Source organism: Sphingobium sp. KKT206, from assembly GCF_055640555.1.
On the sequence record NZ_CM145764.1, the window covers coordinates 1,076,783 to 1,134,323 of the forward strand.

Below are 57,541 nucleotides of genomic sequence, written 5' to 3' on the forward strand. Positions count from 1 at the left end.
GCGAGCGCGTCCTGAAAATCGAGCAGGCCAAGGCCGTGGGACGTCGCCCGGTCGATCAGCATGATATTTTCGGCATGATAGTCGCGCAGCACCGTGACGGTCGGGCTGGCCGATTGCTCGACCAGCGGCAGCACGGCATCCCAGGCTGCGACATAAGCGTCCTGATCGACCGCGAGGCCGATCGCCGGGCAATACCATTCCGTCAGCAATCCGACCTCACGCTGATAGACGGCGCGGTCATAGGCAGGCACGGGCGCGGCAGGCAGGCGGTGCAGGTCGGCGAGCAGGTCGATCGCGCGGGCATAAACGGCCATTTCCTCACCGGGCCGGGCGTCGAGATGCTCCTTGACCCGCAGGTCGCCGAAATCCTCGATCAGCACCAGCCCGTCGTCCAGATCGCGCGCCAATATGCGGGGCGCGGCAAATCCGTCGGTCAGCAGATGTTCAGCGATGGCGATGAACGGGCGGGGATCTTCGTGTGGCGGCGGCGCGTCCATCAAAACCGCGCGGCGGCTATCGTCGATGACGCGGAAGTAGCGGCGGAAGGAGGCGTCCCCTGCGAGCGGAACGATGGCGGCGTCGCCCCACCCCGCGCGGGCGAGGAAAGCGGGCGCGGCGGCGGGCGGGATCATAGCTGTGACCATCGCTCCGTCCAAGCGTCCGGCACGTCCGCTGTCAAGCGCCGTCCGCCATCCGGGTCGAACGCAATGGTCAATCGCAGCGCATGCGGCCACAGCGCATCGCCCAGCCGGTCAGGCCATTCGATGATCAACAGGCTGTCCATGAGATAATCGCCCAACGCCAGTTCCTCGGCCTCGCGCGCGTCATCCAGCCGGTAAAGATCAACATGGGCGACCGGCAGGCGGACTTCGGGCACGTCATAGGGCTGGACGATCGCGAAGCTCGGACTTGGTGCCTCGCCTTCCAGCCCCAGCGCTTCGAGGATTCCGCGCGCCAGCGTCGTCTTGCCCGCGCCCAATCCGCCATAGAGCGCGATCACGTCTCCGATACGCGCCTGCACGGCAAGGCGCTGGCCAAGGTCGAGCATCGCCGCTTCGTCAGCCAGATGGACGGCGCGGTCAACCACGCGGCAATTCGATCACGATCATGGTCCCCTGCCCAGCCTCCGATACCAGTTGCAACGTGCCACCATGCGCCTGCGCCAACTGCCGGGCGAGCGGCAAGCCAATGCCCGCGCGTCCCCCGGCCCGCGCCTGCCCCGCGCGCGCTGTCGGATCGAAAATCGCATCCTGCTGCGCAGTGGGGATGCCGGGACCATTGTCGGAAATCACGATCCGCGCCTTGTCCGCCCCGCCGTCACCGTGGAGCAGCACCCGCGCACCCTTGCCACAATGGGCCAGTGCATTGTCGAGCAGATGGTCGATCGCCTGGCCGATGCGCCGGGCATCGCCCTGGACCACGCCCAGGCTGTTTTCCAGCGAAACGGCGAGGTCGATACCCTTGGCCTTGGCGTCGCTGCTGAGCCGTGCGGCGCTTTCCCGCGCCACCGTCGCCAGATCGACGGTCGCTCGTTCGATCGGCAAGGTGCCTGCTTCGCCCTGTGTCAGGTCCAGCACATTATCGATCAGCATCGCCAGGCGGCCAGTGCTCTGGAGAATGCCATCGACATAGTCCTTGGCCGACGGGCTGAGTTCGCCCGCATAGCCCACGCTCATCATCTCGGCAAAGCCAGCGATGGTGGTCAGCGGAGTGCGCAGTTCATAGCTCATATTGGTGACGAAGGCGGTCTTGATCTGGTCCGCTTGCTCCAGCGCTTCGTTACGGTCACGCAGCACCTGTTCGACCCGGCGACTGTCGGTCACGTCGAGCATGGTGAAGAGCGCATTGCCGTCGGGCAGCGGAATGGCGGCAAATTCGAAGATGCGCCCATCAGCAAAACCGACATGGCCCGCGCGCTGCTTGCGCTCGATCGTGGCGGCGCGGACCAGTTCGCGGACCAGATTAGCCTGTTGCGGCTTGGCGAGCCGCGCCTGCACGTCGCGCATCAGGTCGTCGATGCGGGGATGCTTGGCCAGCATTTCCTCGGTCGCGCCCCAGATGCTGCGGAACCGGCTGTTCCACATCTGCAGCCGCCCATCCGACGAGAATACGCCGATCGATTCGAACAGATTGTCGAACGTCGCCGTCCGCACCCGCAGCAACGTGTCGCGCGCGCTCGACAATTGCACCTGCTCGGTGCGATCCTCGAAGATCAGCAGCAGGCCGCCATCGGGCAAGGGCTGGGCATAGACGCGCAAATGGGTGCCGTCCTGCAACAGCCAATTTTCCTCGCGCGGATCAGGCGACAGAAACCAGTCGCGCCGCTCCGCGCGCCAGGCCGGGAAATCGCGATGTTCGGGAATGCGCCGCGCGTCGCGCATCTGGTCCAATACCCGCTCGAACAAGGGCGAGTCGGCCAGTTGCTCCTGATGCAGCGCGAACAGGCTGATGAAGGGCTGGTTCCAGAAGCGCAGCGCCCGGTCAGGCCCGAAGCGGGCCACACCGGCCGACAGCCGATCAAGCAAGTCGCGCTGTGCCGCCTCCAACCGTCGATGCTCGACCCGCGCCTGTTCCAGTTCATGCTGGTCCACCGCATAGCCCGCGACCCCGGCCACGCCGAGCGGCACGTCAACCACGCGCATCGTCCGCCGTTCGCCATCGATCGTGGCGGGCACCATCCGCGCAATCGGCTCGTCCTGCGCGACGGCATCGGCGGCGGCGGCCTGCGCGGAGAGGCCAGCTACCGGCTCGACCAGTTCGATGCCCTGGGCGATGACGTCATGGGCGCTACCACCATCGACGGCAGCGACATAAGCGCTGTTGACGAGGCTGAGGCGCAGATCCGGGGTCCGATGCCACATCGGGAAGGGCGCGGCCTCGACCAGGCCCGCCAGCGCTTCGAGCGCATCGCTCAATTGTTCGACCTTGCTTTGCAGCGAGCGAATTTCTGCCTGGCTGTCGGTCGCGTCGAATATCCACAGCACCACGCCGCCATTGGATGCCAGTTCCGGCCCGGCGGGGGCGCCGCGTATCAGCAACAATCGCGAGGAGCCCACGCCGCGCACCGGCAACGCGAAGCTCTTGCCCGCACGCTGCGCCGACGCGATCTCACCCGCCAGTGCGGCTGCGTCCTCAGGCTCCAGCCCGCCGTCGGCAGCCGTCAGTTCGGAGGCGAAGTTCGGCACGCGCGGCTTGCCCAGCCATTTGGCGAGGCGATCGGCGGCTTCCATCCGTCCGTCGGGGTGAATGATGACCGGCGCGGCGGGGGCGGACGCCAGCAATGTCGCAAGCCGGTCGAACTTGCCCTGCGCCTGCATGCCCTCGCGCCGCATCCGCTGTCCGCTGGCAAGCGCCCAGACGGCCGCTGCCAACCATAAGGCCAGCACGACACCCAATATGATGGCGGCAAGGGGACTGAGCGTCATCATGACGCCATCTCTTCCTTTCGCCGAACCTGCCTGTCCCTGTACATAATTACGCCCCGACTATCGCAAGTCGGGCGCAGCGGGAAGCGGGGATGCAAAGAATTGATAATAGAATGACGGCAGGGCTTGATAAAGCAAATCAAACGAAATCCTCCCCCTGCGGGGGAGGTGGCAGCACGAAGTGCTGACGGAGGGGTGTCACCCTATCGATAGGGCAACACCCCTCCGTCTGGCCTATGGCCAGCCACCTCCCCTACAAGGGGAGGATCGCCAATTATCAGTAGCGGTAGTGGTCAGGCTTGTAGGGGCCTTCGACCGGCACGCCGATATAGTCGGCCTGGCGCTGGCTCAGCTTGGTGAGCTTCACGCCCAGCTTTTCCAGATGCAGTTCGGCGACCTTCTCGTCCAGATGCTTGGGCAGGACATAGACGTCGTTGCCGTACTGCTCGCTCTTGGTCCAAAGCTCGATCTGCGCCAGCGTCTGGTTGGTGAAGCTGGCCGACATCACGAAGCTCGGATGACCGGTGGCGTTGCCCAGGTTAACGAGGCGCCCCTTCGACAGGACGATGATCTTCTTGCCATCGGGGAATTCGACTTCGTCGACCTGCGGCTTGATCTCGGTCCATTTCATGTTGGCGAGGCCCGCAATCTCGATCTCGCTGTCGAAATGGCCGATGTTGGATACGATCGCCATATTCTTCATGGCGCGCATATGATCGACGGTCAGGACGGCTTCGTTGCCGGTCGCGGTGACGAAGATGTCGGCGCGGGGCGCGGCTTCTTCCATCGTCACGACTTCATAGCCTTCCATCGCCGCTTGCAACGCGCAGATCGGATCGACTTCGGTCACCAGAACGCGCGCGCCGCCATTGCGGAGCGAAGCGGCCGAGCCCTTGCCGACATCGCCGAAGCCCGCGACGCAGGCGACCTTGCCGGCCAGCATGACGTCGGTGCCGCGACGGATCGCGTCGACCAGCGACTCTTTGCAGCCATAGAGATTGTCGAACTTCGACTTGGTGACGCTGTCGTTCACGTTGATCGCGGGGAAGGGCAGCTTGCCCTTCTTGGCCAGCTCATAGAGGCGATGGACGCCGGTGGTGGTCTCTTCCGACACGCCCTTGATGCTGGCGACAGTCTTGGTCAGCCAGCCCGGACGCTCGGCCAGGACGCGCTTGAGCACCGCGCAGAAGATTTCTTCTTCCTCGTTCGACGGCGTGAACAATTCTTCACCGGCTTCGACACGTGCGCCCCACAGCGCGAACATGGTGGCGTCGCCGCCATCGTCCAGGATCATGTTGCAGACGCCGGACTCATGATTGTGCCAGTCGAAGATGCGCTCGACATAGTCCCAATATTCCTGCAGCGTTTCGCCCTTGATGGCGAAGACGGGCACGCCCGACGCGGCGATCGCGGCGGCGGCATGGTCCTGCGTCGAATAGATGTTGCAGGTCGCCCAGCGCACTTCCGCGCCCAGCGCGGTCAGCGTTTCGATCAGCACGGCGGTCTGGATCGTCATGTGCAGCGATCCGGTGATGCGCGCGCCCTTAAGCGGTTGCGACGCGCCAAATTCCTCGCGCAGCGCCATCAGGCCCGGCATTTCGGTTTCGGCAATATCCATTTCCTTGCGGCCAAAGGCAGCGAGGCCGATATCGGCAATCACATAATCCTGCGCCTTGGCAGCGGGTACGGTGGCCACGAGCATATCTCCGTCAGTCAAATAAAGGCTGGCACCGCTGACGTGAGCCGGGCGGCGACGATGGGCCGGGCTTTACCAAGCGGCGGGCCTTATGGCAATGCAATATAAAGATGTCTTTATGTGCCTATCGCCTATGGCGCTCAGGCGGACCCAGCACCGCTCACCAGATGCGACGAATCGATGCCCATCGCCGCGAAAATAGCCGACCATTTGCGGCGCGCAGGCGTTTCGAACAGCAGATCCTTGTCGCCTGGCGCCAGGAACCAGCTTTCACCGGTCATCTCCTGTTCCAGCTGGCCAGCACCCCACCCGGCATAGCCCAGCGCCACGAGATAGCGACTTGGCCCCCGCCCCTCGCCGATCGCCTTCAAGATATCGAGCGAACCCGACAGGCCCCAGCGATCATCGACCTGCACCATGTCCTGCCCCGCCCAGTCGAGCGAATGCAGCACGAAGCCTCGGCGCGGCTCGACCGGGCCGCCGCGCAGCACGGGCCTATCCGGCACGCCGCTACCGTCAATATCGAAACTTTCGAGCAGATCGCGCAGCCGCACCTCCTCCATTTCCTCACCCACGGCGATGCCCAGCGCGCCATGTTCGTCATGCACGCACAGCGCGATCACCGAATGATCGAAGCGCATGTCGTCCATGCCGGGAAGCGCGAGCAGGAAATGCCCACCATAGAAGCGCGACTGGTCCATAGGTTTGACTATAGCCGCACGCACAGCATTGCCAAGGACGGCTTGCATAACGCCCCTCCCCTTGACAGTCGGACCGGCAAGCCCGACCTCCCGCCCGACACAAGGCCAGGAGATATGACCATGACCATTGCCACAGGCGAACGCCTGCCCAGCACGACCTTCACCAAGATGACCCAGAACGGCCCCGAAGCCGTGGCTTCGGACGAGTATTTTGCGGGCCGCACCGTCGCCATCTTCTCGGTGCCGGGTGCCTTCACCCCGACCTGTTCGGCCAAGCATTTGCCTGGTTTCGTTGAAAAGGCCGATGCGCTCAAGGCCAAGGGCGTGGATGAAATCGCCTGCACCGCCGTCAACGACGTGTTCGTCATGGGTGCGTGGGGCAAGTCTGCCGGTGCCGATGACAAGGTAACGATGCTGGCCGATGGCAATGGCGATTTCGCCAAGGCGGTGGGCCTGACGATGGACGGCAGCAAGTTCGGCCTCGGCACGCGCGGCCAGCGTTTTTCGATGATCGTCAAGGACGGGGTCGTTGCTGAACTGAATGTCGAGGAACCGGGCGACTATAAGGTTTCGTCGGCCGACCATATGCTGGGCCAGCTCTGATCGTTGCGAAGGCGCGCTGGACATCCAGCGCGCCTTTGTTGCAGCAAGCGTCTTCCTTCCGTCACGCAAAGGCGGTAACAGGGGGCGATGACACAGAGCATCGGCAAGGCGACGGTCGCGCAACTCGACCACATCTATCAGACATCCATCGAAAATCTACGTGAGGCCATGCGCGCCTACGCCCGCGACGGCAGTGTGCCTGCCGTCACCGCGCGCAGCGAACGGCTTTTCTGCTATCCCGAACTGCGGATCATCTATCATGGCGAAAGCGACATGCCGCCGCCCGGCCGATCGTTCGCGCGCCTGTCGAAGCCCGGCCGCTATGTGACCACCATCACCCGCCCGGCGATGTTCGCCGACTATCTGGCCGAACAGATCGACCTGCTGGTCCGCGATTATGGCGTCGAAGTGGAGACGGGCCTCAGCACCCAGCAAATCCCCTTCCCCTATGTGCTGGACGGGCTGGACATCAGCGCGCTCGATGGCACGCCGCCGACCGAACTCGCGCGGCATTTTCCGGCGACCGAACTGGCCGAGATTGGCGACGAGATTGCCGATGGGCTGTTTATTCCCAATTCCGATGGCGACCGGCCCTTGGCGCTGTTCGACGGGTTGCGCACCGATTTCTCGCTGGCGCGGCTCAAACATTATACCGGCACGCCCGCGGAGGATGTGCAGCGCTACATATTGTTCACCAACTATCATCGCTATGTCGATGAATTCGTGGCTTGGGCCTGTGCCGAGCTAAAGCGCGAAGGCAGCCGCTTTACCGCCCTGTCGGGGGCGGGCGGCGTCTATGTCACGTCCGAAACCGCCGATCCCGCTCGGATGATCGCCGACAGCGCCTGGCGTCGGCATCAGATGCCCGCTTATCACCTGATCGCGCCGGATCGCAGCGGCATCACCCTCGTCAATATCGGCGTCGGCCCGGCCAATGCCAAGACGATCTGCGACCACCTCGCGGTGGTTCGCCCCGAAGCCTGGCTGATGATCGGCCATTGCGGTGGTCTGCGTCCCAGCCAGCGGATCGGCGACTATGTGCTGGCCCATGCCTATCTGCGCGACGACAAGGTGCTGGACGCGATGCTGCCGCCGGAAATCCCGGTTCCGGCCATCGCCGAAGTGCAGGTCGCGATGGCGAGCGCGGCCGAAGCGGTGTTGGGCGGCGGCGACAAGGAAGATTTCCGCCGTCGCCTGCGCACCGGCACTGTGGTCACTACCGACGATCGGAATTGGGAACTACGCTATTCCAGTTCGGCGCTGCGATTCAGCCTGTCGCGGGCCGTGGGGATCGACATGGAATCGGCGACGATCGCAGCGCAGGGCTATCGCTTCCGCGTCCCTTACGGCACGCTGCTCTGCGTGTCCGACAAGCCGATCCACGGCGAACTCAAGCTGCCGGGACAGGCCAACCGCTTCTATGAAGAAGCGATTGCGGGCCATTTGCGCGTCGGGCTGATGACCTGCGAATTGCTGCGTAAGGAGGGAGCGAAGCTGCACAGCCGCAAGCTGCGCGCCTTCAACGAGCCGCCGTTTCGCTGATCAGGGGACCGACGATCAGGCAGCCGCGCGCCAAATGGCGACGCGGTTCTTGCCTTCCTTCTTGGCATCATACAGCGCCGTATCGGCGCGCGCGACCATATCCTCCAGGCTTTGGTCGGACGCGAGCAACTCGGCCACCCCAAAACTGGCTCGCAGCGCGGCTTCGGGTGCGTTTGGAACGACAAGGCAGCCAATTTCCGCGCGCACACGCTCCATGACATCGGCCGCCGCCGCGGCGTCGGTCTCGACTAGCAGCAGGCCGAATTCGTCGCCACCCAGACGCGCCACGATGTCCCCGCGACGCACCGCATTGGTCAGCAACTGCGCGAAACCGCACAATGCTGCATCTCCGGCGATATGCCCGTGCCCATCGTTCAACGCTTTGAACCCGTCCAGGTCGCAAACCACCAGCGCCAAGGGCCGCTGGTGCCGGTGCGCATGGGCGATCGCGCGGCTTGCGGATTCGTCCAGTCCGCGCCGGTTCAACACATTGGTCAGCGGGTCATGACGCATCTGCCGGCGCAATTGATGCGCAAGGTCGCCCGCCACCACCATGACAGCCGCGACGCCCAGACCGACATAGATGGACGGCAACCCCAGCCCAAGCAAAGCGCGATACAGGGCCATCCCCTCACCGGGCGCCCGACCCAAATCCGTTGCAGCACTGGCAACCAGCCCGGCTTCGAACAGCGCGAGGATGAGGCTCATGCTGAAAAAGGCCATCTCCGGCGCGCTGAAACGTCGGTTGCGGGGCCAAAGTGCGATCGCCGAACACAGCATTAACAGGCCGACATAAGATGGCACGACGATGCCCTGGAGCGACCGGTCACCGATTAACGCCACATAGCTGCCGCCTGTGGCCACGACGGCACCACAGAGGATCAGCGCGCGCCAAGGGACCGGCTTCCCCGATCGTTGCCGGACGCCCACGAGCATCAAGGATCCGCTCACCACGATCAGGCAGGACGTCAGGGCCATCAAACTGCCGCTGCCAAGGGCAGCGCCACCCGCATTGGCCAGCCACTGTCCCGTTGCCGCCACATAGGATAGCGCCCAGCTGCGCACATGACGTTGCCGCCCAAAGTGCAACCACGCCACCCCCATCGCCAGTGCCATAATGACACTGGTGAAAATGAGCAAAGCAATGACAATGATAACCGGGTCCATGAAGACCAGCCCCTAAGAAGTTTCGACTGCTTTTACCAGCCGCAAGACTTGCCTTCATTCTGTTGGATCAACCATTTTTGCAATGGCGCGAAATAGGCGGTCATGGACTTGCCGGAAATGGTGCGTGTACCGGTAAAAGTTTGCAGTGCATCGGGCCAGGGTTTGGACGCTCCCATTTCCAGCATGGCGTTCAACTTCGCCCCGACATCTTTGTTACCATAGAAGGAACAGCGATGCAGCGGCCCTTTCCAGCCCGCTTGCTTGCACGCTGCTTCGTAGAATTGGAATTGCAGGATTCTGGCGAGGAAATAACGCGTATAGGGCGTGTTGCCGGGGATATGATATTTGCCACCCGCATCGAACTTCGTCTCATCGCGCGGCGCAGGCGGGATGATGCCTTGATATTGTAACCGCAGGTCGGTCCATCCCTTCTGCATCTGGTCCTGCGGGATCGACCCGTCGAACACACCCCAGCGCCATTTGTCGATCAGCAGGCCAAAGGGCAGGAACGCGACCTTGTCCATCGCCTGCCGCAGCAGCAGCCCCAGATCCTTGTCCGCGCCGGGCATCTTGGCGGCATCAAGAAGGCCGATCTTCACCAGATAATCGGGCGTGATCGACAATGCGACGAAATCGCCGATCGCTTCATGGAAGCCATCATTGGCCCCGTCCAGATAGAGATAGGGATTCTTGTTATAGGCGCGCTGATAATAATTATGGCCGAGTTCGTGATGGATGGTCACGAAATCGTCGCTGTTGATCTTGGTACACATTTTGACGCGCAGATCGTCTTTATTGTCCAGATCCCAAGCCGACGCATGGCACACGACTTCGCGGTCGAGCGGCTTGATGAACTGGGTGCGGTCCCAGAAGGTCGCAGGCAGCGGCTCCAGCCCAAGCGAGGAATAGAAGCCCTCGCCGATCTTGAACATCTGCTTTTCCCAATAGCCGCGCCGCTGCTTTTCCGGGGTGTCGGGACTGTCCACCTGATCGGGCCGGGTTTCGACAAAGCCCTTCGCCTTGAGCAGGTCACCGACATCGAAGCCGAGGTCGCCAGCGCCTTCGGGCGCCACCACATCATAGATATTGCCCCATTCCTGCGCCCACATATTGCCGAGCAGGTCGGCGCGGATCGGGCCTGTCGTGGGCTGCACCTCCGCACCATATGTCTCGTTCAGCTTGGTGCGGGTGTAGCAATGCAGTTCGTCATAGAGGGGCTTCACCTCCGCCCAAATCTTGTCGGTCAGCTTGGCGAAATCGTCGGCAGGCATGTCATATTTCGACCGCCACATCGCGCCGGTGTCGGCAAAGCCCAATTCCTTCGCGCCCGCATTGGCGATATCGACCAGCTTGGCATAATCGCCGCGCATCGGCGCGCCGACATTATCATGCCAGCTCAACCACATTTCCTTGAGTTCCTGCGGATTGCGGCTGGAACCCATTTTTTCTTCGATGTCGCTGCCGTTGATCGGCTGACCGTTCAGCGTGCCCTTGCCTTTGCCATAGGTGGATTGAAGCCGGGTCGAGAGGTCGTTCAACTGTTGGGCTGCGCCAGGCGTCGTCGGGGCAGGCAAAGTGAGTGCGGTGCGCAGCAGGTCGAGCCGCCGCTTGGTTTCCACCGACAGGCCAGGTGCGGTCGCATATTTGGCCGCTTCCAGCGCGTAATCGACCGTCATGGTGGTGCCGATCGCACCGAAATAGGCGGCGACGGCGTCACTGTCGTCGCTGATATAGGTGGAATTGATCCAGGCGGCCCGGCTGGAAATGAGCGAATGGTCGAACATCGCCTTTTCCACCTTGGCGAGGAAGGCGTCGGCCTCGGCCTCCGTGGGCGCGGGAGCCTGCTGCGCCATGGCGGGCGATATCAAAAGAGCGGCCGCAAGCGCGGCGATCGAGACGGCGATTTTCATGGGAGTCCCCTCATAGGCGTATGAGGGGAAAGTGGCCTGACGGTGCGATCCCGTCAAGCGGTGAGAAAATCGACCATCGTCTGTCCCATCTCCTTACGGGTGACGGCATTCATATGGTTGCCGGGAATCTCGGCATAGCTGCCATAGGGCAGAATATCGGCCAGTTCCTGCGCCACGCCATTATCCTGGTCGTCTGCCCCGCAAATGACCTTGGTCGGTTGCATGATCCCGGCGATAGTGGTCTCCGGCGTATCGACGAATGTGTTGAGGATATGGAGCAGCGCGACTGGATCGCCCTTGGTCGTCTTGAGGAAGGCTTCGGTCATCCATTGCGACGTGCCGCGTTCGAACGTGCCGAGGTTGGTCAGCACATTCTGATAATAGCCGCCATTGTCGAGCGATTGCACCAGACCGCGCAACCCCATACCCGCCAAAATCACCCGACGCGGCGTCGCACCGCGCGCGAGCATCCGCACCGTGGTCCGCGCACCCAGCGAATAACCGCCCAGATCATAATCGGTCAGCCCCATCTGTTCGATCAGCGCCAGACCGTCATCGGTCAGCGCATCGGCCGGATAGGCGGCGGGATCATGTGGCTTGCCGCTTTCGCCATGCCCGCGCAGGTCCGGCATGATGAGGCGGAAACCAGCCGCCACCAGCTTGGCGGCATGGCCATAGCGAATCCAATTGGTGTAGGCATTGGAGAAATAGCCGTGGATCAACACCAGATCTCGTCCTTCGCCCACGACATGAACCGCGATCGGCAGGCCGTCGAAACCCTTTACATCATGGCGTTCGATGGGGAGGTCGGTCATGGCATGGTCCTTTGGCTGGGGCGGGTTGCCGATATGGCGTCAGTCGGCGCGGCGCAAGAGTGCGATCAAGACCAGGCCTCGCTACGCCTGCCAGGACGGACGATCCGTCAGGCCCGCAATCAGGCCCGAAAATGCCGTATCAGCGCAACGGCGAACCAGCTTTCTGTCGGCCGAAATGACGATGGTTTCCAGCATTTGTGCCGCGGCCAGGAAAAAGCAATCATAGGCCGGATGGTCCAGTTGCAGGCTTATGTCCATGGCGCGATCGGCTAGGCCCGCTGTCGGGATCAGTTCGACGATGTCGGGCAGCACTGCCGCCGCCTCCCTGGCCTGAGCGGAACCGATTTCCTGCGCTCGCACCTTCTTCCACATGACGTTGGCGAACTCGGCCATCAGCAAGTCGGGCGCAACCAGTCGACGCGGCAAAAGAGTAAGAGCAATACTGACTTCATTCGACAGAATAGGATCATCGCTGCCAATGACCCAACGGGCAGCAACGCTCGTGTCAACGATGAGCATCAGTCGGCGTGATCTTCTCGCAGAAGTTCCTCAGGCGGTGTCTGCCGTACATTCCGGGGCGTCATCGCGCGTATATCTTCAAGACGGGTCAACATGCTGTTCAGGCGATCACCGGTCATCGGCCGACCGCGCGTCAACGCATCGCGCAACTCAGCTTCCAACGAACGCTGATTGCGTACCGCCAGTTCACGATAGGCAGCGATGACTTGTTCATCGAGGTTGCGGATAAGAACTTGGCCCATGCCGCTATGCTATCACCATGATAGCATAGCGGCAAGGTGGAGCTATCAGCCCTTCTTAAGGTGGCGACGGCCCAGCAATTCAGCGATCTGCACCGCGTTCAGCGCCGCGCCCTTGCGCAGATTGTCGCTGACGCACCACAAGTTGATACCATTTTCGACGGTCGAATCCTCGCGCACGCGGCTGATGAAGGTCGCGAAATCGCCGACGCATTCGACCGGCGTGATATAGCCACCATCTTCGCGCTTATCGACCAGCATGATACCGGGCGCTTCACGCAATATGTCCTGTGCTTCCTTGGCCGAGATTTCATTCTCGAACTCGATGTTGATCGCTTCGCTATGGCCGACGAACACGGGAACGCGCACGCAAGTTGCGGTCAGCTTGATCTTGGGATCGAGGATCTTCTTCGTTTCCGCGACCATCTTCCATTCTTCCTTGGTCGAACCATCGTCCAGGAAGACGTCAATATGCGGAATCACGTTGAAGGCGATCTGCTTGGTGAACTTCTTGGGCTCGGCCGGATCGCCGACGAAGATGTTGCGGCTCTGCTCGAACAGTTCGTCCATGCCCGCCTTGCCAGCGCCCGACACCGACTGGTAAGTCGCGACGACGACGCGCTTGATCTTGGCGGCGTCATGCAGCGGCTTCAACGCCACGACCATCTGTGCGGTCGAGCAGTTGGGGTTGGCGATGATGTTCTTCTTCTTATAGCCATCGATCGCATCGGGGTTCACTTCCGGCACGATCAAGGGAACGTCCGGGTCCATGCGATAGAGCGAGCTATTGTCGATCACGACGCAACCGGCCGCCGCTGCCTTGGGCGCATATTGTGCCGTCGGGCCGCTGCCCACCGCGAACAGGGCGATGTCCCAGCCGGTGAAGTCGAAATGTTCGATGCTCTGGCATTTGATGGTCTTGCCACTATCGCCGAAATCAACGGTCAGCCCCTGCGAACGCGAGGAAGCGACGGCCGCGATCTCGTCAATCGGGAACTCGCGCTCGGCGAGAATGGTCAGCATTTCGCGGCCCACATTCCCGGTGGCTCCTACGACGACGACCCTGTAACCCATGACTAAACTCTCCACTCCAAAGCAAATCTTGCGGAGTGCGCGCCATAGCGATACTGGGCCTTTTGTCCAGAAAGAAGGGCTTGTCCACTCGATAGCGGGCGCAATATCCAGTGCGTCGTACCTCTGTGCCGCCCTTCATCCTCCTTGAAAAACGGATTGTAATCGATGCAGTCAGCGCTGCTGCCCCCCCTGCCCGACCGCTGGTTTCACAGCTTCGCCTTTCCCGACGGCACCCGCGCCGATGGCATCAAGCCGCTGGCCTCGCTGCAGGAAGAAGCCGACCAGATCTTCATCGCGCCGCTGGCGGGCAAGCGCGTGCTCGACATCGGTGCCTGGGATGGTTTCTTCTCGTTTCAGGCGGAGCAGCGCGGCGCGGCGGAAGTCGTGGCAACCGACCATTTCTGCTGGTCGGGCCAGGGGTGGGGCGACAAGCGCGGCTTCGATCATGCCCATGCCCAGTTCGCATCCAAAGTGCGCTCACTCGACCTCGACGTGGCCGACCATAAGGCGGACGAACTCGGCCAGTTCGACATGGTGCTGCTGCTGGGCGTCCTCTACCATGTACCCGCCCCCTATCGCACCCTCGAAGCCGCCGCCGCGATGAGCCGCGATCATCTCGTGATCGAAACGGTGACGGCGCTGCGCCACGAACCGGTGCCCGCGATGCGCCTGTTCACCGAACTGGAGCTGGATGGCGACCCCACCAATTTCTGGGCGCCCAACATTCTGGCCTTGCAGGAAATGTGTCGCCGCTTCGGCTATAGTCGTTTTCAGGTGTTGCCCGAAGCGCTCGACAATCAGGGCTGGCGCAAATGGGCCATGCCGCTGCGCCGCAAGGACCGTTACCGCCGGGCGATCTTCCACGCCTGGCGATAACTGATGTTAGGCTGGCAGCGCATCGAAGGCGATAGTGAGCCGTGATTGCGATCCCGAAAAGGGTGCAGTGCCGTGCCATAGATAAGAGGGAAACAGTACCAGCCGACCGGCTTGCGGCTGTATCACCCGTCGAGGCGGTAGCGCGGTCAGGTTGAGGGCATCATCGGGCACGCCAAACAAAATGGTGCCTTCACCCGACCGATCTTCCGCTGGAACATCATTGGGTAGCGCCACGTAAAAGGCTGAACTGATCCAGCCTTGAGGATGGATATGGGGCACATGCCGACCATTTTCGCGCAGACGCACCGACCATGAGCCGGAAAATTGAATGTCGCCGGTCCGTCGATCCAGCAACGGATGACCCGGTTGATTGGGCAAGTCCGCCAGCGCAGATTGCGTGCAACGGTGTAACTGTCGCTTGAGCGCCATGATCACGGGACATCTGCGTCGATCAAACAGATCACCGCGGGTCTGCGTGCCGCCGCGCAATGTCTGGTCGGCCGGGTGGGCGGTGGTCACATGCAAGCGTTCAAGCGATTCGCGCAGGTCTACAAGAAAGGCCGATTGGTTGCTCCAGCCATCCGGCGTGCCAATGTCAAGGTCACGAACATAATGGTCATAGCCCGCCAGCCAATGCTCGCGTTCATCTTCAAGCAGGCGCCATATGACTGTCAACAGTGCCCACCCCGTCTGGTCCAATGGCGCATGTCGGGTGGCAAGCAGCGCATGACTGAGCGCCTCGTCGGGGTCACCCTGCGCCAAGAGCAGTTGGGCGAGATTGGCTTGCAAACCGGCGCGGGCGGGATCGGCAGCAGCAAGGGTTCGGGCCAGGTCGATCGCTTCCCCATGCCGTCCAGCCAGCCCCAACGCCCGGATGCGGACCACGCTTAGCTGATCAGGATCATCAAGCATAGGTTGCGCCCGGTCAATCAGCCCCAATGCCCGGTCATGATCGCGAATGTCCATGGCGACGCGGACGCCTGCCAATAGCAGTTGGATATGGCGTGGCTGCTGTTCAATTGCTAAATCGAAAGCGTCAAACGCTTCGGCCTCGCGCCCGATCTGCGGCAATAGCCTGGCCAATGTGTCCTGGGCATCGACATGATCGGGATAACGACGCAACGCCGCTTGATATTGCGCTACCGCATCATCGAAACGCCCCATTTCCGCGAGGATATGCGCACGAAGCGTAAGCGCTGGCGCGATGTCCAACCCGCCATCGATGGCGCGCTCGATCGCCTCCAGCGCGCTGGCGCGATCGTCGGACGCCCGGAGTGCCGTTGCGAGATTATAGCATGCGCGAAGATCCGATGGCTTTCTTACGAGTAGGGCGCGATACGCCGCCGCCGCCGCCTCGGGTCGACCCTGAGCCTGCGCCATCGCCCCTTGCACGTGCAGGATGCGATCATCCTGCGGCGCAATTCGTGCAGCCTGGTCCAGTGCGTTTGCGGCGATGCTGAATTGCATCTGGTCGGTCGCGACGATTGCGAGGTTGATCCACCCCTCCGCATAACGGGGTTGCACGGCCACCGCCCGTTGAAGCGCGGCTATGGCTGCAGCCCCGTCGCCCATATCATGCAAATGATTGCCATAGGCGTTCCAAAGCTGCGGGTTGGTAGCCCCGCCTTTCAGCGCAGCTTCGAATGCCATTCGCGCGCCTGCCATGTCACCCTGGGCACGGCGTGCAGACGCAAAGATATAGAGCGCGTCAGGATGATTGCGCACCGGCGCGGCCATCGCCCGCAGCATCCGCTCGACAGTGACAGCCTGCCCTGCCTGCAGCGCATTGAAGGCTTGCTGTAGGCGCTTTACGTCCTCGACCTGCAAAACGCCTGTCATGGTCAGGGTGCGATCCCGCGACGGGCCAGGAAATCCTCGATCGTGCGCCATAGATGCACGCTGATGCCCGGCCCGCCGACGCGATGGGTTTGGCCGGGATAGGCCATCATCTCGAACGGCACCGCCGCGACTTGCATCTTCGCCATCAGCGCGGTGGCATTGTCGAAGACGACATTATCGTCGGACATGCCGTGGATCAGCAATAGCGGGTCGACGATCTTCACGGCCTCCTCGACTGCGCCCGACGCGGGATAAGCGCTGGGTGTGTCCTGCGGCTGGCCCAGATAGCGTTCGGTATAATGGGTGTCGTACAGTTCCCATTTCGTCACCGGCGCGCCAGCGATCGCCGCAGCGAACACGCCCGGCGCCTTCTCCAGCAGCTTCAGCGACATATAGCCGCCATAGGACCAGCCATATGTTGCGATCCGCTGTGGATCGACGAAGGGCTGGGCCTTGAGCCATTCGACGCCGGTCAACTGATCCTCGACCTCCACCGTGCCCATCGCGCGATAGAGATGGTCTTCGAACGCCTTGCCGCGATCGGGTGTCCCGCGATTGTCGATCGCAAAGACGATCCAGCCTCGGTCGACCAGATATTGGTTGAGCGCACCGCTCCAACTATTGGTTACCTGCCGTCCGCCGCCGGGACCGCCATAATGGATCATGAACACCGGATAGCGTTTCCCCGGCTCGATCGGCGGGGTCATGATCTTGGTATAGAGCGTCGTGCCGTCCGCCGCCTTCACCGTGCCGAATGTCGTCTTCACATGGCTGGCGACATAGGGCGCATAAGGATGGCTTCCCGTCAGCGCATTTTCCGACAACCATTGCAACTGCTTGCCGCTGTTATCGGCCAGATAGACCTGTTTTGGCTGGTCGCTATTCTGGCGGCTGACGACGATCCGGCTTGCCTTGCCGTCCATCACCGAATCATTCCACCAGCCGCTGCGCGTCAACGCCCGCGCCGCCCCGGCCTTCGTCAGCGGTGCGACATAAAGTTGCTGTTCCAGCGGCGTTTCGCGATTGCCGGTGAAATAGACGAGGGCTTTGTTCTCATCCACGCCCACCACGTCGCGCACGTCCCACTTGCCGCTGGTGAGCGGCGTCCATTTGCTCCCGCGCACATGGTAGAGATGCCCATGGCCTGTCTTTTCCGACCACCACAGGAAACTCCCGTCGGTGAGTGGCCGGAAATTGTTGGAGAGGTTCACCCAGCTTTTCGCCGTTTCGGTAAGGATCACCCGGCCCTTGCCGGTCACTGGATCAACCGCCAGCAGATCGAGCCGCTTCTGGTCGCGGCTTTCCCGCTGGACATAGAGGGTGCGGCCATCCTTCGACCAGTTGACCCGCGCCAGATAGATGTCCGAATCCGGGCCAAGATCGACCTTCACCTGACCCGAACCATCCGGCTTCATCACGTAAAGATCGACCAGCGCGTTGGGCGTGCCTGCAGCCGGATAGCGTTGTTGATAGACTTTGGTCCCCTCCCCGCCGATCGCGGTGCGGGTGACGATGCCGACCGGGGCTTCATCGACCCGCGCGACCGCGATCATCGCCTCGTCCGGCGACCACCAATAGCCGGTGCGCCGGTCCATTTCCTCCTGCGCGACGAACTCGGCCACGCCCCAGCTCACCGTATCGCTTGCGCCCTGCGTGATCTGCCGTTCCGCGCCACCGATCGGCTGCACGAACAGATTGCCGCCCCGTACGAAGGATACGAAGCGCCCCTTGGGACTGACCACGCCGTTCAACTCGCCATCGGGCGTGTCGGTCAGCCGTGTCACCTGTCCATCCAGCGCGGCGAGATAGAGGTCACCATCGACGGGCACGAGGATGGTCTTGCCATCGGACGACCAGTCATAGCTGGTAATCCCGCTACTGCCCGCGACGCTGCGATCCCGCTCGCGCTGCATCTTTTCCGCTTCGCTCAGCGCCGCGCCGCTGCCGGTCTTCTTCGAATCGACCAGCATCCGCTCCGCTCCGGTAGCGGTGTCGATCGCCCACAGGTCGAGCCGCTCCTTCTCATCCGCGCGCGGTTTGAGCAGGGTCACAAGCGTCCCGTCCGGCGACAATGTCAGCGCGCGTGGCTGCGGTCCAGCGAGGTCGGGACTGGCAAACACACGTTCCAGCGTCAGTTTTTCCTCCGCCTGCACGGACACAGCGGAACTCAACAGCAAAGCGCAAAGCGCGGCACTGGCTTTCAGATAAGGGGGCATCGACATCCTTTCGGCTCGGCGCGCGCACGCGCCGGATCAGGACCGCAGGATTAAAGCTGCGTATCAAAAGATCAATGCCGGGAAATAATCTGTCCTGTCATGGCGGGTAAGCCATGGTGGGCGCGGCAGGGATTGAACCTGCGACCCCACCCGTGTGAAGGGTGTGCTCTACCACTGAGCTACGCGCCCCCTATAAGGAGGAAGCGGCCATTGGCATTGCAGGCTGTCCCTGTCAAGCGGGTGCCGAAATGGAGCGCGCGGAATCGCTCTTCCCGCCGTCGCCATTCGGCTATAGAGGATCGCGACAACGCAATTGGAGTGATGAGATGATGCGCCCCGCATTTTGCCTGATGATGACCGGATTGCTGCTGGCCCTTTCGGCCTGCAACACGGTGCAAGGCGTCGGGCGCGACATCGAGTCGGTCGGCACAGCGGGCAAGGACGCCATACGCTGAACGATGATGGCGCTTGACCCTCTTGGATCGGTGACCGGTTAGCCGGTAAGACTTGTTTTATCGGGAACGATCCGTTTCCCGTTACGGCTCTGGAACTTGTTAGGGGCGCGACCTATTGTGGTGGCGTCCCTTGATCGTTTCTGGAGTCTACCTCATGAAAAAATATCTGATTTCCGCCGCCGCTCTCATCGCCATTGCCGGTGGCACGGTCGTCATCGCGCAGGCCCCAGCCGAGGTGCCGGGAAGCAAGGATGTCGCAAAGGTCAGTGGCGGCAGCTACAAAGTCGATGGCGGCCATACGCAAATCGTCTTCGCCTATGACCATATGGGCTTCACCAATAATGTCGGTGTGTTCGCCGAACCGACTGGCACGCTGATGCTCGACAAGGCGAACCCGTCGGCCTCCACCGTCAGCATTGACGTGCCGATCGCCAATCTCAAGACCGGCGTTGCCAAGCTGGACGAACATCTGCTCAAGGCCGACTTCTTCGATGTCGCCAAATTTCCGACCGCCAAATTCGTCTCGACCAGCGTGAAGGCCGAAGGCACCGGCGCTACCATCACCGGCAATCTGACCATCAAGGGCATCACCAAGCCCGTAACGCTGGACGCCGAATTTTACGGCGCGGGCACTAACCCCATGAACAAGCAGGAAAATGTCGGTTTCGTCGCCACCGGCTCGATCAAGCGCAGCGATTTTGGTCTCGGCTATGCCGTGCCCGTCGTCGGCGACGCAGTCGAACTCAAGATCATCGCCGGTTTCCAGAAGTAAAGTCTATCGCTGGGGGGAGGTCATCCCCCCAGCGCCCTATTTCTCAAACCGCTTGAAGAAGCTGTCCTCATTCCACGTCGGTCGCTCCGCCGCGTTCGCCACCTGCAAGGTTACCGCCGTCACATAGGCGTTCAGTTTCGCCGTTTCGGCAGGCATCACCGGCTGGTCCACATCATCGAACGGCGAATGATAGAGGTTCGCACGCCAGGCTTTTTCCGTTTCGGCTTCGGGCGTGCCCGCTTTGAAACCATATTTGAAGAAGAGCGCGGGGATGCCTTCGCGGATGAAGGCATATTGGTCGGAGCGGATGAAGACGTTGCGATCGGGGAAAGGATCGGGCGTGATCGGCAGGTTCATCGCCGCGCTCACCGCCTGCGCCACAGCACCCAGCGAGCTTTGGTCATAGCCGACCGGCGTCACGCTGGTCAGCGGGAAGATGGGCAGCGCCATGTCGAAATTGAGGTTCGCGACGATGCTCTTCTGCGGCACGGTCGGTCGCCGCGCGAAATAGCGTGATCCAAGCAGGCCTTTCTCCTCCGCCGTGACGATCGCGAAGAGGATCGACCGTTTGGGCTTCACCTTGCTCGCCTGGAGCGCCTTGGCGATCTCCAGCAGGCTGGCCACGCCCGACGCATTGTCGAACGCGCCATTATAGATGGCGTCGCCTTTCATCGGCGTGCCGATGCCATAGCCGTCGAGATGTGCGGACATGACGACATAATCGTTGCGCAATACGGGGTCGCTGCCGGGCAGGACCGCAACCAGATTGGGCGACGACAGGTCGCGCCGCGTCGCAGCGACCTGCGCCTTCAACCGCACCGCCAGCGGGAAGGACGCCACTGGCGCGGAGGCATCGGCGGCGGCAGCGATAGCCGCGAAATCCTGTCCCGACCCGGCAAACAGGGCAGCGGACTTGGCGGGATCAAACTGCGCGCCCAGGAACGGCGTCCGCGTCTCGCGCAGCGCCGCATCGCGATAATAAAGCGCCGGCGCACCGGCCAACGCTACTCGCCGCGTCCAGGGAATCTCGACCTGCTTGGGCGTGACCAGCATGATCATGCCGACCGCGCCCTGCGCCGCAAGCCATTGCGCCCGCTCGGACCGGGCATGGGATTTGAGCGCACCCGAAATCGTCGTCGGCCCGCCCGACAGGACGACCACCATCTTGCCCTTGAGGTCCAGTCCGGCAAAATCATCATGGCCAACTTCCGGCAGATGCAGGCCATAGCCCGCGAACACCATCGGCGCGTCTATGCTTTCGGGAACCGGCCCACCGCCGCCGGAAAAGATGAGATCGCCCGGCACCGCCAGCGGCGCCTCCCCCTGCGGCCCGACCAGCGCCGCGCTGCTGCGGTCGGACTGAATCCGCTGTTCCACGAAATCGACGGGCTGCTTATACCCATCCACGCCAGCGGGCTTGAGGCCAAGCGCCTTGAACTGGCCGATCACATAGTCGGCGGCACGGTCATAGCCCGGCGTACCGGTCCCCCGCCCCTCCATCGCATCGTCGGCCAATATCTTCACATGCGCCCACCAGGCCGCACCGTCATCCCCCTGCGCCAGCACCGGCGCGGACAAGGCCAGCGAAAGAAGCGGGAGAGCGGAAAAAAGCGCGCGCATGACGGGATGCTCCTCTATGAACCAGGCGCTATCTTGCCCTATCTGGTGAGACGAACAAGGGGGTGGGAACCGCTAACGACCTGTGTTCCTTGCCGATAGACCATGATCCGGGAGATGATTTTGCCACGCCCCCTTTTGCTGATGCCCCTGCTGCTTGGCCTATTCTCGTTGGCCCTGCCTGCTCAGGCCGCGACGCGCGGCTTTACCATCACCAGTTTCGATGCGATCCGCGTGGATGCGCCCGTGACCGTGACCGTGGTCGTCAAGACCGGCAGCGGCGCTTCCGCGCGGGCGGAGGGCGACCAGGGCGCGCTCGACCGGTTGAAGGTCGATGTGTCGGGGCGGCTGTTGATCGTCACCATGGCGCGGCCACGATCTGGCGAGAAGAGCGGCGGCGCGGCAACCTTGCGGCTGTCCACGGGCATGATCGATCGCATCGTTCTAACTGGTGGCGGTTCGGTGACGGTCGACCGGATGAAGGGATTGCAGGGCCAGATCGTGCTGGGCGGCAATGGCGATGTCGGCGTGGCCGATGTCGCGCTCGACCGGATCGACGTCGCGCTGGCGGGCGGCGGTCGGGCGACGCTTGGCGGTCGGACGGGTGTGGCCAACATCCGGGTGAATGGACCTGGGGCGGTCGCCGCTGAAGGGCTGCGCGCGCGGCAGGCGAGCGTCGCCAATGACGGGCCGGGCAGCGTCACGCTGACCGTCGAGGTGACCGCAAAGGTGGTATCGACGGGGTCGGGCGATGTGACCATCGGCGGCAAACCCGCCTGCACCGTGGACAATCGCGGCACCGGACGAATCCAATGCGGTGACGAAAGCTATTAGGCGCAATATTTGCGGACAGGGCAAATGCTGCGCCGCATCGCGATTTTTCAACCAAAAGACTGGATATTGCGCCGACTTGGCGCAATGGTGCGCGCATGGTTGGCGCAATAAATCCTCACAGTTTCAGCGACTCTCTCGTCATTCTCGGCGCGGCGGGCCTGGTCATTCCCGGCTTCTCGCGCTTTCGCATCAGTCCGGTGATCGGCTTCATCCTGGTCGGGCTGGCGGTGGGGCCGAACGGCCTTGGTGCGCTCGTCGGGCAATATCCCTGGCTCTATCATGTGACGATCTCCAATCAGGAGGCGATCGAGCCCTTTGCCGAGTTGGGCGTCATATTATTGCTCTTCTCGATCGGGCTGGAACTGAGTTTCCGCCGATTATGGACGATGCGAACGCAGGTATTCGGCGTCGGCGCAGCGGAACTGATCCTGAGCGCCGTGCTGATCGCGACGGGTCTTTATCTGCTCGGTCAACCCACGGCAGGCGCGATCGGCCTCGGCCTCGCACTTGCGCTTTCGTCCACCGCCGTCGTGCTGCCGATGGTGGGCACCCAGAGCGCCGTCGGGCGGGCCGCCTTTTCTATGCTGTTGTTCGAGGATCTGGCGCTCGTCCCGATCATCTTCATGCTCGGTGCGCTGGCGCCGTCCGTTGCCGCCAGCCCGGACGGGGCGTGGGGTGCGATGGGCGACACACTGCTGCGCGGCGGCATCACCATCGCCTTCATGCTGGTGATGGGCCGTTTCCTGCTGCCCCATGTGTTCAGTCAGGCGGCGCGCACCAAAAGCCCCGAAGTGTTCCTGGCAGCCAGCCTATTGGTGGTCATCGTCTCCAGCCTCGCCACCTCGCTCGCGGGCCTCTCGCCGATCGTGGGCGCCTTGCTCGCGGGCCTGCTGATTGCCGAGACGGACTATCATGGCGAGGTCGAGGTGATGACCGCGCCGTTCAAAGGGCTGGCGCTCGGCGTCTTCCTGATCACCGTCGGCATGAGCCTGGACCTGCGCGTCATCCTCGCCAACTGGCAAAGTCTGTTGATGGCGGTCGTTGGCGTCGTGTTCGCCAAGACGCTGGTGACCTCGGCGCTCCTCTATTTCTCCGGCGCGCGCAAGGGCACTGCGTTGGAGGTCGGGGTGCTGATGTCCAGCCCGTCGGAAACCACGTTGATCGTGCTGTCGACCGCGGCGGCGGCGCAACTGATCCTGCCCTCCACCGCCGCCTTCTGGCAGATCGTGACCGCGATCGGCCTGACGATCACGCCGCTGTTGGCGCGGATCGGCCATGATGTCGCGCGGCGGCTGGAAATGGCGCTGGGCGAGGATCGCGTCGATCCGACCGAAGATCATGCCGAAGCAGCCGCCGTGGTCATCGGCTTCGGCCGGGTCGGGCGCATGGTGTGCGATCTGCTCAAGACCCATAAGCAGCGCTTCATCGTCGTGGAATCGGACCCCGACGTTGTCGCCGAAGCGCGACGGGCAGGCTATCCCATATTGTTCGGCGACGTGTCGCGCGTGGAGATGCTCGACAAACTGCGGCTGGGTCATGCCCGTGCGCTGATCCTGACCATGGACGATCCTGTGCTGTCGGTGCGTGTGACCCAGCGGGTGCGCGGCTGGGTGCCGGACCTGCCGATCATCGCGCGCGCCCGCGATACCGATCACGCCGCGCAACTCTATCGCGCAGGCGCAAGCGATGCCGTTCCCGAAACGCTGGAAAGCTCGCTGCAACTGGCCGAAACCGCGCTGGTCGATCTGGGCGTCGCGATGGGGCCAGTGATCGCGTCGATCCACCAGACCCGCGAAGATCTGCGGATGGGGATCAAGGAAGCGGCGCAAATGGAAACCGCGCCTAAGCTGCGCCGCCTTCGTCCGGACGAAGAGGCTGCTTAATCGGACGCGACGGGCGGGCTGAACACCGACCAGCCGGTGCGGCGCGCCAATTCCTCCAGCGCCGCCGTGCCGATCTGGCTGTTGCCGCTGGCGTTCAGGCCCGGTGACCAGACGGCGATCGAGGCGCGGCCGGGCACGATTGCCATGATGCCACCGCCCACGCCTGACTTGCCGGGAATGCCGACGCGAAAGGCGAAGTCGCCCGACGCGTCATAATGGCCGCAGGTCAGCATCAGCGCATTGATCCGCCGCGCCCGGCGGGGTGGCACCACCCTGCCACCGCCCGGATGCTGCCCATCCAGCATGAGGAAGCGCCCCGCCAGAGCAAGTTGGCGACAGGTCATCTCGATCGCGCATTGATGAAAATAGCTGCCCAGCACCAGATCGACCGGATGGCGGACATTATCGAAGGCGCGCATATAATTGGCGAGCGCCGCGTTGCGGAACCCCGTCGCGGTTTCGGACGCAGCCACGGCTTCGTTGATCGCGATACTGTCGTCGCCGCTCACATAATGCAGAAAGCGCAGCATTTCGCCGATCGCCACGCGCGGCTCATGCCCGCCGAGATTGATGTCGGTCACTACGATCGCCCCCGCATTGATGAAGGGATTGCGTGGAATCCCCTGCTCATGTTCCAACTGGGTGATCGAATTGAAGGCATTGCCCGACGGCTCGCGCCCGACCCGTTGCCATAGCTGATCGCCGACCTTGCCGAGCGCCAGGGTCAGCGCGAAGACCTTGGAAATCGACTGGATGGAAAAGCCCGTGTCGGCATCTCCACCGCAAATCATCCGTCCGTCGGCGGTGGCGATCGCGATACCGAATTGCGCGGGATCGACCTTGGCCAGTTCGGGGATGTAGGATGCGACGGCACCACGCTCATCCGCCTGTGCCATCATCGCGATGATATCGCCGACAATGGCGTCGAGGTCAGGGGTCATGGGCGCTGCTACATATCCGCAATAACTATGACCTTAATCATAGGCGCTATTCCCGCCGGTTGGACAGATTATTCTGTCCCGCCCGATGATCCCCGACCTGACAGGCCGCTATTACTTCAAACCACCGCCCATGGCGCGGTAGAGTTCCACCATGTTGGAGGCGCGCGTCAGCCGCGTAGTGAGCAGGCTCTGTTCGGCATTGGACAAGGCCCGCTGCGAATCCAGCGTCGTCAGGAAGCCATCGACCCCCGCCCGGAACCGAGCCTCCGACAGCGTATAGGCGACCCGCGCCGCATCACGCTGCGACGTCTGCGCCTCAAGCTGCTCCCCCATCGTGCCACGCCGGGCCAGCGCATCCGCGACTTCGCGGAAGCCCGTCTGGACGCTCTTCTCATAGGTCGCCAGCATCGCGTCATAGGTCGCCTTGGCATAGGCGAGATTGCCCTTATTCTTCCCGAAGTCGAAGATCGGCAAAGAGGCGGTCGGCGCTACCGACCAGAAGCTGCTACCCGACCCGAACAGATTGGACAGGCCAAGGCTGAGCGAACCAAATGCCGCCGTCAGCGATATATTGGGAAAGAAGGCCGCCCGCGCCGCGCCAATATTGGCGTTGGCGCTCAGCAATTGATGCTCTGCTGACGCAATGTCCGGGCGACGCAGCAGCACGTCGGACGCGATATTGGCCGGCAGATTTTCGATCGTCGCGCTCGCCGTCGGGAACCCTTCGGGCAGGTCGGTCGCAGGCACTGTCGTTCCGGCCAGCAGATTGAGCGCATTCTGGTCCTGCGCGACCAAGGTCGTCGTTTCGGCAATGGTCGACCGCGCCGCATCATAGCTGGTCTGCGCCTGACGCACTTCCAGTTCGGATGCGATGCCCTTGGCGAAGCGCGCCCGGTTGAGTTCCAGCGTCTTGCCGAATGCCTGTTCCAGGTCGCGGGCGATGCGCAACCGTTCCTGATCCGCCGCCATGGTAAGCCAGGCAGTCGCCGTCTCCGCGATTAGCGCGGTCTGCGCCGCATTGCGCGTTTCGACGCTGGCGAAATATTGCTCCTGCGCCGCTTTGCTCAGATTCCGTACCCGACCGAACAGATCGACTTCCCAGGCGGAAATCCCGACCTGTGCTTGATACAAATCCGTGCGGCCCGATCCCGCCAGCGAAAAGGGCGAGTCCTGATAGGTTGCGGTGCCGCCAGCCGAAACGCCGGGCAACAGGTCTGCGCGCTGCACCCGATATTGCGCCCGCGCCTGTTCGACATTGGCGAGGGCAATGCGCAGGTCACGGTTGTTGGCCAGCGCGGTCTCGATCACCCGCGCCAGCCGCGCATCGGTGAAGAAATCGCGCCACGCCGTATCGGCCGGAATGATCGCCGCGCCGTTGTCGGCACCGTAGGCTGGTCCCTGCGGCGAAGCAGTCGGGACCGCCAGTTGCGGCCGCACATATTTTGGGGCCATGTCGCACGCGGCGAGCGCCAGCGACAGGGTGATGGCGCCCAGCGCCTTTATATTATGCATGATCATGCCTCCTGCGGCGCGGCGGGCGTTGCCCGGTCGTCGGCCGCTTCATGAGTCTTATGTTCGCGGAACAGCCGCTTCACGACGGTGAAGAAGACGGGGACGAAGAAGATCGCCAGCACCGTCGCCGACAACATGCCGCCGACCACAGCCCAACCGATCGCATTCTGACCGCCTGCGCCCGCCCCGTTGGACAAGGCCAAGGGCAGCACGCCGAAGATGAACGCGAAGCTGGTCATCAGGATCGGCCGCAGACGCAACTTGCCCGCTTCCAGCGCCGCCGCCGCAGGCGACAGCCCTTCGCGCATCTTCTCCTCCGCGAACTCCACGATCAGGATCGCGTTCTTGGCCGACACGCCGATGGTGGTGATCAAACCGACCTGCAGATAGATGTCGTTGTTGAGGCCCGCCAGCGTCGCGGCGATGACGGCACCCAGCACGCCCAACGGCACAACCAGCATGACCGCGATCGGTACCGACCAGCTTTCATACAATGCTGCAAGGCACAGGAAGACGATCAGCAGCGACAGCGCATAGACATAGCCTGCCTGCCCGCCCGACGTCCGTTCCTCATAGGAAATGCCGTTCCAGCTATAGCCGATGCCCGGCGGCAATTTGGCGATATGTTCTTCCATCGCCTGCATCGCCGTGCCGCTTGCGACGCCAGGTGCAGGCGCACCCATGATGTTCATCGACGGCACGCCATTGAAGCGTTCCAAACGGGCCGGTCCCTGGGTCCATTCGGACGTTACGAACGAAGACAAGGGTGCCATGACGCCACTGCTGCCCCGCACATGCAACGCACCGATGGCATCGGGCGATGTCCGAAACGGCGCATCGGCCTGCACGAACACACGCTTCACCCGGTCACGATCGATGAAATCATTGACGTAGCTGCTGCCCATATTGGTGCTGATCGTGTCGTTGACGTCCGCCTGGGCAATGCCCAACGCGCCCGCTGCGGCCTGATCGACATTGAGCTTGAGCTGCGGCGTATCCTCCAGACCGTTGGGACGCACCTGCGCCAAACGCTTGTCCGCCATCGCCATGCCCAATAGCTGGTTGCGCGCCTCCAACAGCTTTTCATGGCCGACATTGGCATTGTCGAGCAATTGCAGGTCGAAGCCGGAGGCATTGCCCAATTCCTGCACAGCAGGCGGTACGAAAGCGATGACCATGCCCGACGAAATCTTGCTGAACGCCATGTTCGCGCGCTGGGCAACCGCCATGACGCTATTGTCCGAACCCTTGCGTTCCGACCAGTCCTTCATCCGGGCAAAGACGATGCCGACATTCTGGCCTTGGCCGACGAAGCCGAAGCCCGAAATGGTGAAGACCGCCGCAACATTGTCCTTTTCCGACTGGAGGAAATGGTCGCGCACCCTGGCCAGCGTGCGTTCGGTCTCTTCCAGCGAAGAACCGGCAGGCAAGGAGACCTGGCTGATCAACGATCCCTGATCTTCCTCCGGCAGGAAGCCGCTCGGCAAGCGCAGGAATATGAAGACCATCCCGACGACGATCGCGGCATAGACCAGCATGCTGCGGCCCCAACGATGCTCGATCTTTTCGACATTGCGGCCATAGCCTTTCACGCCCTTGTCGAAGGTGCGGTTGAACCAACCGAAAAAGCCCTTCTTGTCGGCATGGCCATGTTTCGCGGGCTTGAGGATCGTAGCGCACAAGGCTGGTGTCAGGATCAACGCGACCAGCACCGACAGGATCATCGAAGACACGATGGTGATCGAAAATTGGCGGAAGATGACGCCGGTCGATCCAGCGAAGAAGGCCATCGGCAGGAACACTGCCGACAGGACCAGGCCGATGCCGATCAGCGCGCCGCTGATTTCATCCATCGACTTCTTGGCCGCCTCCTTGGGGCTAAGCCCCTCGTCCTGGATCAGGCGCTCGACATTCTCGACCACCACGATCGCGTCATCGACCAAAAGGCCGATCGCCAACACCATGCCGAACAGGGTCAGCGTGTTGATGGTGAAACCCGCCGCGCTCAGGATCGCGAGCGACCCCAACAGCACCACCGGCACGGCGATGGTCGGGATCAGCGTGGCGCGCCAGTTCTGGAGGAAGAGGAACATCACGACGAAGACGAGCAGCACTGCCTCGATCAACGTATGGATGACCTGCTCGACCGACAGGGCCACGAAGGTCGAGTTATCGACCGGAAAATCATATTTGACCCAGGTCGGGAAATTCTTGGACTGGGCCTTGATCTGATCCTTGACGCCTTCCACCGTATCGAGCGCGTTCGCGCCGGGGGCCAGCTTGATGCCGAAGCCTGCGGCCGGATGGCCGTTGAACTTCGCGCCGAAGCTGTAATTTTCCGACCCCAATTCGACGCGCGCGACATCCGACAGACGCACGACCGCGCCGTCGCTGTTGCTGCGCAGGCGAATCGCGCGGAATTGTTCGGGCGTCCGCAGGCGCGACTGGGCGGTGATGGTGGCGTTGAGCGCTTGGCCCTTCGGCGACGGCGTGCCGCCGATCTGGCCAGCGGAAACCTGGGCATTCTGGGCCTGGATCGCGGCTTTCACATCGCCGGTCGTCACGCCCAGATTGGCCATCTTATAGGGGTCGAGCCACACCCGCATGGCATATTGCGCGCCCAGCAACTGGGTGTCGCCAACGCCTTCCACACGGCTGATGGGATCTTGCAGGGTCGATGCGACGAAATCGCCCGCATCCTGCTGATCATGAATGCCATCATCGGCATAGACCGCCATGACGAGCAGGAAGCTGGACGTCGATTTGGTGACGCGCAGCCCTTGTTGCTGCACTTCCTGCGGCAATAGCGGTGTCGCCTGCGACAGCTTGTTCTGGACCTGCACCTGCGCAATGTCCGCGTCCGTCCCCTGTTCGAAGGTCAGGGTAATGGACAGGTTGCCCGCGCCGTCACTGGTAGAGGAGAAATAGCGTAGATTGTCGATGCCCTTGAGCTGTTGCTCGATGATCTGCGTCGTCGTGCTTTCCAGCGTCTGCGCGTTCGCGCCGGGATAGCTGGTGGAAATGCCGACCGAAGGCGGGGCAATTTCGGGGAATTGCGCCACGGGTAGCGTGCGAAGCGCAAGCAGGCCCGCCAGCATCATGACGATGGCCAAGACCCATGCGAAGATGGGCCTGTCGATGAAATAGCGTGCCATGGCTTAGTTCGCCCCGCCCTGCTTTGATCCCTGTGGCGCACCCGGCGCCGCCGTCACCTGCTGCGGTGCGCCGGGCGTGACGACCGTGCCGGGGCGCAGGTTGAGCAGCCCTTCCACGATCAGCTTGTCGCCGGGCTTCAACCCGCTGGTAACGATCCACTTGTCGCCGACCGCGCGGGCTACCTGAACCTGGCGCATCTCAGCCTTATTGTCTTTCCCCAGCACCATCGCCGTGGCCCGACCACGCGCGTCGCGGGTGATGCCCTGCTGCGGTGCCAATATCGCCTCGCTCTGCTGCCCTTCGACCAGCTTGGCGCGGACATACATGCCCGGCAGCAACATGCCGTCGGGATTGGGGAAGGTCGCGCGCAGCGTCACGGCGCCCGATGTCGGATCAACCGACACTTCGGAAAATTGCAGCCGTCCTTCGATCGGATAGGTGCTGCCATTGGGCATCAGCAACTGGATGCGCGCGCCGTCCGCTTCGCTGACGCCGCCCCGCTTCATGGCTTGTTTAAGGTCGATGATCTCAGCGGCGGACTGCGTCATGTCGACATAGACCGAATCGGTGCGCTGGATCGTTGCCAGCGGATCGGCCTGGCCGGTCTGAACCAGCGCGCCGGGCGTGAACAGAGACCGACCGATCCGGCCCGAAATCGGTGCCTTAATGCGGGTGAAGCCTTGGTTGACCTGGGCGGCCTCTACCGCGCCACGCTGCGCTGCAACATCGGCACGCGCTTGCTGCGCTGCCGCATCGGCATTGTCATATTCTTGGCGGCTGACGGCGTTCACGCCGACAAGATCCTTATAGCGCTGCGCCTGTAGCGCCGTTGATCGGATCGCTGCGTTGGCGCGGGCCAGCGAGCCTTTCGCTTGTGCCAGCGCCGCGCGGTAGGGCGCGTCCTCGATTTCATACAGCAGCTGCCCCGCGCGCACCATGGCGCCTTCGGTAAACAGGCGGCGGCGAATGACGCCACTGATCTGCGGACGTACCTCCGCTATTTCCAAAGCCACGATGCGGCCCGGCAATTCATTCACCAACGGCACCGACTCGGTTTTCAGCGTGACGACGCCGACGGCCGGTGGCGGGGGCGCGGGCGGCGGGCTTTCCCCGCACGCGCTCAGCGCCAATGCCGACGCGCACGCCAGCAACCCGATGAATGTCCCCTTGTGCATCGCCTAAATTCCGTTCCGATGTAGATATCCATTCGGAATGAACGTTCATTCCGCTTGCCCCGCAATTAGGTTCGTGCCACAGGATATTCAAGAGACAAAATCGCAGGGGAGCAGAAATTGGTTGCGGTGCAGCATGGCAAGAGCGTGGTGAACATAGAGAAATCCGGCAAGGCCCGCATTTTGGCGGCGGCCCGTGACCTGTTCGACAGCCATGGGTTCCACCAGACCTCAATGGCAGAACTGGCGGCCGCTGCCCAAGTGTCGGTCGGCCAGATCTATCGGCTCTTCAAGGGCAAGGAAGACATTATCGAAGCCCTTGTCCATGCCGACGCCGACGAATGGTGCGACGATATGGCCATCCTGCGCGAACGGCTACATGCCGGTTTGTTGTCGATCGAACAGACGTTCGAACAATTGCTGCTGCACACGATCGACGAAAAGAACGAAGCGCTGTCCTTCGACATATTGGCCGAAAGTTTCCGCAACCCCGCCGTCGGCGATACGATTGCGAATATGTGCATGCGGTTTCGTACGTATATTCGCGATTTCGCCTGCGCCGCCAATCCTGATCTTTCGGGCGAAGCGCTGGAGGGCGCGGAGGAAGTGGTGTTGGCCTGCATGTTCGGACTTGGCCATCGCAGCCTGTCGCGACCGCAACTGAGCGCCGCCGCCACCGCCACCCTGTCGGCACGGATGATCATCGCGGCGCTCCGCGCGATCAACTGATCCATCACCGCACCTTGCGGTAGACCTCTACCGTTTCGCGCGCACAACGATCCCAGCTATAGCGGGCCGCGACACGCAATCCGTCCGCGCGCGCCTGCGCCCGCCAGCCGTCATCGACCAGGGCCTGTTCCAGCCGCCGGGCGAAATCATCGACATCCTCCGGCGCGACCAGCATCGCCGCGCCGCCGGTAACTTCGGGCAGGCAAGACGCATTGGCGACCACCACCGGCACCCCGCTCGCCATGGCCTCGACCGGCGGCAGGCCAAAGCCTTCATAGACCGAGGGATAAACGAACAGGGCCGCACCCGCATAGAGCAGCGGCAAATCGGCGTCGGGCACGAAGCCCAGATAGCGCACCCATCCCTCGCGCCCGCCCTTTTCCATCCGCGCCTGCACCGCATCGCTCAGCCAGCCAGCCCCGCCGGTCACCATCAAGGGCCAGCGGTTTCGCACGGCGGGCGGCAATTTCTCCCAGGCGCACAGCAATTCCGCGATCCGCTTGCGCGGCTCGACCGTGGAAACGCACAGGGCATAGCCCTGCGGCTGCAGGTCATAGCGCGCCAGCGTGGGCGCGATCGCATCGTTCGTGCGTGGGTGAAAGTCGGGACTGGCCGCCAGCGGCACCGCCGTCACAAGTGCCGGATCGATCGAGAGAAAGTCCGCCACTTCCGCCCGCGTCGTCTCGCAATCCGTGATGATATGCCCCGCCCGTTCGACCGAAAGCCGAAAATAGCGCTCAAACTGTCGCAATCGCTCGGCCGGGTGGGTTTCGGGATAGCGGAAGATGGACAGGTCATGGACGGTGATCACGCCCCCCTCCCCGCCCGGTGGCAGAAAATAATTCGGGCCGTGGAAAAGGTGCGTTCGCATGACCGTGGCGTCGCGCAAATTCTGCGCCCATTTGCTATGCTTGCGTAGCCAGCGTTGCACCTTGTTGCGACGCTGGCCGACCTGAATATCCAAAAGCAGGGCAGCGGGATCAGCGATCCATTCGCCATTGCGATAGAATCGGACGCTATCCACCCCGTCCAGAGGCGGAAGGCGCTGCGCCAATTCCCAGCTATAGCGCCCGATACCCGACAGCCGGGGTTCGAGCGCTTCGACCGAAAGAATGATCCGAAGGCTCACGTCATCCTGTCCCAAGCCGTATATACCAGCGCGCGGCTATCGACGGACTGGGCAAAACCGCAAGGAAAATCAGCGGCAGCCCCTTTATTTCGCCGCCACGCCTTCGGGCAGGACGACCGCTGACCAGCTTTTGCCCGGCACCAGATACTTAGCCGCCAATACCTGCAACTGCGGCGCGGTCACGGTCAGCATGTCCTGGCCCATCCGCTGCATCGCTTCGACATAGCGCGGATCATGAGTCGCGCCCTCCATCTGGTTCATCCAGAAAGCATTGCCGGTGCTGGCGCGCGTCAGCAATTGCCGCATAGGCGCGACAGCGCGTTGCAATTCATCCTCGCTGACCGGATTTTTCACCAGATCGGCGGCGGTGCTTTTGACGACATCGTAGAAATAGGCGACGCGATCGGGCCGGACCTGACTGGTCACCAATATATAGCCGCCCGCATCATAGGAGAAAGGCCAGTTATTCTGGACGCTCGGCGAATAGGCAGCCCCCTCGGCCGACCGCAGCCGGTCGAACAGGCGATCGTTGAATATCTGGGTCAATATCTCCAACTGACGCGCTTCCTTTTGCAGCGTGAAGCCGCCTGCCGTCGGCCAGGCCAACACGGCCGCCGCCTGCTCCTTGTCGCCCTTGTGCCGCAACACTACCGGCTCCTTGACGGGCGCGGGGAAGCGCATCGCGCGATTGGCCGCAGGTGCCGGCGTATCGGATCGCGGTGCCAAAGCGCCAAAGGTCGCGGCAACCGCCTGGATCGTCTCCTCCGCCTTCACATCGCCGAATATCTGCACCTCGATCGGCCCCGATGCCAGCACCGGCTCCCACACGGCGCGAAAAGCCTGCGGCGTCAGCGCGGCGATTTCTTCGCGTGACGGCGTGCGGAACCGCACATCCTTGTCATGCAGCAACCAGTTGAGATCGCGCCCCAACACCGCGTCAGCCGATTGCGACATGGCATCATAAGCCAAAATCGCGCCGGTCTTCACCCGCTCGATCGGCGCAGGATCCCAGCCGGGCGCTGCCAGCTTGGTCGCGAACAGGCGCAACTGGTCGCGATAATCCGATGGCCGGGTCACGGCCTGCAATTCGAAGGCATCATCGTCGATGCCGAACTCCATGCCCATGCGGCGGCCATTGGTCAGCTCGTCCAGCTCGCGCTGGCCCAGCTTGCCGATGCCGCTGGCGACCAGCGCATAGCCGCCTGCCCAACTCGCCACCGGCTTGGTCGGCGAAAAACTCTGCTGGCCATGACCAAAGCGGACGTTGATCCGCACCTTCTCCGTCTCGGCATCATTGGCGAACAGGGTCAGCTTCACGCCGTTGGAAAAAGTGATGCTCTCCATCCCCGGCAAACCAGTGGCCGTGCGTGACACGACCGTTGCCGGAGCGCCAAGCGCAGGCAGGTCATCCATCGTCACCGGCTTGTCGGCCAGCCGGACATTGGTCGCCGCCTTGACCGGGGCGGCAACGGCCGCGGCGAGACGAGTATCCGTGCCCGCCTCCACCTTGCCGGTCACCAGCAGGGCGCGGAAGACGTCGGCGGAAAACAACCGCCGCGTGGAATCCAATATCTTCTGCGGTGTCATGGCGGGCTTACCGGCGCGGAAGATATCCACGGCGGCCTGCGGACTGACGGTTGTCTCGCGAATGTCCACGGCGCTAACCAGATCGCTCGCCTGCCTGGCGCTCGCCTCGGTATCGGCATTTTCGACCTGGATCGACAGCGCCGTATCCATCTGCGCATATTCGCGGTCGATCTCAAGCTGGCTGGGCGGGCTGGCCTTGGCGTCTTCCACGATGGCGCGGACATCGGCCAGCGCCTTTTCCCAATCATCGTTGGCGGGAATGATAGACATAAAGGTGCCGTCCGCTGAACGGCTGACATCCTGCTGCTCGACGCTTGCCTGCAGGAAGCTGCCCCCGGCCCGCGCCGCCTGTTCCAACCGGCGACTGATGATCTGCAGCGCCAACATGTCGGTCAGCTTGTCCTGATTATACAGGATCGTGTCGGCCCGCGGCTTCCACGGACGCAGCCAGGCCGCCGTCAAGCCGACCGGCGTGCCGGGTTCGACCAGCACCCGCGTCGCCGGACTTTTTGGATCGGGCTTGCCGAAGTCGGGAATGGCCGCGCCCTTGCCCGTTGCGCTCCAATCCGCGAAATTGTCGCGGATCAACTGCTCGGCCTGCGCGGGGTCGATGTCGCCCGCTATCGCAATCACCGTATTTTCAGGGCGATACCAGCGCTGGTGAAAGGCAGCCATAGCCTTGGCAGTCGCGGCGTTCAGAGTGGCGACAGTGCCGATGGGTGAATGATCGGCCAGAGGCTGTCCGGCGAAGAAATGCTGGCGGCTGGCATCCGATACCCGCATCTGGGTGCCCTCGCTTTCCCGCCGCTCGGCCAATACCACCGCGCGCTCGGCGGCGATGGCGCTATCGACGATGTTGGGATCAGCCATCATACCCGAAAGAATTTTCAAACTTTCGTTCAGGCTTGCCTGCGTGGCTTGGGGCAAGTCGAGTGCGTAGGTTGTGCCCGTTGGCGACGTGACGGCGTTGCTGTCGCTGCCGAAGGTCACACCTAATCTTTGCCAGATACGTTTGGATTCGCCGTCCGGCACATGGCGCGACCCTCGCATCGTCAGATGCTCCATATAATGGGCGTATCCCATTTCATCGGGTCGCTCCATCAAGGAACCGGCATCGATCCGCAGCCGCACCGACACCTGCCCCGGCGGCACGCCATTACGCCGGATGGCGTAGCGCAACCCGTTGGAGAGCGTGCCGAAATGCCAGGCGGCATCAATCGGCACATCGCTATTTTCATAGAGCCAGGGGCGCGTCTGCGCCTGCGCAGCGCCTGTCTTGGTAATGGCGGTCGGCGATTGCGTCTGTGCGACAAGCGGCACGGACGACACCGACAGCAACAGGGCGAGAACGGAGAGCGAAGTGGCCGAACGGCGGAGGAAAAAATGCATAGACCTATTAGCCTAGCGACACTTACCTGAATGGCCACTGACAATCATCGTCAGGACGGGAGACTGTTGCCCCCATCGGGTGGAGCGTGCCGGAACCCCGTCCCGGCACGCTCGATCCTATTTTATACGCGCGGTGCGCCGGTGCGCTGCACGGCGCTCTTGTGCGCGCCGACCGGGCCGCCGCTGCGACGACGACGGAAGGGACGCTTCTCGCCACCCTCGGACTCGGGGCGATGCGCCCGATCCGGCGTGCCGCGCGACTGCTTCTGGCCGTCCTGATATTTGCGCTGACCATCGGCGCGACGTGCCTGCTGCTGGGGCGACTGGCTCGGACCCTTTTTCGGGGCTGCGGGCTTGGGCATATTGCGCACCGCTTCCATGAAATTCTCAGGCAGCGCTTCGATTTCCAGCTTTACGCGGGTCGTCTTTTCGATCGCCTTGAGGAAAGGCCGTTCATCATCCGCCACGAAGCTGATCGCGATGCCTTCGGCACCAGCGCGCGCAGTGCGGCCGATGCGGTGGACATATTGTTCCGCCACATTGGGGATTTCGAAGTTGATGACATGCGACACACCCGACACGTCGATGCCGCGCGCGGCGATATCGGTCGCGACCAGCAGCTTGACCTTGCCCTGGCGGAAAGCCTGCAAGGCGGTGGTGCGCTGGCCCTGGCTCTTATTGCCATGGATCGCGAAAGCGTCGATCCCGGCGCCTTCCAGGAAGCGCACGACACGGTCGGCACCATGTTTTGTGCGCGTGAAGATCAGCGCGCGGTCAATTTCCTCGCTCTTGAGCATCAGGTGGAGCAGCGCCTGCTTTTCCGCCTGGTTCACGAAGATCGCGCGCTGACGCACACGTTCCGCTGTGGTCGATTGCGGGGCGACGCTGACCTTGACCGGATCGTTGAGGAACTGGGCGGCGAGCGCTTCGATTTCCTTGGGCATGGTGGCCGAGAAGAACAGATTCTGCCGTTCGCGCGGCAGCATCTTGGCGACGCGCTTCAACGGCTGGATGAAGCCCATGTCCATCATCTGGTCGGCTTCGTCGAGAACGAAGATTTCCGTGTCCTTGATGGTCAAGGCGCGCTGGTCGATCAGGTCGAGCAGGCGGCCAGGCGTCGCGACGACGATGTCGACGCCGCCAGCCAGCACGCGGATCTGCTTGTTGATCGGCACGCCGCCGAACACGGTTTCGACGCTCAGCTTGAGGAAACGGCCATAGTCGCGGAAGCTCTGCGCGATCTGCGCCGCTAGTTCGCGGGTCGGTGCCAGCACGAGCATCCGGCAGCCCTTGAGTGGCGTCACCTTGGGGTTGCGCGCGAAATAATCGAGGCTAGGCAGCGCGAACGCCGCGGTCTTGCCGGTGCCGGTCTGCGCGATGCCGCAAAGATCCTTGCCTTCCAGCAGCGCCGGAATGGCTTTTTGCTGGATCGGAGTCGGGGTAACGTAATTTTTGGAGGCGAGCGCCTTCATGATCGGCTCAGCCAGACCAAAGTCATTGAATTCCATGTGTAAACTCACAAGTGGGCCATGCGCCAACCTGATCTGCGGACGCAGCAAGGGCGCTAAGGCGGGTTACGAAACGACCCGCGTGAAAAGGGAAGCCTCAAGCTTGACGCAGACTCTCATTGGCCGGTCCGTGAGCCCTTTGTGACTGCTTCAGCCACCATAGGTTTGCGGACGATCACGCTGCCAATCGCTGTGGGGCCAAAATGGTCCCTCTGCTGCGCTGCAACGCATATGGCGAAGGCGCAGACAAAAAGCAAGCGGCCGCAACATCCTGTCGCGGCCGCTCATTTCTTTAGGTGAAAAGGCTCAGAGCGTTATTTCGACATGCTTGGTCTTCATCTCATCGCGCACATCGCCGCCGAACATCATCTTGAACACGCCCGTCAGCGACATATCCGCACGCCAGATTTCCGCCGTGCCCAGATCAAAGCGCAGCATAAGTAGGTTGGGATCATTCCGCCCGCCCGGATACCAGGCCTCGACCTGCTTGGACCAATAACGATCGATGACCGCCGCATCCGTCTCTTCGGTCAATGTCCCGTCGATGCAGGCGAACAGGTCATGATCCTTGGCGGCATATTGCGCCATCGCGGGGCCGCCGGGGGCCAGCCGATTGTCGCGGCTGGTGTAGAACCAGAAGCAGTGATTGGCATCGGGATCGAGCTGCGCCGTCATCGGCAGGCTATGCTCATGGCTGTTCTGCAAACCGATCATCACAAACGGGCTGCTTGCCAAATCGCTCCAGAAACGGTCGCGGATTTCGGATTCGGTGCTCATATGGGCTCTCCAATTGCTTCCCCCAATCAATCGACGGCAGCCAACGAAGTTCCCCGCCGCTTGATCTTGAGCCTGCTTGCCTCCACATAGCGTCCATGCTGATCGAGACCGAACTGACGCCCAACCCGGCGACCATCAAATTCCTCCCCGGCCGCACCGTCATGGGCGCGGGCACCCGCGATTTCGCGACGCCGGAGGAAGCCGAAGCTTCGCCGCTCGCCGACGCGCTGTTCGGCTTGGGCGATGTGACCGGCGTCTTTTTCGGCAGCGATTTCATTTCCGTCACGATCGCGCCGGGTTCCGAATGGTCTGATGTAAAGCCGGATATTCTCGCGACCCTGCTCGAACATTTTTCCGCCAACATGCCGCTCTTCAAGGCTGGCTCCGCTGCCGAAATCAGCGTGCCCGGCGATGAGGGCAGCTTTGGCGATGATCCGGCGGATGCCGAAATCGTCGAACAGATTCGCGAACTCATCGATACGCGGGTGCGCCCGGCTGTTGCCAATGACGGCGGCGACATCATCTATCGCGGCTTCGACAAGGGCACCGTCTATCTCAAGATGCAGGGCGCCTGCGCCGGTTGTCCCTCGTCCACCGCGACGCTCAAGAACGGGATCGAGCAATTGCTCAAACATTATGTTCCTGAAGTCACGGAAGTCCGCGCGGTCTGAACCGCGCATGTGATTTGGCAAAACGCGACTGATCGACTAACCGCTAGGCGAATCCGCTCTTTTGCGGAACCTAACGGGAGTATCCTTTGCGCCTGCTGGTGATCGACACTGCGACACAGGCCTTGTCCGTGGCGTTGCTGGAAGACGGCGCGCTGATCGGCCGCCATCATGAAATCGTCGGGCGCGGCCATGCCGAAGCCTTGCTGCCGGCCATCGCTGCCCTGCCCGACGGCGGACGCGCCGACGCCATCGCGGTGGATGTTGGGCCGGGCAGTTTCACCGGCGTCCGGATCGGCATCGCCGCCGCGCGCGCGCTGGCTTTGGCCTGGGCGCTCCCGCTCCATGGTTACAGCGCCCCGTCGATCATCGCCGCCAGCGCCGCGCGACGGCATCAGGGCGACGATCCGATCATCGTCACTATCACCGGCGGTCATGGTGAGCTTTTCTGGCAAGCCTTCACCAGCGACGGCATGACCGCGACCGGCCCGGTCCAATCCACGCCCATCGTCCTCCTCGCGGATCAGATCAGCGCGCCCGTCATCTATGGCACAGGGGCCGAGGCGCTAGTCACCGCGCGCGGCGCAGGCGCAGCGCTGACCCTCTATCCCGATGCGGCCGACTATCCGTTGATCGCTGACCTGCCCCCCCTGCCCTCGACGCCCCTCTACGGCCGGGGCGCCGATGCCAAGACGATCGCGGAGCGCGCAGCATCATGATGCCAGAGCTGATCTTCGACACCTATGATGAAGGCGAACGCAACGCCATTGCCGACGCCATGACGGTCATGGACGCCGCCTTCGATCCGGTTTTCGGGGAGGCCTGGACCTCTGCACAACTCGCAGGCGTCATGTTAATGCCAGGCACTTGGCTGACAGTCGTGCGGATCGATGCCGCGCCGTCGGGCTTTGCCTTGGTGCGATCCGTCTTGGACGAATGCGAACTGTTGTTGCTCGCGGTCGACCCCTTGTGGCGCGGTCGCGGTGTTGGCGAAGCGCTGTTGCGCGACAGTTTGATGCGTGCGCGCCGTAGGGGCATCACATCGATGAACCTGGAAGTACGTTCCTCAAATAACGCCATAAAACTATACGAAAAAACCGGCTTCGAATATGTGCATCGTCGCCCCGGTTACTATCGCGGCAATGATGGACAACTTCATGATGCTCTGAGCTTTCGTATTGACATGCGGATATGAGCCTATAGCCCCTTGCGAAATGAGGCTATACCGTCTAGCGGAAACCTACCGCTGCAGAAATCCATTTCCACCGGCGGGTCGCATTATAAAAAGCCTTCGTAGGAAATAGAAAAATGGAAACCGAATCGGCACAGAGCGAACTGCTCATTACTTTGACGTCCGACATCGTCGCCGCACATGTCTCCAACAATAGCGTCGCCGTCTCCGACGTCGCCACGCTGATCCAGAATGTACATGGTGCATTGTCGGCGCTCAACGAGCCGGTCGCCGCGCCTGAAGTCAAGCCGGAGCCTGCCGTCTCGGTTCGCTCTTCGATCAAGCCTGACTTCATCATCTGTCTGGAAGATGGCAAGAAGCTCAAGATGCTCAAGCGCCATCTTATGACCCATTATCAGATGACCCCGGACGATTACCGCGCCAAGTGGGGTCTGCCGGCCGACTATCCTATGGTCGCCCCCAATTATGCCGAACAGCGCCGCAATCTGGCGAAGAAGATCGGTCTGGGCACCAAGCGCCGCCGGACCACTCGCGTCGCAAAGTAAGTCTTTGCCCGCATGAATAAGGGAAGCCAGGGGCGCATCGACGATGCGCCCCTTTCCTGTATCTGGCCTTTCCTGTCCGCGTAAAAGCCGCTAGGCAATGGGTCTTTCCCCGGACTTTCCATTTGAGCGAGCCTTCATGAACCGCAAGATCGACGTCGAAGCCCTGTGCCATGAAAAAGGCCTTCGCATCACCGAACAACGGCGCGTGATCGCTCAGGTGTTGAGCGACGCCATGGATCATCCCGATGTCGAGGAACTGCATAAACGGTCCGCGATGATCGATCCCGGCATCTCGATCGCCACCGTCTACCGTACCGTTCGCTTATTCGAGGAAGCGGGCATTTTGGAACGGCATGATTTTGGCGATGGCCGCGCCCGCTACGAAGCGGCGCCGGAATCCCATCATGACCATCTGATCGATGTCGAAACCGGCAATGTCATCGAATTTGTCGACCCCGAACTGGAGCAGCTGCAAAAGCAGATTGCCGAGAAGCTCGGCTTCCGACTGGTCGACCATCGCATGGAATTGTACGGCGTAGCCCTGGAACGGAAGAACTGACGCTGGCGCCTGTCCGCCGCACAGCCCGCATCGCAGCGCTGGTCGCCAGCCTGCTTGCCTGTCTTATCCCCCATCTGCTCTGGAAGCTGACCCGGCAACGCTCACCCTGGCCTCGCTGCTTCCTGGCGCTGGCGGCGCGCGCAATCGGCGCGCGCGTCGAGCGTGCGGGGCAGCCGCATGACGGCGACATGGTTCTGCTCGCCAACCATGTCAGCTGGATCGACATATTGGCACTCGGCGGCTCAACCGGCGCAGCCTTCGTTGCGCATGACGGCATCGCACGCTGGCCGGTGATCGGTTGGCTCGCCGCCCAGAACAACACGCTGTTCGTCGCCCGCGAACGGCGCGGCGCTCTGTCCCATCAACTCGATGCGCTGCGCGCCGCGATGCAAGGGCATCAGCCGGTCGCGCTCTTTCCCGAAGGCACCACCAGCGACGGCAGCGGCCTGCTGCCGTTCAAACCCTCGCTGCTCGCCGTCCTGCTACCACCGCCCCGCGCCGTGCTGATCCAGCCGGTGCATATCGACTATGGCGCAGCGACCGGTGAGATCGCCTGGCATGGCGACGAACCGGCAGGCACCAACGCCTGGCGTGTGCTTGGACACAAGGGGCCGCTCGTCGTGACGCTCCGCTTCCTGGCGCCCTTCGACCCGGCAAGCTGCGCCGATCGCAAAGCCATTGCAGCCACCGCGCGCGACGCGATCGCCGCAAGTATCGCCCTGCACCAGCGCCCTTTCGCTTCTGTCCCGCCCTCTATATAGCTGGTGGTCATGAATCGTACCGATGCCCCCAAAGCGCCTGCCACCTTCCACGTCAAATCCTTCGGTTGCCAGATGAACGTCTATGATGGCGAGCGCATGGCCGAGATGCTTGGCGCGCAGGGAATGACGGCGGCGGCGGACGGGACGGATGCCGATCTGGTCATCCTCAACACCTGCCACATCCGCGAAAAGGCGGTGGACAAGGTCTATTCCGACATTGGCCGCATGACCCGCGAAGACGGCAGCCGCCCGATGATCGCTGTCGCAGGCTGCGTCGCGCAAGCCGAAGGCAGCGAGATCAGCCGCCGCGCCATGACCGTCGATATCGTCGTCGGCCCGCAAGCCTATCACCGCCTGCCCGACCTGATCGAAAAGGCCGGACGCGGGGAAGAGGCCGTCGATACCGACATGCCCGCGGCATCCAAATTCGGCGCGCTGCCCGCCCGCACCAAGCAGGCACGCCCAACCGCCTTCCTCACCATCATGGAAGGGTGCGACAAATTCTGCACCTACTGCGTCGTGCCCTACACCCGCGGGGCGGAGATCAGCCGGTCGTGGACTGCTATTCTCGACGAAGCCAAGGCGCTGGTCGATGGCGGCGTGAAGGAAATCACCCTGCTGGGCCAGAACGTCAACGCTTGGTCGGGCGAGGATGATAAGGGCCGCATGCAGGGCATGGACGGGCTGGTGCGCGGATTGGCCGAACTGCCCGGCCTCCATCGCATCCGCTACACCACCAGCCACCCCAACGACATGAGCGACGGCCTCATTGCCGCGCATGGAGATTGTGCCAAGCTAATGCCCTTCCTCCATCTGCCGGTACAGTCGGGCAATGACCGCATCCTCAAGGCCATGAACCGCAGCCATGATGTGGCGAGCTATCTGCGCCTCCTCGACCGGGTCCGCGCCGTGCGGCCCGACATCGCCCTGTCGGGTGACTTCATCGTCGGCTTTCCCGGCGAGACTGATGCGGAGTTCGAAGATACGCTACGCATCGTCGATGCGGTCGGCTATGCCCAATGCTATTCGTTCAAATATAGCCCCCGCCCCGGCACCCCTGCCGCCGACATGGAGGGTCAAGTCCCCGCCCCCGTCATGGACGAACGCCTCGCCCGGCTGCAGGCCGCGATCAACCGCCATCAGGTTGCGTTCAACAGCGCCACCGTGGGTCGCCGCACTGATATCTTGCTGGAGCGCAAAGGCCGTTATCCCGGTCAGTTGATCGGCAAAACGCCCTGGCTCCAGTCCGTCCACGTCACCGCGCCCGACAGCGCGATCGGCGACCTCATCGAAGTCGATATCATCAGCGCCGGTCCCAATAGTCTGGCCGGCGAGTATAGCAGGAGGAAAGCCGCTTGAACCAAAGCCTCGTCATTCCCGCATGGGCGGGACGCCATCTCCCCGATCTCCCACTGGGACGGATCTTCACGAGATGCATGACGAGCAAGGGAGGCTGACCATGGGCAAGAAACCGAACCCCCACCATCGCAGCGAAGTCGCCGAACGCGCAAAACTCGAAGTCACCTTCGACAAGCCGCATCTGCTCGGCACGTTGTTTGGCCAATATGACCGCAATCTCGTCGCGATCGAAAATCGGCTGGGCGTCTACATCGCGGCACGCGGCAACAAGCTGCAGATAGAGGGCGAGGCGCAGGCCGCCGCCCGCGCGCGCGACGTCATGACCGGCCTCTACAACCGCATCGTCGCGGGGCAGCAGATCGATACCGGCGCGGTCGAGGCGGTTATCGCCATGTCGTCCGAACCGACGCTGGACGGCATCATCCGCCACGATGTCGCCGAACCGCCCACGGTGATGATCCGCACCCGCAAGAAGACGATCGTCCCGCGTTCGGCCACCCAGGTCACCTATATGGAGGCGCTGAACCGCAACGACATCATCTTCGCGCTTGGGCCAGCAGGCACCGGCAAAACCTATCTCGCCGTCGCGCAGGCGGTCAGCCAGCTTATCACCGGCACGGTGGACAAGCTGATCCTGTCGCGTCCTGCGGTCGAGGCGGGCGAGCGGCTGGGCTTCCTGCCCGGCGACATGAAGGAGAAGGTCGATCCTTATCTCCGCCCGATCTACGACGCGCTCTACGACACGCTCCCGGCCGAGCAGGTCGAACGGCGCATCGCAAGCGGCGAGATCGAGATCGCGCCGCTTGCCTTCATGCGCGGCCGTACCCTCGCCAACGCCTTCATCGTGCTGGACGAAGCGCAGAACACCACCATCGCGCAGATGAAGATGTTCCTCACCCGCTTCGGCGAGGGCAGCCGCATGGTCGTTTGCGGCGATCCCAAGCAGGTCGATCTGCCCCAACCGGGCGCATCGGGCCTGGCCGACGCGGTCGCGCGGCTCGAAGGTGTCGAGGGCATCGCCATGGTGCCCTTCGGCATCGGCGATGTCGTCCGCCACCCCGTCGTCGGGCGCATCGTCCAGGCCTATGAGGGGCCGGATGCGTAAACGACATACTCGTCCGTTCGCACTGAGCGAAGTCGAAATGCCCGGCCGAGCAGAGCGAGGCGCCTTCGCTTCGCTCTGGCACGGGCTTCGACTTCGCTCAGCCCGAACGGAAAGCAAGGCATATCATGATTGAAGTCGCTCTCCTCCACGAAGATGGCTGGCCTGGTGCGGACTGGGAACAACTCGCCCAAAACGCTGTCGCCGCCGCCATCGCCCACAGTCCCTATGCCGCCTTCGCGACCGATCAGGCCCTGTATGAAATCGCGGTCAAGCTGACCAGCGACGCCGAAGTGCATGAGTTGAACCGCGCCTATCGCGACAAGGACAAGCCGACCAACGTCCTGTCCTTTCCGATGGTGCAGGCCGACCTGTTGCAAGGCACCGCCAACACCGACGATGGCGAAGTCCTGCTCGGCGACATCGTGCTGGCCGAAGGCGTCTGCGCCGCCGAAGCGGCCGAAAAGGGCATCTCCATCGCCGATCATGCCGTGCATTTGATGATACACGGGACTTTTCATTTGCTCGGATATGATCATATGGACGACAATGAGGCGCAGGCCATGGAAGCGTTGGAAATCGCCGCGCTGGCCAGTCTCGGACTTCCCGATCCCTATGGGGATCGCATGATGACAGGGGATTAGGACTAACTATGGCTGAGGGCAGCCCGAAGGACGGCAACGGTTCCAAGGAATCGGACAGTAGTAACGACGGCGGCTTATGGAGCGGCATCAAGTCGCTCCTGTTCGGCGATGGCGAATCCACCAGCCTGCGACAGGAACTGGAAGAAGCGCTCGACGAATATGACGAGGATAGCGAGGAAGTCGGCGCAGCGCCGCCGACCAAGGGCGACCTGTCGGCGATCGAGCGGCAGATGGTCCGCAACCTCCTCCATTTTTCCGAACATACGGTCGACGACGTCGCCGTGCCCCGCGCCGACATTATCGCGATCGAGGAGAAAGCAAGTTTCGCCGATCTCGCCGCGCTGTTCGCCGAGGCGGGCCATAGCCGCATCCCGGTCTATCGCGACACGCTCGATACCATCGTCGGCATGGTCCATATCCGCGACGCCTTCGCCATATTGGCGGGCAAAGACCCGGTGCCGGAAACGCTCGAACCGCTGATCCGCCAGCCGCTCTATGTGCCTGAAAGCATGGGTGCGCTCGACCTGCTCGCCGAAATGCGCGCCAAGCGCACACATCTGGCCATCGTATTGGACGAATATTCGGGCACCGAGGGGCTATTGACCTTCGAGGATCTGGTCGAGGAAATCGTCGGCGAGGTCGAGGATGAGCATGACGATGCGCCCGAAGCGATGCTGGTCCCGCTGGAAGACGGCCTGTGGGAAGCCGACGCCCGCGCCGAACTGGAGGATGTCGCCGAAGAAATCGACGAGAAACTGGGCGATATCGACGAGGATGTCGATACGCTTGGCGGCCTCGCCTTCGTCATCGCGGGCCGTGTGCCTGAACCCGGCGAAATATTGATGCACGACCAAAGCGGCTGGAAACTCGAAATCCTCGCCAGCGACGGACGGCGCGTGACCCGGTTGCGGCTGCACCCGCCGATCAAACGGGCAATCGAAGAGGACGGCTAGGCAAACCCAGCAAAATTGAGTTACGGACGGGAAATATTAAGGGCTGGGCTTTAGCATCGCGGTCATAGGGTAAAGTGCGGCGGCGATGCGAAGCGAACGGATCAGGACTAGAACGGGTGCCCGTAGCGCCGACATGCTGCTGGCCGCGCCATGGAGCCGGCTGGAAAAGCTGTTGCTGGCGGCCATCGCCATCGCCACCCTCTTCTGCACGCTGATCACGCCCCCCTTCCAGGCGCCTGACGAAAATCAGCATTATATGAAGGCGCTGCTGCTGTCGGAAGGCCGCGTCCTGACCGAACAGCGCGGCGATCTGATCGGCGCGACCTTGCCGCGCGCAGCCGTGGACTTTCACGCCGTCGATTTCCTGACCGACGTTCCGCCCACGCTGCGCCGCTTCGATCGCGCCATGCTGGAACGGAGCGACGACGCGGATGCGCAGCGGCCCGGCACCGCCTTCGCCGACTTTCCCAATGTCGCCAGCTACGCGCCAACCCTCTATGCCCCCGGCGCGGTCGGCCTCTATCTTGGCGATGCGCTCGACCTGTCGCGGCGCGACGCCTTCTATGTCGGTCGCCTGGTCAATGCGACGACCGGCCTGCTGCTGCTGATCGCCGCGCTGCAATGCCTGCCCTTCGGCCGCAATGCATTGCTCGCGACCGCACTGCTCCCGACCTTCGCCTATCAGACCGGATCACTCTCGCCCGATGCGGTCATCAATGGCCTCGGCTTTCTCGGCCTCGTCCTGGCGCTGCGGATCGGCTTCATGGGCGCAAGCCCCGCCCGCGCCGCCGGATTGTTCGTCACCGCCCCACTTCTGGCCCTCGCCAAAGGCGTCTACCTCCCGCTCATGGCGGCAGGCCTGCGCTGGCCGCAGGACCGGCGCGACTATCGGCCATGGCTGCTGATCGGGGCGATGTTGGTGGGGGCCATCGGCTTCATCCTCTGGATGAAATGGTCCGGCGGCAGCCAGGCGCTCTACCATATCCAGTCGCGCCGCACCGGCGAGACGATGATGACCGCCCCGCTCGCCGACCAACTGGCCGTCATCCTACGCGATCCGCTGGCTTATGTCCGCATCCTCATCTCCAGCGTGACCGAACGCGCGCCCGTCTATGCGCTGCAAATCGTCGGCCGCTTCGGCTGGAATGCGATCCTGCTGCCGCTGATCGCCTATCCGCTGGCGCTGCTGATGATCGGCGCGGGCGTGGCAACGGGCACAGGCGCACGTTTCGGCATCGCTCAACGGCTCTGGTGGCTGGCGGTGGCGGGCGGCATCGCCCTGCTGATCGAAACCGCCATGTATCTGACCGGCACGCCATTGGGTGCCGACTATATTCAGGGGACGCAGGGCCGCTATTTCCTGCCGATCCTGCCCCTGATCCTGATCGCGCTCTCACCCGACCGAGCGATACGCGGCGCGCCGCGCCTGTTCGCCGGGACCGCCTTGCTGCTGCTCGTCATCGCCGCCGCAACGCTATTCGACAGTTTCTGGGTCCATGGCTTCATCACCACCGACGGCATGCCACCGCATGACAGCCTCACCCGCGCCTTGCTGCTACCCTCGCCGCGCTGGTAACCACACCCGGCACAGCAGCAGCCAGCCGAACCCGGTGACCCAACCCGCCAGCACGTCGCTCGGCCAATGCACGCCCAGCCACACCCGGCTGATACCGATCAGTACGATCATCACGCCAGCCGCCCAATAGACGCTGCGCCGCCCGGCCAGCATCGCCAGCGCGCCGAACAGCATCATATTGCCCGCCGCATGACCGCTCGGAAAGCTGTAACTCTGCACGATGTCCAGATGCGGCAACAGGTCGGGGCGCGGCGCGGCGAATATCTGTTTGAGGATCAGGTTGAGCGCCGTACCCCCCGCCATCATCAGCGCCAGCCACAGCGCATCGGCCCGCCGACGCCACCACAGCAAAAGGGGAAACACCACCGCCAATATCGCAAATCGACCGATCGTGTCGCCGATCGCCGTCGCCAGCCGCATTAGCGCAATGGATGGCCCGCCCCAGGCACCAGCGCGCGCCTCGCCAGCCGCGCCCATCAGGCCGACATTCAAGCTATCCAGCCACCCCGCGCGCTGCATCCACGCAATGGCGACGACGCACAAAAGCGCGAGGACCATAGCCCCCGCGCCTTTCCCAACTGTCCAGCGATCAGATATGGATCGCACGCCCATAAGCGGCCAGCACGCTTTCGTGCATCGATTCCGAAATGGTCGGATGCGGGAAGACCGTGTGCATCAATTCCGCCTCGGTCGTCTCCAGCGTCTTGCCGATCGTATAGCCCTGGATCATCTCGGTCACTTCCGCGCCGATCATATGCGCGCCAAGCAATTCGCCGGTCTTGGCGTCGAACACAGTCTTGGTGAAGCCCTCGGCCTCGCCCAGCGCGATTGCCTTGCCATTGCCGATGAAGGGGAACATGCCGACCTTCACCTCATAACCCGCTTCCTTCGCCTTGGCTTCGGTCAGGCCGACGCTGGCGATCTGCGGGTGGCAATAGGTGCAGCCCGGAATGTTGCGCACGTCCATCGCATGGGGATGGACATCCTTGTTGCCCAGCGTCTGCGCGATCATCTCGGCGACGATCACGCCCTCATGGCTCGCCTTGTGCGCCAGCCATGGCGGCGCCGTCACGTCGCCGATCGCCCAGATGCCATCGACATTGGTGCGGCCATAGGCGTCGGTCTTGACGTGGAAACGCTGGTCCGGCTCGACGCCGACTTCTTCCAGACCCAGATTTTCGACATTGGGGACGATGCCGATAGCGACGATCACATGGCTATATTCCGCTTCGATCGCCTTGCCCGTCTTGTCCTTGATCGTCGCGGTCACGCCCTTGTCACCGGTCGCGATCTTTTCGATCTTGGCCCCGGTCAGCACGGTCATGCCCTGCTTCTTGACCGCCTTTTCCAGGAAAGCGGACACATCGGCATCTTCGACGGGGACGATGCGGTCCATCATCTCGACCACGGTCACGTCCGCGCCCATGTCGTTGTAGAAGCTCGCAAATTCGATACCGATCGCGCCAGACCCGATGACCAGCAGCTTGGTCGGCATTTCCGGCGGCGTCATGGCGTGGCGATAGGTCCACACCCGCTTGCCGTCGGCCTTGAGCTGCGGCAAGTCGCGGGCGCGCGCACCAGTCGCGATGATGATATGCTTGGCCGTCAGTTCCTCGGTCTTGCCATCCTTGGTAACGGACAGCTTGCCCTTCGCCACCAGCTTGCCATCGCCCATATGGACGGTGATCTTGTTCTTCTTCATCAGGTGGGTGACGCCCTGATTGAGCTGCTTGGCAACGCCGCGCGACCGCTTCACCACCGCTTCGATGTCCGCCGTGATATTGTCCGCGGCCAGGCCATAATCCTTGGCATGCTGCATATAATGGAAAATCTCCGCCGACCGCAGCAGCGCCTTGGTCGGGATGCAGCCCCAGTTGAGGCAGATGCCGCCCAGATTTTCGCGCTCGACGATGGCCGTCTTGAGGCCGAGCTGCGCAGCGCGGATCGCGGCAACATAGCCGCCGGGGCCGGAGCCGAGGACGATGAGATCGTAGGTATCAGCCATGGGTCACACTCGCTTCTTGTAATTAGGCTTCCGCGATCGGCGGAACGGAACGGGGCTGGCGATCCTCTCCGATCGCCACGAAGGTAAAGGTCGCCTGGGTAACGCGATAGGATCGGTCGTCATGCCGCGCACGACGCCACGCTTCTACCGCAATCTTCATCGACGTGCGCCCAACGGATTTGAGGGTAGCGAACACCGAAACCTCGTCACCGACCACGACCGGACGCAGGAACGTCATGCCCTCCACCGCAATCGTCACGGCACGGCCATGGCTGTAGCGCGCAGCCACCGATCCTGCCGCCGAATCCATCAGGCTCATCAGCCAACCGCCGAAAATATCCCCATAGGGATTGGTATCGGCGGGCATGGCGATGACCCGCACCGCCGGGTGATGCTCCGGCGGCTGCTCGTCAACGAACGGCATCAGGCCAACATGCCGATCGGGTTTTCGATCAATTCCTTGAACGCCTTCATCAACCGCGCCCCATCAGCGCCGTCGATGGCGCGATGGTCGAAGCTGCCGGTGGCCGACATGACGGTCGCGATCTGCAGGCTGTCATCGACCACGAACGGCCGCTTCTCGCCCGCGCCGATCGCCATGATCATGCCCTGGGGCGGGTTGATGACCGCCTCGAACTGCTTGATGCCGAACATGCCCATGTTCGAGAGCGAGGCGGTGCCGCCCTGATATTCTTCCGGCTTGAGCTTGCCGTCCTTGGCGCGGCTGGCCAGATCCTTCATCGCGTCGGAGATGGCGGCGACGCCCTTGCTGCCGGCATCGGTGATGATCGGGGTGATGAGACCACCGGGGATCGACACCGCGACCGAAATGTCGGCGCGCTTGAACTGCAGCATCTGGTCGCCCGCAAACTGGACGTTGCATTCGGGCACTTCGGCCAGCGCCACGCCGAGCGCCTTGATCAGCAGGTCGTTGACCGACAGCTTGACCTTGCGGCTGGCAAGCCCCGCATTGAGTTCGCCGCGCAGTTTGAGCAGCTTGTCGAGCTGGATATCGACCGTCAGATAGATGTGCGGCACTTGCTGCTTGGATTCGGTCAAGCGGCGCGCGATCGTCTTGCGCATGCCGCTCAGCTTGACGACCTCGTGCGGAATGCCGAAATCCTGCGCGCCGGTCGGCGCGGTCGGTGCCGGGACCGCCGGAGCCTTTTCGGCGGGGGCGGCAGCAGGCGCCGCGGCCGACTTGGCCGTGCCAGCCTTGGCCCCGTCCAGATCGCCCTTCACGATGCGGCCATTGGGACCGGAACCGGTGACCGCCGCCAGATCGATGCCCTTGTCCTGCGCCAGACGGCGCGCGAGCGGGCTGGCCTTGACCCGACCCTCGGCGGGGGCAGCAGCGGCGGGCACAGCCGCAGCCTTTGGCGTTGCGGCAGGCGCTTCGGCTTCCGCCTTGGCAGGTGCCGCCCCGGCCTTGGGCGCAGCTTCGCCACCACCGGCGGCGACGGTCGAGACGTCCTCACCTTCTTCGGCGATGATCGCGATCACGGTGCCGACTTTCACGCCTTCGGAGCCTTCGGATACCAGGATCTTGGCGATCACGCCTTCATCGACCGCTTCGAACTCCATCGTCGCCTTGTCGGTCTCGATTTCCGCCAGCAGATCGCCGGACGATACCGTATCCCCTTCCTTGACCAGCCATTTGGCCAGCGTCCCTTCCTCCATGGTGGGGGACAAAGCGGGCATCTGGATCGTCTTGCTCATGCGTTCTGGGCCTCTTCTTCAATTATGCGGCACGCGCCATTTGCTGTTCGTTTTCACGCATTCGCCGGAACGGTCAAGGGACGCCTTGCGCCAAAGCCGATTATGGCCCACATTTCACCCCTATGGTTCGTTCCGTTCGATTGACCGAACGGCATGGCCATCAAATCTTTGCAGGGGCAATATTCAGTGCGGGCATATCTGGTTGTCGTGGACGAATCGCCGGAGGCTGAAACCGCGCTGCGCTTTGCCGCGCGACGCGCAGCCAAGACCGGCGGAACCGTCCGCATCCTCGCCCTGATCCCGCCGGCCGAGTTCGTCCAATGGGGCGGCGTGCAGGCCACCATGGAGGATGAAGCGCTGCAACGCGCCGAGGCGCTGGTAACCAGTGCAGCCGGAACATTGATGGATGAATCCGGCATCCGTCCCAGCATCACCGTGCGCCAGGGCGAAGCCGTTGCTGTCGTGCGCGAAACTCTCGACGAAATGGACGATGTCGCCGCACTGGTATTGGGCGCTGCCGCCAGCGGCCCGCCCGGCCCTCTGGTATCGCATTTCGCCGGAGCAGATGCGGGCCGAATGCCCTGCCCCATCATGGTCATCCCCGGCGCGCTCGACGCGGAATCGATCGACCGCCTGAGCTAAAGGCGCACACTCGATCCTCCCCGTCATTCCCGCGAAAGCGGGAACCCATCTCCCACCCAAACGCCCCTAACCCGACGTCGAGATCGAACCACCACAGCACGGGCAAACACGCCTCTGCTGCCAATTACCGCTTATGCTTACCCCGCTTCGCGCCCACATGCCGGATGTTGATCGGCCGCCCGCGATGGCTGCCCGGCCGTGTCCGGTCGCGCTTCATCGGCCCGCCGCGCGGCGCGGGATGATCGGGCAATTCGAAGCGTAGCGATCCGTTGATCGGGTCCGCTTCGGCCAGCCGTAATTCCAGCCGCTGGCCGACCGTATAGCGATCGCCGCTCTCGACCCCTTCCAGCGCCTTGCCCGCCTCATCATAGAAGAAGCGTTCCGCTCCCATCGTCGATACCGGCACTAGCCCGTCACCACCCAGCCCATCGACCGTAGCGAAGAAGCCGAAATTCTGAACCCCGGTAATCCGCGCCTTGACCAGCTCGCCGACATGGGCGGCCAGGAACGCGGCAACATAGCGATCGACCGTATCGCGCTCGGCCTCCATCGCGCGCCGTTCATGGCCGGAGATCATCTCGCCGACCTTGCCCATATTCTCATAATCCTCCTGGCTCAGCGAGGATCGATCGGGGATGGTCCCGTCCTTGGGCGCGGGCAGTTCCAGCCCATAAGCCCCGACCAGCGCGCGATGGACCAACAGGTCGGCATAGCGGCGGATCGGCGAGGTGAAATGGCTATAGGAGCCAAGCGCCAAGCCGAAATGCCCCATATTCTGCGGGCTATAATAGGCCTGGGTCTGGCTGCGGAGGATCTGCTCCATGATCTGCGGCTTCGCTTCCGCTTCCCCTACCCGCTTGATCAGATGGTTGAAGGTCGCGGGCCGGATTACCTGCCCCAACGCAAATTCGATGTCGAAGGTCGCCAGATATTCCTTGAGCGCGACCAGCTTGTCCCGGCTTGGCGGTTCATGGACGCGGTACATGACCGGTGCCTTCTTCGCTTCCAGCGCTTTGGCCGCCGCGACATTGGCGGCGATCATATAATCCTCGATCAGCATATGCGCGTCCAACCGTTCGCGAACAGCGACGCTGACGATCTTGCCCCATTCGTCCAGCACCACCCGCCGTTCGGGCAAGTCGAGCGCCAATGGCTCACGCGCCAGCCGCGCCTTGTGCAACAAGGCCCAGCAAGCCCAAAGCGGCTTGAGCGCCGTTTCGAGCAATTCATGCTCGCCCGTGCCGTCGATCGCCGCCTGCGCATCCTCATAGGCCATGACCGACGCGACGCGGATCACCGCGCGACTAAAGCGCCAGGCGGTCACCTTGCCCTGCGCATTGATGGTCAGGTGGCACGCCATCGCCGCCCGGTCCTGTCCGGCCCGAAGCGAACACATGTCCGACGATAGCTGATGCGGCAGCATCGGCACGACAAGGTCTGGAAAATAAACGCTATTCCCGCGCTTGCGTGCTTCGCGATCGAGCGCGCTGCCGGGGCGTACATAGTAGCTGACGTCGGCAATCGCGACGATCGCGCGAAACCCACCACTATTGTCCGGGTCGCTGTCCGCTTCCGCCCACACGGCATCATCATGATCGCGCGCATCCACCGGATCGATCGCGACGATCGGCAGATGGCGCAGGTCTTCGCGCTTCTCCTCATGCAGCGGCAGGGCAGCGGCGACCAGCGCCTCTTCCTCGGTTGCTTCGGGAAAGACATGGGGGATGCCATGTTTGTGAATGGCGATCAGGCTGAAGCTGCGCGGGGCGAAGGGGTCGCCCAATATATCGGTCACCCGCGCCGAAATGCGCGGCGGACGACCGGACGGCTCGGCCAGAACGAGGTCGCCCTTCTTGGCGGTGCCGGCATCGCTGATCGGCGTATCCTTGCGAATGCGCTTATCCACCGGGCGCAGCCATAATTTGCCGTCGGCCATCTCTTCGACCACGCCCAGCAGCATTTCGGTCGCCTTGGCGAGCTTCTTCATCGGATGCGCGACCCAGCCGCGCCCCGCTTCCTCGGTCCGCGCCAAGATGCGATCGCCGATGGTCAGCGCGCCGCGCTTGCCGCGCTCCACGATGCGCAGGCGCGGCGCGGGTTGGCCTTCTGCCTCCCACCGTTCGGGCGTAGCGATCAGCGTCGTATCATCGACATCGATGATCCGCAGTACTGTAACCTTGGGCACCCCGCCCAGCTTGTGAAAAGCGCGCGCCGGGCCAAGGTCGATCAGCCCTTCGTCAGCCATATCCTTGAGCAACGCCTTGAGCGCGATCTTCTCCTGCCCCTTGAGGCCGAAGGCCTTGGCGATCTCGCGCTTGCCCGCGGGCTGGTCCGATGTGGTGATGAATTCCATCACCTGATCGCGTGTCGGGAAGCCCGCGGGGCGGACCTTGTCCGGTGTCTTGTGCTTTTGGGTTGATGCCATATCCCTAGCTATAGGGACGCCGTCCGTGTGACGCCAGCCCTGGTCCGAACCGCTGTTCTACTGACCCGTTGCCATCGTTCTTTATTTGTTCTAATCTTCGTGATGGCTATCGAAAAAGGCAGAGGCGCGACCGTCAATGGCGAAAGCCATCGCTTCAATCTGCCGCAGCGCGCGGTAGACGGTGACTGGCTCGATCTGGCCATGCTGGAAGGCGCACTCCCGCGACTCCGCACCGAAGTCACGGTCGAACGACCACGCACCATCATCGCCCGCAATGCCTCACCCGACATCGGTTTCGACCGATCGATCAACGCCTATCGCGGCTGCGAACATGGCTGCATCTATTGTTATGCGCGGCCGAGCCATGCCTATCATGACCTCTCGCCGGGGCTGGATTTCGAAACCAAGCTGTTCGCCAAGCCCGATGCCGCCGCCCTGCTGCGCGCCGAACTGGGCAAGAAAAATTACAGCGTCGCGCCGATCGCGATGGGCACCAATACCGATCCCTATCAACCGATCGAGAAGGATTGGCGGATCACGCGGCAAGTGCTGGAGGTGCTCGTCGAAACGCAGCACCCGACCTTCATCACGACCAAGTCCGACCGCATCCTGCGCGACATCGACCTGCTTGCAGACCTGGCGCGTGACAATCTGGTGGCGGTGATGCTCTCCATCACCACGCTCGACCCCAAGGTCGCCCGCACGCTGGAACCGCGCGCACCCCATCCCGAACGCCGACTGGAAGCAATCGCGCAACTGGCGCAGGCGGGCATTCCCGTGTCGGCCAACATGTCGCCGATCATCCCCGCCATCAACGACCATGAAATCGAAAGCGTGGTCGCCCGCGTCGCAGCGGCAGGCGCGCGAGATATCAACTATATCCTCGTCCGCCTGCCACATGAGGTGGCGCCGCTGTTTCGCGCCTGGCTCGACGCGCATCACCCCGACCGCGCGGCCAAGGTGATGGCCATCATCCGCGACCTGCGCGGCGGGCGCGACAATGATCCCAATTTCGGCATCAGAATGCGCGGCCAAGGGGTATGGGCCGATCTGATCCGCAGCCGCTTCGTCAAGGCGCGGCGGAAGGCGGGCTTTGGCGACGATCGGCTGACCTTGCGCACCGACCTGTTCCACCCACCCGAAGGCGCGCAGCCGCGGCTCTTCTGATCAGCCGACCAGCCGCATGCCCGACCGGCGCGTGCGCGTCTTGTAGCCGTCCGCCTTCACATCCATCCGCTCGAAGCGATGAATGGTCAGACCCCGGATCGCACCGATCGCATCGACCTGATCCGCCCCCAGGCTGAACCTGTCGCCCAGGAAGACGCGCGCCGCCTGGCCATCGCTGACCGGCGCGCGCAGGAAGATTTCGCTGCGTCCGCCTTCGGCCTGCCCCAATATCTCGGCAAGCTTGGCAACCGCCTCGGCCGTTTCCACATCGACCGTCAGTTCCATGCGTGAGGCACTGGCGATCTGGCGGAAGGGTTCCACCCCGCGAACAGTAACACGCGGGGTTTCCTCGCCCGGTAGCCGGTCCAGTTCCACAACCAGCAGGGCGCAATCACCGTCGCGCGCCAGTTCTTCGATCGCCTTGCATGCATCTTCCTCGAAACAACTGGCCTGAAACTGGCCGCTACTGTCGGAGAAGGTCGCGTTGGCGTAGCGCGCCCCGCGCTTGGTTTCGCGCCAGCGCACATCTTCCACCATGGCCGCCATGATGGTCATGACGCGCCCTTCCTCGTTGGGCATGCCCACCGGCTGCTGACAGACCGCGCCATAGCTGCGCGCGCCGCGCGCGTCGGCCAGATGGCGGTAGCGATCGACGGGATGGGCGGAGAAATAGAAGCCGAACGCCTCCTTTTCCTGCGCCATGCGATCGGACACGGTCCAGGCCTGATGCGGCGGAATGCGAACATCAGCATGGGGCGTCTCAACGTCGCCGAACAGGCCACCCTGCCCGCTCTCCCGCGCCTGCGCCGCGCTGACGCCGACGGCCAGGATCGTTTCTGCGGCAGCATGGACTCCCGCACGGTCGGGATGGACATCATCGAACGCCCCCGCCGCCGCCAGGCTTTCCAACTGCCGCCGGTTGAGCAGACGCGGCTCGATACGGTCGGCGAAATCATCCAGCGATTTGAATGGCCCCGCCGCATCGCGCTCCGCGACCAACTGGTCCATCGCCTTCTCGCCCACGCCCTTGAGGCCACCCAGCGCATAGCGCACGGCAAAGCCCAAACGCGGGTCTTCGCCTTCATAAGGGACAGCCTCGACCGAAAAGTCCGCCTGGCTTCGGTTGATGTCGGGCGCAAGGCAGGTCAGCCCCATGCGGCGCATATCATCGACGAAGATCGTCAGCTTGTCGGTCAGATGGATATCGAAAGCCATCGACCCGGCGTAGAATTCCGCCGGATAATGCGCCTTAAGCCAGGCCGTCTGATAGGCGAGCAACGCATAGGCGGCGGCGTGGCTCTTGTTGAAACCATAGCCTGCAAATTTGTCGATCAAGTCGAACAGTTCGTTCGCCTTGGCCTTGGGAATGTCACTCTTGGCGGCGCAGCCCTCGACGAAACGCGAGCGCTGCGCGTCCATCTCCGCCTTAACCTTCTTGCCCATGGCGCGGCGCAACAGGTCGGCGTCGCCAAGGCTGTAGCCCGCCAATATCTGCGCTGCCTGCATCACCTGTTCCTGATAGACGAAGATGCCATAGGTTTCTTCGAGGATCGGTTTCAGCAATATGTGGGGATATTCGATCGCCTCCTGCCCGTTCTTGCGGCGGCCGAACATCGGAATATTGTCCATTGGGCCAGGCCGGTAGAGCGAGACAAGCGCGATGATGTCGCCGAAATTGGTCGGTCGGACGGCGGCGAGCGTCTTGCGCATGCCTTCGGATTCCAACTGAAACACGCCGACCGTGTCGCCACGCTGGAGCAGGTCGTAAACCGCGCTATCGTCCCAGGCGAGCGTATCGAGATCGACCGTCACGCCGCGCGCCGCCAAAAGCTGGACCGCTTTTTGCAGCACCGACAGCGTCTTGAGCCCCAGAAAGTCGAACTTTACAAGGCCAGCGCCCTCGACATATTTCATGTCGAACTGGGTCACGGGCATGTCGGACCGAGGATCGCGATAGAGCGGCACGAGCTGCTGCAAGGGCCGGTCGCCGATCACCACGCCGGCGGCATGGGTGCTGCTGTGGCGGGGGAAGCCTTCCAGCTTCATCGCATAGTCGATCAGCCGTTTGACCTGCGCGTCATTGTCATATTCGGCGCGGAACTCGGCAACGCCGTTCAACGAGCGTTCCAGCGTCCAGGGGT

At 62.8% G+C, this 57,541-nt stretch carries 49 protein-coding genes and 1 tRNA gene (2 of these 50 cut by a window edge); 21 read left to right on the forward strand and 29 right to left on the reverse strand.

The window, feature by feature from the left end; translation table 11 throughout:
• From ACZ2HM_RS05045 to ACZ2HM_RS05065, 5 genes are all read right to left on the reverse strand, one after another.
• Positions 1-632 carry the 5' portion of an aminoglycoside phosphotransferase family protein gene (locus ACZ2HM_RS05045; RefSeq protein WP_470426797.1) on the reverse strand. Its footprint begins 355 nt before the window's first position, so only the first 632 of its 987 coding nucleotides appear in the window; it begins with the start codon at positions 630-632; its stop codon lies beyond the left edge, outside the window.
• Positions 629-1,048: a tRNA (adenosine(37)-N6)-threonylcarbamoyltransferase complex ATPase subunit type 1 TsaE gene (gene tsaE, locus ACZ2HM_RS05050; RefSeq protein ID WP_470426798.1), complete on the reverse strand. Its 420-nt coding sequence runs from the start codon at positions 1,046-1,048 to the stop codon at positions 629-631. Before tsaE ends, ACZ2HM_RS05045 begins: the two co-directional genes overlap by 4 nt.
• A 31-nt stretch (positions 1,049-1,079) precedes the next feature.
• The gene (locus tag ACZ2HM_RS05055) at positions 1,080-3,425 is read right to left on the reverse strand and encodes a sensor histidine kinase (protein ID WP_470426799.1); all 2,346 of its coding nucleotides are present in this window, start codon (positions 3,423-3,425) and stop codon (positions 1,080-1,082) included.
• A gap of 277 nt (positions 3,426-3,702) precedes the next feature.
• Complete coding sequence (ahcY, locus tag ACZ2HM_RS05060; protein ID WP_310223926.1) at positions 3,703-5,121, reverse strand: adenosylhomocysteinase; 1,419 nt, start codon at positions 5,119-5,121, stop codon at positions 3,703-3,705.
• Between the two features lie 140 nt (positions 5,122-5,261).
• Positions 5,262-5,822 carry a YqgE/AlgH family protein gene (locus tag ACZ2HM_RS05065; protein ID WP_037476530.1) on the reverse strand — a complete coding sequence of 187 codons (561 nt, stop codon included), beginning with the start codon at positions 5,820-5,822 and terminating at the stop codon, positions 5,262-5,264.
• A 120-nt stretch (positions 5,823-5,942) separates the two neighbouring features.
• On the opposite strand from ACZ2HM_RS05065, the gene ACZ2HM_RS05070 reads away from it, so the two are divergent.
• The gene (locus ACZ2HM_RS05070; RefSeq protein WP_037476529.1) at positions 5,943-6,425 is read left to right on the forward strand and encodes a peroxiredoxin; all 483 of its coding nucleotides are present in this window, start codon (positions 5,943-5,945) and stop codon (positions 6,423-6,425) included.
• An 87-nt stretch (positions 6,426-6,512) separates the two neighbouring features.
• A complete protein-coding gene (locus ACZ2HM_RS05075; RefSeq protein ID WP_037476528.1) occupies positions 6,513-7,967 on the forward strand; it encodes an AMP nucleosidase in 1,455 nt (484 codons plus the stop codon).
• Between the two features lie 15 nt (positions 7,968-7,982).
• Here the strand turns inward: ACZ2HM_RS05075 and ACZ2HM_RS05080 are convergent, their stop codons facing one another.
• From ACZ2HM_RS05080 to ACZ2HM_RS05105, 6 genes are all read right to left on the reverse strand, one after another.
• Positions 7,983-9,134, reverse strand: a complete 1,152-nt coding sequence (locus ACZ2HM_RS05080; protein WP_037476527.1) for a GGDEF domain-containing protein — start codon at positions 9,132-9,134, stop codon at positions 7,983-7,985.
• 32 nt (positions 9,135-9,166) lie between these two features.
• Positions 9,167-11,044, reverse strand: coding sequence for a M2 family metallopeptidase (locus tag ACZ2HM_RS05085; protein WP_470426405.1), 1,878 nt, complete (start codon positions 11,042-11,044; stop codon positions 9,167-9,169).
• A gap of 53 nt (positions 11,045-11,097) precedes the next feature.
• Positions 11,098-11,859 (reverse strand): alpha/beta fold hydrolase, encoded by a 762-nt coding sequence (locus tag ACZ2HM_RS05090; RefSeq protein ID WP_037476525.1) that lies wholly within the window; start codon positions 11,857-11,859, stop codon positions 11,098-11,100.
• An 81-nt stretch (positions 11,860-11,940) separates the two neighbouring features.
• Positions 11,941-12,378 (reverse strand): type II toxin-antitoxin system VapC family toxin, encoded by a 438-nt coding sequence (locus ACZ2HM_RS05095; protein ID WP_037476524.1) that lies wholly within the window; start codon positions 12,376-12,378, stop codon positions 11,941-11,943.
• A complete protein-coding gene (locus ACZ2HM_RS05100; protein ID WP_037476523.1) occupies positions 12,378-12,620 on the reverse strand; it encodes a FitA-like ribbon-helix-helix domain-containing protein in 243 nt (80 codons plus the stop codon). Before ACZ2HM_RS05100 ends, ACZ2HM_RS05095 begins: the two co-directional genes overlap by 1 nt.
• 45 nt (positions 12,621-12,665) lie before the next feature.
• Positions 12,666-13,691, reverse strand: coding sequence for an aspartate-semialdehyde dehydrogenase (locus ACZ2HM_RS05105; RefSeq protein WP_069066669.1), 1,026 nt, complete (start codon positions 13,689-13,691; stop codon positions 12,666-12,668).
• Positions 13,692-13,856: 165 nt separating this feature from the next.
• Between ACZ2HM_RS05105 and ACZ2HM_RS05110 the strand changes: the two genes are divergently transcribed.
• Positions 13,857-14,567, forward strand: coding sequence for a class I SAM-dependent methyltransferase (locus ACZ2HM_RS05110; protein ID WP_470426406.1), 711 nt, complete (start codon positions 13,857-13,859; stop codon positions 14,565-14,567).
• A gap of 6 nt (positions 14,568-14,573) precedes the next feature.
• Here the strand turns inward: ACZ2HM_RS05110 and ACZ2HM_RS05115 are convergent, their stop codons facing one another.
• From ACZ2HM_RS05115 to ACZ2HM_RS05125, 3 genes are all read right to left on the reverse strand, one after another.
• Positions 14,574-16,406, reverse strand: coding sequence for a putative 2OG-Fe(II) oxygenase (locus ACZ2HM_RS05115; protein ID WP_470426407.1), 1,833 nt, complete (start codon positions 16,404-16,406; stop codon positions 14,574-14,576).
• 2 nt (positions 16,407-16,408) lie between these two features.
• A complete protein-coding gene (locus ACZ2HM_RS05120; protein WP_470426800.1) occupies positions 16,409-18,622 on the reverse strand; it encodes an alpha/beta fold hydrolase in 2,214 nt (737 codons plus the stop codon).
• A gap of 114 nt (positions 18,623-18,736) precedes the next feature.
• A tRNA-Val gene (locus tag ACZ2HM_RS05125) sits at positions 18,737-18,811 on the reverse strand.
• A 137-nt stretch (positions 18,812-18,948) separates the two neighbouring features.
• Between ACZ2HM_RS05125 and ACZ2HM_RS05130 the strand changes: the two genes are divergently transcribed.
• Positions 18,949-19,077, forward strand: a complete 129-nt coding sequence (locus ACZ2HM_RS05130) for an entericidin A/B family lipoprotein (RefSeq protein WP_443019471.1) — start codon at positions 18,949-18,951, stop codon at positions 19,075-19,077.
• A gap of 154 nt (positions 19,078-19,231) precedes the next feature.
• Positions 19,232-19,849 carry a YceI family protein gene (locus ACZ2HM_RS05135; protein WP_037476519.1) on the forward strand — a complete coding sequence of 206 codons (618 nt, stop codon included), beginning with the start codon at positions 19,232-19,234 and terminating at the stop codon, positions 19,847-19,849.
• A 36-nt stretch (positions 19,850-19,885) separates the two neighbouring features.
• Here ACZ2HM_RS05135 and ACZ2HM_RS05140 read toward each other — a convergent pair whose 3' ends face one another.
• Positions 19,886-21,469 (reverse strand): M28 family metallopeptidase, encoded by a 1,584-nt coding sequence (locus ACZ2HM_RS05140; RefSeq protein ID WP_470426408.1) that lies wholly within the window; start codon positions 21,467-21,469, stop codon positions 19,886-19,888.
• 114 nt (positions 21,470-21,583) lie between these two features.
• On the opposite strand from ACZ2HM_RS05140, the gene ACZ2HM_RS05145 reads away from it, so the two are divergent.
• The gene (locus ACZ2HM_RS05145) at positions 21,584-22,300 is read left to right on the forward strand and encodes a GIN domain-containing protein (RefSeq protein ID WP_470426409.1); all 717 of its coding nucleotides are present in this window, start codon (positions 21,584-21,586) and stop codon (positions 22,298-22,300) included.
• A 95-nt stretch (positions 22,301-22,395) separates the two neighbouring features.
• Positions 22,396-24,183 (forward strand): cation:proton antiporter domain-containing protein, encoded by a 1,788-nt coding sequence (locus ACZ2HM_RS05150; RefSeq protein WP_037476516.1) that lies wholly within the window; start codon positions 22,396-22,398, stop codon positions 24,181-24,183.
• Here ACZ2HM_RS05150 and ACZ2HM_RS05155 read toward each other — a convergent pair.
• From ACZ2HM_RS05155 to ACZ2HM_RS05170, 4 genes are all read right to left on the reverse strand, one after another.
• Positions 24,180-25,124, reverse strand: a complete 945-nt coding sequence (locus tag ACZ2HM_RS05155) for a glutaminase (RefSeq protein WP_037476515.1) — start codon at positions 25,122-25,124, stop codon at positions 24,180-24,182. The genes ACZ2HM_RS05150 and ACZ2HM_RS05155 overlap by 4 nt on opposite strands.
• A gap of 111 nt (positions 25,125-25,235) precedes the next feature.
• Positions 25,236-26,636: an efflux transporter outer membrane subunit gene (locus tag ACZ2HM_RS05160; RefSeq protein WP_037476514.1), complete on the reverse strand. Its 1,401-nt coding sequence runs from the start codon at positions 26,634-26,636 to the stop codon at positions 25,236-25,238.
• 2 nt (positions 26,637-26,638) lie between these two features.
• Positions 26,639-29,791 carry an efflux RND transporter permease subunit gene (locus ACZ2HM_RS05165; protein WP_470426410.1) on the reverse strand — a complete coding sequence of 1,051 codons (3,153 nt, stop codon included), beginning with the start codon at positions 29,789-29,791 and terminating at the stop codon, positions 26,639-26,641.
• Positions 29,792-29,794: 3 nt separating this feature from the next.
• The gene (locus ACZ2HM_RS05170; protein ID WP_470426411.1) at positions 29,795-30,967 is read right to left on the reverse strand and encodes an efflux RND transporter periplasmic adaptor subunit; all 1,173 of its coding nucleotides are present in this window, start codon (positions 30,965-30,967) and stop codon (positions 29,795-29,797) included.
• Between the two features lie 117 nt (positions 30,968-31,084).
• Here ACZ2HM_RS05170 and ACZ2HM_RS05175 point away from each other — a divergent pair, with 117 nt between their 5' ends.
• On the forward strand, positions 31,085-31,693 hold the full coding sequence (locus tag ACZ2HM_RS05175) for a TetR/AcrR family transcriptional regulator (protein WP_052027699.1): 609 nt from the start codon (positions 31,085-31,087) through the stop codon (positions 31,691-31,693).
• A 4-nt stretch (positions 31,694-31,697) separates the two neighbouring features.
• Here the strand turns inward: ACZ2HM_RS05175 and ACZ2HM_RS05180 are convergent, their stop codons facing one another.
• From ACZ2HM_RS05180 to ACZ2HM_RS05195, 4 genes are all read right to left on the reverse strand, one after another.
• Positions 31,698-32,822: a glycosyltransferase family 4 protein gene (locus tag ACZ2HM_RS05180; RefSeq protein ID WP_037476508.1), complete on the reverse strand. Its 1,125-nt coding sequence runs from the start codon at positions 32,820-32,822 to the stop codon at positions 31,698-31,700.
• Between the two features lie 84 nt (positions 32,823-32,906).
• Complete coding sequence (locus ACZ2HM_RS05185; protein WP_470426412.1) at positions 32,907-35,798, reverse strand: M16 family metallopeptidase; 2,892 nt, start codon at positions 35,796-35,798, stop codon at positions 32,907-32,909.
• A gap of 122 nt (positions 35,799-35,920) precedes the next feature.
• A complete protein-coding gene (locus ACZ2HM_RS05190) occupies positions 35,921-37,306 on the reverse strand; it encodes a DEAD/DEAH box helicase (RefSeq protein WP_470426413.1) in 1,386 nt (461 codons plus the stop codon).
• A 306-nt stretch (positions 37,307-37,612) separates the two neighbouring features.
• The gene (locus ACZ2HM_RS05195) at positions 37,613-38,083 is read right to left on the reverse strand and encodes a pyridoxamine 5'-phosphate oxidase family protein (protein WP_069066658.1); all 471 of its coding nucleotides are present in this window, start codon (positions 38,081-38,083) and stop codon (positions 37,613-37,615) included.
• A 95-nt stretch (positions 38,084-38,178) separates the two neighbouring features.
• Between ACZ2HM_RS05195 and ACZ2HM_RS05200 the strand changes: the two genes are divergently transcribed.
• The 11 genes from ACZ2HM_RS05200 (at position 38,179) to ACZ2HM_RS05250 (ending at position 47,442) form a co-directional block, all read left to right on the forward strand.
• Positions 38,179-38,754 carry a NifU family protein gene (locus ACZ2HM_RS05200; RefSeq protein WP_037474559.1) on the forward strand — a complete coding sequence of 192 codons (576 nt, stop codon included), beginning with the start codon at positions 38,179-38,181 and terminating at the stop codon, positions 38,752-38,754.
• An 86-nt stretch (positions 38,755-38,840) separates the two neighbouring features.
• Positions 38,841-39,470, forward strand: a complete 630-nt coding sequence (gene tsaB / locus ACZ2HM_RS05205) for a tRNA (adenosine(37)-N6)-threonylcarbamoyltransferase complex dimerization subunit type 1 TsaB (RefSeq protein WP_470426414.1) — start codon at positions 38,841-38,843, stop codon at positions 39,468-39,470.
• Positions 39,467-39,946, forward strand: coding sequence for a GNAT family N-acetyltransferase (locus ACZ2HM_RS05210; protein WP_470426415.1), 480 nt, complete (start codon positions 39,467-39,469; stop codon positions 39,944-39,946). The genes tsaB and ACZ2HM_RS05210 overlap by 4 nt, the downstream gene beginning before the upstream one ends.
• 113 nt (positions 39,947-40,059) lie before the next feature.
• Positions 40,060-40,488 (forward strand): Ros/MucR family transcriptional regulator, encoded by a 429-nt coding sequence (locus ACZ2HM_RS05215; RefSeq protein ID WP_037474566.1) that lies wholly within the window; start codon positions 40,060-40,062, stop codon positions 40,486-40,488.
• A 136-nt stretch (positions 40,489-40,624) separates the two neighbouring features.
• Positions 40,625-41,047, forward strand: coding sequence for a Fur family transcriptional regulator (locus tag ACZ2HM_RS05220; protein WP_037474568.1), 423 nt, complete (start codon positions 40,625-40,627; stop codon positions 41,045-41,047).
• Positions 41,048-41,049: 2 nt separating this feature from the next.
• Positions 41,050-41,808, forward strand: coding sequence for a lysophospholipid acyltransferase family protein (locus tag ACZ2HM_RS05225; protein ID WP_470426801.1), 759 nt, complete (start codon positions 41,050-41,052; stop codon positions 41,806-41,808).
• A 9-nt stretch (positions 41,809-41,817) separates the two neighbouring features.
• Positions 41,818-43,167, forward strand: a complete 1,350-nt coding sequence (gene miaB, locus ACZ2HM_RS05230; protein ID WP_470426416.1) for a tRNA (N6-isopentenyl adenosine(37)-C2)-methylthiotransferase MiaB — start codon at positions 41,818-41,820, stop codon at positions 43,165-43,167.
• A 100-nt stretch (positions 43,168-43,267) separates the two neighbouring features.
• Positions 43,268-44,272, forward strand: coding sequence for a PhoH family protein (locus ACZ2HM_RS05235; RefSeq protein WP_313924248.1), 1,005 nt, complete (start codon positions 43,268-43,270; stop codon positions 44,270-44,272).
• Between the two features lie 125 nt (positions 44,273-44,397).
• Positions 44,398-44,913 carry an rRNA maturation RNase YbeY gene (gene ybeY / locus ACZ2HM_RS05240; RefSeq protein WP_470426417.1) on the forward strand — a complete coding sequence of 172 codons (516 nt, stop codon included), beginning with the start codon at positions 44,398-44,400 and terminating at the stop codon, positions 44,911-44,913.
• An 8-nt stretch (positions 44,914-44,921) separates the two neighbouring features.
• A complete protein-coding gene (locus ACZ2HM_RS05245; RefSeq protein ID WP_096060652.1) occupies positions 44,922-45,866 on the forward strand; it encodes a hemolysin family protein in 945 nt (314 codons plus the stop codon).
• A gap of 85 nt (positions 45,867-45,951) precedes the next feature.
• A complete protein-coding gene (locus tag ACZ2HM_RS05250; protein WP_470426418.1) occupies positions 45,952-47,442 on the forward strand; it encodes a DUF2142 domain-containing protein in 1,491 nt (496 codons plus the stop codon).
• Here the strand turns inward: ACZ2HM_RS05250 and ACZ2HM_RS05255 are convergent.
• Genes ACZ2HM_RS05255 through ACZ2HM_RS05270 form a run of 4 tightly spaced genes read right to left on the reverse strand, consistent with a single transcriptional unit; the run spans position 47,422 to position 51,166 of the window.
• Complete coding sequence (locus tag ACZ2HM_RS05255) at positions 47,422-48,054, reverse strand: phosphatase PAP2 family protein (RefSeq protein WP_470426419.1); 633 nt, start codon at positions 48,052-48,054, stop codon at positions 47,422-47,424. The two genes, ACZ2HM_RS05250 and ACZ2HM_RS05255, sit on opposite strands and share 21 nt — an antisense overlap.
• Positions 48,032-49,447, reverse strand: a complete 1,416-nt coding sequence (gene lpdA / locus ACZ2HM_RS05260; RefSeq protein ID WP_037474584.1) for a dihydrolipoyl dehydrogenase — start codon at positions 49,445-49,447, stop codon at positions 48,032-48,034. Before lpdA ends, ACZ2HM_RS05255 begins: the two co-directional genes overlap by 23 nt.
• Before the next feature lie 22 nt (positions 49,448-49,469).
• On the reverse strand, positions 49,470-49,871 hold the full coding sequence (locus ACZ2HM_RS05265; RefSeq protein ID WP_037474587.1) for an acyl-CoA thioesterase: 402 nt from the start codon (positions 49,869-49,871) through the stop codon (positions 49,470-49,472).
• The gene (locus ACZ2HM_RS05270; RefSeq protein ID WP_037474589.1) at positions 49,871-51,166 is read right to left on the reverse strand and encodes a pyruvate dehydrogenase complex dihydrolipoamide acetyltransferase; all 1,296 of its coding nucleotides are present in this window, start codon (positions 51,164-51,166) and stop codon (positions 49,871-49,873) included. The genes ACZ2HM_RS05265 and ACZ2HM_RS05270 overlap by 1 nt, the downstream gene beginning before the upstream one ends.
• A gap of 186 nt (positions 51,167-51,352) precedes the next feature.
• On the opposite strand from ACZ2HM_RS05270, the gene ACZ2HM_RS05275 reads away from it, so the two are divergent.
• Positions 51,353-51,808: a universal stress protein gene (locus tag ACZ2HM_RS05275; protein ID WP_069067086.1), complete on the forward strand. Its 456-nt coding sequence runs from the start codon at positions 51,353-51,355 to the stop codon at positions 51,806-51,808.
• A 124-nt stretch (positions 51,809-51,932) separates the two neighbouring features.
• Here the strand turns inward: ACZ2HM_RS05275 and rnr are convergent, their stop codons facing one another.
• Positions 51,933-54,233: a ribonuclease R gene (gene rnr / locus ACZ2HM_RS05280; protein WP_470426420.1), complete on the reverse strand. Its 2,301-nt coding sequence runs from the start codon at positions 54,231-54,233 to the stop codon at positions 51,933-51,935.
• 102 nt (positions 54,234-54,335) lie between these two features.
• Here rnr and ACZ2HM_RS05285 point away from each other — a divergent pair, with 102 nt between their 5' ends.
• A complete protein-coding gene (locus ACZ2HM_RS05285; RefSeq protein WP_470426421.1) occupies positions 54,336-55,400 on the forward strand; it encodes a PA0069 family radical SAM protein in 1,065 nt (354 codons plus the stop codon).
• Here the strand turns inward: ACZ2HM_RS05285 and dnaE are convergent, their stop codons facing one another.
• On the reverse strand, positions 55,401-57,541 hold the 3' portion of the coding sequence (dnaE, locus tag ACZ2HM_RS05290) for a DNA polymerase III subunit alpha (RefSeq protein WP_037474602.1). 1,405 nt of this gene lie beyond the right edge of the window; the window shows 2,141 of its 3,546 coding nt (coding positions 1,406-3,546); its start codon lies beyond the right edge, outside the window — the gene reads right to left on this strand; its stop codon occupies positions 55,401-55,403.

Bases quoted from the DNA above. Each gene is read 5' to 3' on its own strand.
- tsaE (WP_470426798.1), bottom strand. From the start codon at position 1,048: ATGCTCGACCTTGGCCAGCGCCTTGCCGTGCAGGCGCGTATCGGAGAC.
- ACZ2HM_RS05055 (WP_470426799.1), bottom strand. From the start codon at position 3,425: ATGACGCTCAGTCCCCTTGCCGCCATCATATTGGGTGTCGTGCTGGCC.
- ACZ2HM_RS05065 (WP_037476530.1), bottom strand. From the start codon at position 5,822: ATGGACCAGTCGCGCTTCTATGGTGGGCATTTCCTGCTCGCGCTTCCC.
- ACZ2HM_RS05070 (WP_037476529.1), top strand. From the start codon at position 5,943: ATGACCATTGCCACAGGCGAACGCCTGCCCAGCACGACCTTCACCAAG.
- ACZ2HM_RS05075 (WP_037476528.1), top strand. From the start codon at position 6,513: ATGACACAGAGCATCGGCAAGGCGACGGTCGCGCAACTCGACCACATC.
- ACZ2HM_RS05080 (WP_037476527.1), bottom strand. From the start codon at position 9,134: ATGGACCCGGTTATCATTGTCATTGCTTTGCTCATTTTCACCAGTGTC.
- ACZ2HM_RS05085 (WP_470426405.1), bottom strand. From the start codon at position 11,044: ATGAAAATCGCCGTCTCGATCGCCGCGCTTGCGGCCGCTCTTTTGATA.
- ACZ2HM_RS05090 (WP_037476525.1), bottom strand. From the start codon at position 11,859: ATGACCGACCTCCCCATCGAACGCCATGATGTAAAGGGTTTCGACGGC.
- ACZ2HM_RS05095 (WP_037476524.1), bottom strand. From the start codon at position 12,378: ATGCTCATCGTTGACACGAGCGTTGCTGCCCGTTGGGTCATTGGCAGC.
- ACZ2HM_RS05100 (WP_037476523.1), bottom strand. From the start codon at position 12,620: ATGGGCCAAGTTCTTATCCGCAACCTCGATGAACAAGTCATCGCTGCC.
- ACZ2HM_RS05105 (WP_069066669.1), bottom strand. From the start codon at position 13,691: ATGGGTTACAGGGTCGTCGTCGTAGGAGCCACCGGGAATGTGGGCCGC.
- ACZ2HM_RS05110 (WP_470426406.1), top strand. From the start codon at position 13,857: ATGCAGTCAGCGCTGCTGCCCCCCCTGCCCGACCGCTGGTTTCACAGC.
- ACZ2HM_RS05115 (WP_470426407.1), bottom strand. From the start codon at position 16,406: ATGACAGGCGTTTTGCAGGTCGAGGACGTAAAGCGCCTACAGCAAGCC.
- ACZ2HM_RS05120 (WP_470426800.1), bottom strand. From the start codon at position 18,622: ATGCCCCCTTATCTGAAAGCCAGTGCCGCGCTTTGCGCTTTGCTGTTG.
- ACZ2HM_RS05130 (WP_443019471.1), top strand. From the start codon at position 18,949: ATGATGCGCCCCGCATTTTGCCTGATGATGACCGGATTGCTGCTGGCC.
- ACZ2HM_RS05135 (WP_037476519.1), top strand. From the start codon at position 19,232: ATGAAAAAATATCTGATTTCCGCCGCCGCTCTCATCGCCATTGCCGGT.
- ACZ2HM_RS05140 (WP_470426408.1), bottom strand. From the start codon at position 21,469: ATGCGCGCGCTTTTTTCCGCTCTCCCGCTTCTTTCGCTGGCCTTGTCC.
- ACZ2HM_RS05145 (WP_470426409.1), top strand. From the start codon at position 21,584: ATGATTTTGCCACGCCCCCTTTTGCTGATGCCCCTGCTGCTTGGCCTA.
- ACZ2HM_RS05150 (WP_037476516.1), top strand. From the start codon at position 22,396: ATGGTTGGCGCAATAAATCCTCACAGTTTCAGCGACTCTCTCGTCATT.
- ACZ2HM_RS05155 (WP_037476515.1), bottom strand. From the start codon at position 25,124: ATGACCCCTGACCTCGACGCCATTGTCGGCGATATCATCGCGATGATG.
- ACZ2HM_RS05160 (WP_037476514.1), bottom strand. From the start codon at position 26,636: ATGCATAATATAAAGGCGCTGGGCGCCATCACCCTGTCGCTGGCGCTC.
- ACZ2HM_RS05165 (WP_470426410.1), bottom strand. From the start codon at position 29,791: ATGGCACGCTATTTCATCGACAGGCCCATCTTCGCATGGGTCTTGGCC.
- ACZ2HM_RS05170 (WP_470426411.1), bottom strand. From the start codon at position 30,967: ATGCACAAGGGGACATTCATCGGGTTGCTGGCGTGCGCGTCGGCATTG.
- ACZ2HM_RS05185 (WP_470426412.1), bottom strand. From the start codon at position 35,798: ATGCATTTTTTCCTCCGCCGTTCGGCCACTTCGCTCTCCGTTCTCGCC.
- ACZ2HM_RS05190 (WP_470426413.1), bottom strand. From the start codon at position 37,306: ATGGAATTCAATGACTTTGGTCTGGCTGAGCCGATCATGAAGGCGCTC.
- ACZ2HM_RS05195 (WP_069066658.1), bottom strand. From the start codon at position 38,083: ATGAGCACCGAATCCGAAATCCGCGACCGTTTCTGGAGCGATTTGGCA.
- ACZ2HM_RS05200 (WP_037474559.1), top strand. From the start codon at position 38,179: ATGCTGATCGAGACCGAACTGACGCCCAACCCGGCGACCATCAAATTC.
- ACZ2HM_RS05210 (WP_470426415.1), top strand. From the start codon at position 39,467: ATGATGCCAGAGCTGATCTTCGACACCTATGATGAAGGCGAACGCAAC.
- ACZ2HM_RS05215 (WP_037474566.1), top strand. From the start codon at position 40,060: ATGGAAACCGAATCGGCACAGAGCGAACTGCTCATTACTTTGACGTCC.
- ACZ2HM_RS05220 (WP_037474568.1), top strand. From the start codon at position 40,625: ATGAACCGCAAGATCGACGTCGAAGCCCTGTGCCATGAAAAAGGCCTT.
- miaB (WP_470426416.1), top strand. From the start codon at position 41,818: ATGAATCGTACCGATGCCCCCAAAGCGCCTGCCACCTTCCACGTCAAA.
- ACZ2HM_RS05235 (WP_313924248.1), top strand. From the start codon at position 43,268: ATGGGCAAGAAACCGAACCCCCACCATCGCAGCGAAGTCGCCGAACGC.
- ybeY (WP_470426417.1), top strand. From the start codon at position 44,398: ATGATTGAAGTCGCTCTCCTCCACGAAGATGGCTGGCCTGGTGCGGAC.
- ACZ2HM_RS05245 (WP_096060652.1), top strand. From the start codon at position 44,922: ATGGCTGAGGGCAGCCCGAAGGACGGCAACGGTTCCAAGGAATCGGAC.
- ACZ2HM_RS05250 (WP_470426418.1), top strand. From the start codon at position 45,952: ATGCGAAGCGAACGGATCAGGACTAGAACGGGTGCCCGTAGCGCCGAC.
- ACZ2HM_RS05255 (WP_470426419.1), bottom strand. From the start codon at position 48,054: ATGGGCGTGCGATCCATATCTGATCGCTGGACAGTTGGGAAAGGCGCG.
- lpdA (WP_037474584.1), bottom strand. From the start codon at position 49,447: ATGGCTGATACCTACGATCTCATCGTCCTCGGCTCCGGCCCCGGCGGC.
- ACZ2HM_RS05265 (WP_037474587.1), bottom strand. From the start codon at position 49,871: ATGCCGTTCGTTGACGAGCAGCCGCCGGAGCATCACCCGGCGGTGCGG.
- ACZ2HM_RS05270 (WP_037474589.1), bottom strand. From the start codon at position 51,166: ATGAGCAAGACGATCCAGATGCCCGCTTTGTCCCCCACCATGGAGGAA.
- rnr (WP_470426420.1), bottom strand. From the start codon at position 54,233: ATGGCATCAACCCAAAAGCACAAGACACCGGACAAGGTCCGCCCCGCG.
- ACZ2HM_RS05285 (WP_470426421.1), top strand. From the start codon at position 54,336: ATGGCTATCGAAAAAGGCAGAGGCGCGACCGTCAATGGCGAAAGCCAT.